Source organism: Acinetobacter sp. YH16040_T, assembly GCF_024605785.1.
In the GTDB taxonomy this organism is placed as follows: domain Bacteria; phylum Pseudomonadota; class Gammaproteobacteria; order Pseudomonadales; family Moraxellaceae; genus Acinetobacter; species Acinetobacter amyesii.
The window spans coordinates 2,306,280-2,363,950 of record NZ_CP094541.1 but is presented as its reverse complement, the minus strand read 5'-3'; the positions used below and the strand labels follow the sequence as shown (position 1 = coordinate 2,363,950).

Here is a 57,671-nt window from a genome sequence, read left to right as displayed (position 1 = left end):
AGGTGCATTTATCCTTGCGGATAAGGGTTATCAGGGAATTTATACAGTGTATCCAAATAGCTTGTTGCCATTAAAAGCAAAGAAGCGCTGTAAACTGGATTCCGAACTAAAAATCTATAATCAGGAAATCAATAAAAGAAGAATTGGAATTGAGCATGTATTTGGCAGTTTGAAAACCTTCAAAATTCTTGCTGAGCGATATCGCAATCGAGGCAAAAGACTAGCATTAAGATTCAATCTAATTGCTGGAATTTATAACTTGGAGCTGAGTGAAAAATGACTTATGAAAGAAATCTAATAACGAGATGCATCATTTGTCATCCCTTTGATCTCTTTAAAGTCTTGAATGTTTTTCACTGATGGTGCATTGGTAGCGTGATTTTGTGGCACTGGAGCATTTGCAAAGCAATGCATACTCATTAGCAGGCAGCTGGTAATAACGATGTTTTTCATGGTTTACGTGCTTTTAATAAATTGTAAACATCAGGATGTTTGGTGGAAAAGTCATTCTGTTCTATTTGTTTATATACGCTACTATTGGGCTCGATTCCTGCATTCAGTAGTTTTTGAACCAAACTCACAGAAGGGTTACGGCCTTTGATATTGTCTAAAATTAAATTACCATCCACGCCCGTGTAATCGACACCAATACTCAGCAAATAATCAGAAACGACTTCAAGTCCCCATCCAATTGCTTGGACTTGCAAAGAGCTTTTTTCTTCATATGGGCCTAATTTATAAGTGATGTGTGTTTGTAAAACATTTTCAGACTTGTAGAGTTTTAATTTTTCAATGATTTCGTTTTGATCTATTTTGCCTTCTGCATTGGTTAATGCGCAATTAATAATCATAGAGGATGAACGGCCATTGAGTGGTTTGCAATTTGCTTTAAATAAGCGTTTGGTTTGATCGGCAGTACTTAGACTCAGTGCAATTTCGCAAAGTTTTTCTTTTTCCCCTTTAGGCATTTTACTTTTTAGAATGGTTCCATTTTCAAAATCACGAACGATTGACTCCCAACCGTATTTGGTTGCTGTTCGATAATACTGTATTGCTTCTTCGCTCAATTTTTTTGGTTTTTTCGCTTGTATTTGAGTGTCACGATCGTTGGTTTTGGGAATAAAAGATTCTTGGTCATCATTCAATGCTGTTTGATTTGTCTGATTGGCATCGTGCTCAACAGTATTTGAAGGATTTGTCGGTAGGCTGGCTTCGGGTCTAAAAATGTAGATGAAGATACCGAGACATAGTATGCACAGGCCAAAGAGTAAGATTATTTTTTTCATGTTTTAGTCTATTTTAAAATGAATCAAGAGCGTTTTTAAGGCGCTCTTGATAGGGAAGATTAAAATTTAAATGTGACATCAGCAATGAACTGTCGCCCAATTTCAGATCTAAGTCTGTTGGTCGACTCACTAATACCTGGGGTGGTATAGATATTATGTCGATTGGTAATATTGTTAATGGTTAAACCGAATATTGCTTTGTAGTCTTTAGAGAAATTCAAATCATAAGTGGTACGCATATCCCAACTAAATCGAGGTCTAATTGTATCTGTGGCATAGGCTTCCAACAGGACACCATCATGCTCAACTTTGTTTTTTAGTTTATACGTATCTTTATATTCAGATTTGTAGCTTAAGAAGTTATTAATCTTTAATGGTAAATTTGAAAACTCAATGTCCCAACCAAAACGAGCCGTCCAAGGCTGATTGAAATTTTCAACAGGACGTTCATTAAATTGGATGAGGCTGCCGTTAAAAATAATATCGCGATCTTCAGCAGCGGTATTACTGTTAACGTTATATGGCTCAGAATAGTCTAAATAATTTTTTTCCGATTCAGTGTAATCAAAGCCAAAGTTAAACCCGTGCAGAGAGTTTTTATATACGACTGGCAGCGTATTTCTGAGTGTGAGTGTGTAAATGTCAGCTTTTGCTTTACCACTATTACTATATTCAAAATGATCGATGGTATTGCTGGTTGTTGGATCAATAAAACGATTTTTTGTGATTTCATCTTTGCTATCGCGATTCACCCATTTCAGACCAAGGTTCCAGTTTTTAACTTGGCTATTAATGGCAAACACAATTTCGTCAGCATAAGGGGTCTTTAAATTGGCACGTTGAATATTGGAATTAGCTAATATTAAATCTGATAACCCAGTTTGAGTCCAATAGTCTTCAGTTTGATTTTTTGTGCGTTTTAAATTGTATTCCAAAAATGCAAGTTGATCTTGCAGTTCAGTGGCTAAGGTATAGTTTGCATAATATCGATTCCATCCCGTAGTGAAGGACAGAAGATCATTTTTTAGCGGTTTATAGTTAAAGGCAGTACGAGGTGCAATATTTAAATTTTTCGATAAGCTATCATAATCTGCACGTAAACCTAAACGCGCTGAAAAATTATCCCAAGTCGATGTGTTTTCAATGAAGGTATGCACACGTTGTTGGTCAATATTAACTTTACCTTTTTGATAATACTTGCCATTTGTTTGATATTGGCCTTGATAGTTATTTTCATCCGTTGCTTCATCACAAAGAATATCACCTGCCGTACAGCTAATGCCTGAACTAGATGTAAAAGTCTTAGGCTGATTATACATATAGGCATCGTTAGGCCGTTCCCATGCAACTTTAGAATAGTCATAGCCCATACCAAAGCTTAATTGTTGCATGCTGTTGCCAATCTGAATGGTATCAAACGCATTTTTTAGACTATACGAAAATGTATCTTGGTGTAATTCAATATCACTACTTGTGGCACCTTCACCAGGATTGGAACTCCAGTTTTTAGTTGGTGTTTGCTTCCAAAGAATGCCGGTAGTTGAATCATTTTCACGTGCTTGGCTTAGCGTTTGATAGCTAATATTTTGTTTTAATGTTGAATTATTGAGTTTACTTTCTAATTCACCAAAAAATGTCAACGTTTCTGTATTGCTAATACTTTTTGAATTTATTCGCTTATCAACGAAATTTAGACTGTCCAAATCCCCTAAATCAAAGCCAAACTTCGCTTTGGTTGTGTCCGAAGGTGTGTAAAAAAGGGTAGTCCCTAAGTTGATATTATTACGCTCGCTTTTGACTTTACTGCGATCTTCTAAACCACTCATTACTGGAACGATGGATTCACGTTTAGAGGCATAACTATTGATGCCCCATTGTTCAGAGAGTTTGCTGTATAGATTCAGGCTTAAGCCGTGTTTTTTATATTCTTTATTATTTGATGATGTTGGATCTTCAAACTCTGCAGCTTCTTCTTCATCGGTAAAATGATAACGTGACCAATCACTTTCCGTGTAGTCGTAAGTAACGGAGCCGTGGATTTTGCCAATTTCAGTATTTGGGGTACAAGTTTCAGCATTAACTATACCACCTGTAAATTCGCCGTATGCTGCAGAAACATTACTATCGATCAATTCTAATTTACAAATTAAATCGGTATTTAGGGCCATCCCTTGTGAGCCACCATCAAGCTTGCCTGAATAGGAGTTGCCGCTTGCCAGAGGGTCAAGGTTATTGGTGGTATTGACGCCGTTAATTACAAATTTATTTCGGTAAGTTTGCGCGCCATTAATAGATATCTCGGATGGTCGTAGCTCAGCCTGTGAATCTGCAGAACGTTGTTCACGGCTAAACTGCACATTTGGATTAACTTTTAAAAAGTCTGTGATATTTTTCGAACTATTCGGCGTTTTTTCTAAATCTTCTTTGGAGTAGACGGTTGTACCTACTTCTGGCTTGGCTTTGACTTCAACTTCAATCGGCGACATTTTGAGATTATTGCTTTGAATAAATTGAGTTGTATCAATTTCATTAGCATAAGCTTGAGATGCTAAAGCAGTCAAAATTGCGAGATTGAGGGGAGAATAGGCAAAGCGCATGGCTGTCAACAATTATGCAGATAAAAACGATAGCGATTATCATTAACTTTACAAAAATAATCAATAGAAATGAGAATTATTTGCAATAAGTGATTTTTTAATACACAGCGAATTCAATGAAAATTTTGAATAATCAGAAGAGATGGTGATGTGTATTCAATAGACTTGAATAATCAGCTTGGAGAAAGTCTGAATAAGAATTGGCGTCCCTACGGGGATTCGAACCCCGGTTACCGCCGTGAAAGGGCGATGTCCTAGGCCTCTAGACGATAGGGACGTTTAGAAGATGGCGGTATCTTATTGATCCGCCATCATAGTGTCAAGTAGGTGAGGGCCGAGTTTGTTCAAAATATAACAGAACAGTTCAGCGGTCTTCTGAGTATCGTAAAGTGCAGAGTGTGCTTCTTTGCCATCAAACTCAATACCTGCCTGAATACATGATTTTGCCAGCACAGTTTGTCCAAACATTACAGCGCTCAAAGTCACTGTATCGAATACGGAAAAACTATGGAAAGGATTTTGATTTTTTGTCCCTGTACGTGCAATCGCTGCCTGTACAAAACCTAAGTCAAAATGGGCATTATGACCAACTAAAACCGCGTGTGTGCAGTTCTGTTGGCGACGTACTTCATTCACTGACTTAAAAATACGTTTTAATGCTGATTTCTCATCTTCAGCCATGGCCATACGCATCGGATTAAATGGATCTACACCAATAAAATCCAGTGAGCGACGGTCAAGGTTGGCACCTTCAAACGGATTGATATGTGCATGGTGGGCTTCACCCGGTACAAAATTACCTTCTGCATCATACACAATAGGAATAGCTGCAATTTCCAGTAAGGCATCGGTCTGTGAATTAAAACCTGCTGTTTCGACATCGACAACAACAGGTAGGAATCCACGGAAACGTTGACCAATGACTGGTCGAGTTTCATCTGTCACACTTTTCTCCATTGGATGGTCTTACCCGCATACAACGGAATAATTTTTTCGCCATCCAAGTAGTCTAAACTTTCAGGGATCACTTGATCTTCTTTTACCAAAGTAATGGTATTGGTATTTCGAGGGAGTCCGTAGAAGTCTGCACCAAAGTGGCTTGCAAAACCTTCTAAACGGTCGATTTTACCGACTTGATCAAATGCTTGAGCGTATAGCTCAATTGCTGTTGGTGCACTATAACACCCTGCACAGCCACATGCATTTTCTTTAGCATTTTTTGAGTGAGGCGCACTGTCTGTACCTAAGAAAAATTTAGGGTTTGCACTGGTCGCAACTTCGAGCAATGTTTGCTGATGGGTTTGGCGTTTTAAAATCGGTAAGCAATAGAAATGGGGTTTAATGCCACCCACCAACATGTCATTACGGTTAAATAATAAATGTTGCGGTGTGATTGTCGCAGCGACATTACGGTCTTGTTCTAATACAAAATGCGCAGCTTCACTGGTGGTGATGTGTTCTAGTACCAATTTTAATTTAGGAAACTGTTTTAAAAGTGGAGATAGCACTTCATCTAGGAAACGTTTTTCACGGTCAAAAATATCGACATGGTTGTGGGTCACTTCACCATGTAACAGTAATGGCACTTGGTGCTCTTCGAGTTGCTCAATCACACCATAGACTTTACTAATGTCGCTGACACCACTGTCTGAGTTCGTGGTTGCACCTGCTGGATAGAGCTTAATGGCATTAACATGCTCAGATTCTTTAATTTTTTTAACTTCACTCGCTGGGGTGTTGTCTGTGAAATAGAGCACCATACGCGGGTCAAAGTGAACGCCTTCAGGAACATGTGCTATGATACGTTCACGGTATGCATTTGCTTCTTCAACGGTTTTTACCGGTGGTACGGTGTTTGGCATACAAATCGCGCGAGAGAATTGTTGTGCTAAATCAGGAACTGTACGCTTTAGGGCTAGACCGTCACGTAAATGTGCATGCCAATCATCTGGCTGAAGAAGAGTAATCGTGTTCACAGCGATTCCAAGCTTGGAAATAAAACAAATGATAATGCAAATAATGTGAAAATGGTAACGAGATTTCTGTACAAATGACTGAACAGATATAAATAAAGAATAAAACTGTGGTATTTTTAAATGACTAAAAGAATTAGATAAATGCTTGGAAATGGAATACAAGTATAACCTTGCAAAGTTGCAATACGATAAAGAAAAAATAGAGGAACTGATTACACGGCAAACTCGTCGTGTAGGGGAAATGTTTCCTAAAAAACTGGAAACCCAATTTTGGACTTTAAACCTCGATCGTGCGCAAACCAACATACGTCATTTTTTCTGGATGGGGGTGTTGATCTACTTTGTGCTCACCATGCTGATCATTCCCGGAGATTACTGGATTATTGATCAGCAGCATTTTGTGCATGATTTTATTCATTGTTTGCTTGGACAGCTCAATGGTGCGCTGTGTCTTCTGACTTTATATGCCTTTGCTCGTTACGACCGTCTGAAGCCTTATTTTTCACATGCTAGTATGTTTGTAGTGTTTTGGGCAGTTATTTCAATGTCTTGGCTCACCATGACCGTGTATACCGAAGCACTTAAACATCAGGCCATGATGATCCTTTGTATGATTTACATCTTGAGCTACATTTTGACGGGGGTGAAACCGGTCCAAATGTTGATGTCTGGCTTGTTGGCTGCTGTGGTCACCATGTTGATGCTTTTTTCATTAGAAGTGAAATTTGATATGATGGTGTTGGGGCGTGTACTGATTGGAAGCTGTGTATTGGGTTTTGCAATCAGTAAGATGCTCTGTGCGCGTGAAAGGATGATTTTTTTGAATATGCTGCGCGCGGATATTAGTGAAAAAATCCATCGTATTCATACCACAGAGCTTTTGCATTTAAGTCAGCATGATGAATTAACCAAGATTTCAAATCGACGTACTTTTGATGAAATGCTCGATACCTTTTATGAGCAATCTCGACGTAATAACACCTCGCTCGCTGTGTTGTTTATCGATGTCGATCATTTTAAAAACTATAACGATTTCTACGGTCATCAAAAAGGCGATGATGTAATTTCAACCATTGCCAAAACCATTAAAAATGCCATTCGACATATGGATTTTGTAGCGCGATATGGTGGTGAAGAGTTTGTGGTTTTATTGCCAGAAACCGATGCACATGGTGCTTATGCAGTTGCCTCGAATATTTATAAAGCAATCGATCGTTTAGAAATTCCACATGCCAAATCACAGGTTTCAAATCACGTCACTATTAGTTTGGGTATTACGGTATATCGTGCTGAAAATATGACGAAGGATGAACTGTTAAATATTGCTGATCAGGCGTTGTATCGTGCGAAACAATTAGGCCGGAATCAAATTTACTATCAGTCGATTCGTTCAGCACATGTGGCTTAATGTTTAATAAAATTGAGAACTTCTCTGAAATCGGCAATAAAAAACCGCGCAAAATGCGCGGTTTTTTATGACTCAACAAATCTTATTTGTTTTTGTCTTTTAATTGAGGCACTGCAGAACCTGTACCTACTGCAAGTAAGCCAGAGTTTGTGTAGATACCTAATTTAGCGCGAGTATCTGTGATATCCAAGTTACGCATAGTCAATTGACCGATACGGTCAGCAGGGCTAAACATAGAGTCACCTTTCTCCATAGTTAAACGCTCAGCTTCATAAGTGAGGTTAGGAGATTCAGTGTTTAGAATAGTGTAGTCATTACCACGACGAAGTTCTAAAGTCACAGTACCAGTGATTGCTTTAGCAACCCAACGCTGCGCAGTTTCACGAAGCATTAATGATTGAGAATCGAACCAACGACCTTGGTAAAGAAGACGACCTAAACGCAGACCGTTAATACGGTATTGTTCGATGGTGTCTTCGTTATGAATACCAGTCACAAGACGCTCATAAGCGATGTGAAGAAGCGCCATACCCGGAGCTTCGTAAATACCACGAGATTTTGCTTCAATGATACGGTTTTCGATTTGGTCTGACATACCTAGACCGTGACGACCACCGATACGGTTGGCTTCAAGAATGAATTCAACAGGGTTTTCGATGCGTTTGCCGTTTAATGCAACAGGGAAGCCTTCTTCGAAAGTTACAGAAACTTCTTCAGCTTTAACTTCTACGTCATCTTTCCAGAAAGCAACGCCCATGATTGGGTCTACGATTTTGATACCCGCATTAAGGTATTCAAGATCTTTTGCTTCGTGAGTCGCACCTAACATGTTTGAGTCAGTTGAGTACGCTTTCTCTTTTGACATTTTATAGTCAAAACCGTTGTCGATTAGGAACTGTGACATTTCTGCACGGCCACCTAATTCGTCAATAAAGGTTTGGTCTAACCAAGGTTTGTAAATTTTAAGCGATGGGTTAGTCAATAGACCATAACGGTAGAAACGTTCAATGTCGTTACCTTTATAAGTCGAACCGTCACCCCAGATGTTTACGTCATCTTCTTTCATTGCGGTTACAAGCATCGTACCTGTAACTGCACGACCAAGAGGAGTCGTGTTGAAGTAAGGCATACCACCAGTTGAAATGTGGAAAGCGCCACATTGAATAGCCGCAATACCTTCTAATGCAAGTTGTAAACGACAATCAACTAAGCGAGCTTTAACTGCGCCATACGCTTCCGCTTTTTTTGGAATCGCATCGTAGTCGTCTTCATCAGGTTGACCTAAGTTTGCTGTGTAAGCATAAGGTTCTGCACCTTTTTGTTTCATCCACAAAAGCGCAGCTGAAGTATCTAGACCACCAGAGAAGGCAATACCAACTTTTTTGCCAACTGGGACATTCTGCAAGATAGTTGCATTATCAGTCATTGTTAATCCTAACGATATAAATATAGGCACCGAGAATGGGTGGCCTGAAAGAATACATATATGTGCATGATTGTAGCACTTTTCTGCGGGGTTTTTCTAAAAAATCATGAGATACAAGCGATGAGGTGGAAAAAAATGATCGTTGAAATCTATTGTTGAATACTTCATCAAGTTTTTGCGTGCGGAAAATGCATTTTCTGAAAGAAATAGGATGCAAATATAAAGAAATTTATTTGATTTAAATAAATGGTCATACCAATAATGAGTTGATTTGGTTTTATCCTTTTTACTGAAATGAGAATGAGGTCATACAAAGCTGGGTTATTCGACTAAAGTATATTTTATAAAGTTTATTCATAAATAATAACTACAAAACAGATATTTAAAAGTTGATGTGGAAGTTTTTAAACGGAAAAATAATGTTTTTGTATTTTATATTGGTCATACCAAAAACAAGAAAAGCTTGAATGATGGAGTTGAAATAATTAAAAATTGCGGAGTATTTCAGCAATAGTATGAGTTTTTATGTGTTTAATATTTATATTGGTCATACCAATATAAAAAGACCACATGCTGATATTGCTCAATAATTAAATCTTAGTAAGCATTTCAAGGAGATGACAATGCTTCAATGGCAGCAAATATATGACCCAATGGGGAATATATGGATATCAAGTTTAATTGCGCTCATTCCGATTATCTTTTTTTTCTTGGCGCTTGCTGTATTTCGTTTAAAAGGCAGTGTGGCAGGTACGATCACCGTTGTACTGGCACTGTTGGTGTCTTTATTTGCCTATGACATGCCTGCGCTTATGGCATTGGCTTCGATGGTCTACGGTTTTTTCTATGGTTTATGGCCGATCGCATGGATCATTATTGGTGCGGTGTTCCTGTATAAAATCTCAGTCAAAACAGGGCAGTTTGACATCATCCGTTCTTCGATACTTTCCATTACTGAAGATCAACGATTACAGATGCTGTTAGTTGGCTTTGCTTTCGGTACTTTCCTCGAAGGTGCGGCGGGCTTTGGTGCTCCTGTGGCGATTACTGCAGCACTATTGGTAGGTTTAGGCTTTAAACCCTTATATGCGGCAGGTCTTTGTCTGATCGTAAATACAGCGCCAGTGGCTTTTGGTGCGATGGGTATTCCAATTATCGTTGCTGGGCAAGTGTCTGGTGTTGATACGATGGAAATCAGTCAGATGGTTGGTCGACAGTTGCCATTTATGGTACCGATTGTACTGTTTTGGATTATGGCGATTATGGATGGTTGGCGCGGTGTGAAGGAAACTTGGCCTGCAGTTGTGGTTGGGGCGAGTAGCTTTGCGATTGCACAGTACCTAACCTCGAACTTTGTCGGTCCTGAATTACCCGATATTACCGCGGCGATTGCCTCTTTAGTGTCATTAACGATTTTATTTAAATATTGGCAGCCTAAACATATTTTCCGCTTTGCAGATCAAGATGCGACGATGAGTGAAGATGTTGCTGCACAAAAACAGCAAAAATATAGCTTGGGGCAAATTGCAAAAGCGTGGTCACCATTTGCGATCTTAACGGTGATGGTCACGATCTGGAGTATTAAACCGTTTAAGGATTTATTTACTAAAGACGGTGCCTTACATGATTTGGTTATTTCCATCAAAGTGCCATTTTTACATCAATTGGTTCAAAAGATGCCGCCAGTCGTACCTGAAATGAAGGACTACGATGCCATCTATAAATTTGACTGGTTTTCGGCAACAGGTACGGCAATTGTCATCGCTGCGATCATTACCATTATTTTCTTAAAAATGAAGCCGAAAGACGCAATTGTGACCTTTGGTGAAACCATTAATGAATTAAAAATTCCAATTTATTCGATTGGAATGGTCTTGGCTTTTGCATTTATCGCCAACTATTCAGGGATGTCGGCAACATTGGCATTGGCACTTGCGCATACAGGCCAAGCCTTTACCTTCTTCTCGCCATTTTTAGGATGGCTTGGTGTCTTCCTTACGGGTTCAGATACGTCAGCCAATGCACTATTTGCTGCATTACAGGCAACTACTGCACAACAAATCGGTGTGCCAGAAGTATTACTCGTTGCTGCCAATACCAGTGGTGGTGTGACTGGAAAAATGATTTCTCCGCAGTCCATTGCAATTGCATGTGCGGCAGTTGGATTGGTAGGTAAAGAGTCGGATTTATTCCGTTTTACCGTAAAACACAGTATAACGTTCACAATCATGATGGGGATTTTAATCACCCTACAAGCTTATGTGTTCCCTTGGATGATTCCATAACACGCATTGTGTAACAACGTTAAGGAAAGCAGATGAAAGTCTCTGATAAAACTGTTCAAAGTCTTCGTGTATTGATTGAAGAAAGCAATATGCAAGTTGGAGATCGTCTGCCTGCTGAACGGAAACTGTGTGAACAACTAGGCGTCTCACGCACCTCTTTACGCGAAGCGATTTCTCAATTGACCAGCATGGGCGTGTTGGTCAGTAAAGTCGGTGCGGGGACTTTTTTAAAGCAATTACCAGCGACTTGGTCGAGTTATCAAATTGTGCAGCCCATTAGCAGTTTGATTAGTGAAGACCCTGCCTACCGTTTTGATGTGCAAGAGGCGCGCATTATTTTAGAAGGTGGTACTGCATGGTATGCGGCACAACGTGCTACAGCAGAGGACTTGGCACATATCCGACATTATTATGATCAGATCAATCATTTTCAGGCTTTAGGCAATGACGATGAAGCAGCGCGTGCAGATGCCAAATTTCATTTAGCAATTGCTGAAGCTTCACACAATTTAGTGTTGATTCAGATGATGCGTGGTCTATTTGATCTGTTGCAATTTAATGTCGTTTTAGGTCGTCGAAAAGTTTATAGCGAAGCACACCGATTTGATCAATTGCACGATCAGCACTTTCAAGTCATGAATGCAATTGAACGTCGTGATCCTGAAGCTGCACGTAAAGCAGTCTGTGGACACATTGAGTTTGTAGTACAACAGGTGCGTATGATTGATGAAGAAGAAGCTCGACGTCAGCGTGCCAGTCGATTAAACAGGATATAAGCATGATTATTTCTTCTGCCAATGACTACCGTGAAGCGGCACGTCGTCGTTTACCGCCATTTTTATTTCATTACATCGATGGCGGGGCGTATGCCGAATATACCTTAAAGCGTAATGTAGAAGATTTATCAAAAATAGCGTTGCGTCAACGTGTGCTGAATGACATGTCACAGCTGAGTTTAGAAACCCAACTGTTTAATGAAACCTTATCAATGCCTGTGGCTTTATCACCTGTGGGTTTAACGGGAATGTATGCACGCCGCGGCGAAGTTCAAGCAGCAGTAGCCGCAGATAAAAAGGGCATTCCATTTACGCTGTCTACCGTTTCAGTATGTCCTATTGAAGAGGTGTCGCCAGCGATTCAGCGTCCCATGTGGTTTCAGTTATATGTGCTACGTGACCGTGGCTTTATGAAAAATGCCTTAGAACGTGCCAAAGCTGCAGGCTGTTCAACTTTAGTGTTTACCGTGGATATGCCTGTTCCGGGCGCGCGTTACCGTGATGCGCACTCAGGGATGAGCGGGCCAAATGCAGCCATGCGCCGTTATATGCAGTCGTGTTTCCATCCACACTGGGCATGGAATGTGGGTTTATTAGGTCGTCCGCATGACTTAGGGAATATTTCTAAATACTTGGGCAAACCAACAGGTTTAGAAGATTATATCGGCTGGTTGGGTAATAACTTTGACCCATCAATTTCATGGAAAGATCTTGAGTGGATTCGTGAATTTTGGGATGGACCGATGGTTATTAAAGGCATACTTGACCCTGAAGATGCCAAAGATGCTGTGCGTTTTGGTGCAGATGGCATCGTGGTGTCAAACCATGGTGGCCGTCAGCTCGATGGGGTTTTATCATCAGCGCGTGCATTACCGCCAATTGCAGATGCAGTAAAAGGCGATATTAAAATTCTTGCGGACTCCGGTATTCGAAATGGTTTAGATGTGGTGCGTATGCTGGCTTTGGGTGCAGATACCTGTATGCTCGGTCGCGCATTTGTTTATGCACTCGGTGCAGCAGGTGGTGAGGGTGTTTCCAATCTTCTAGAACTGATTGATAAAGAAATGCGTGTTGCGATGACCTTAACAGGTGCAAAAACCATTGCGGATATTACATCTGATTGTTTGGTGAAGTTAGAGAAAGAGTTGGCTGGGTGATTTTTTGAATAGATCTCTTGGGAAAGTTATTCGTCATCAAAAAAAAATTAAAAAATGAAAGTTCCCTCTCCTTGTAGGAGAGGGTTAGGGAGAGGTGTTTATTGAATAATTCTCCTAACCCTCTTGCGTAGCGTTGCTACTCATCCCAAAGGGAGAAGGGATATTCATTATAGATTTTAATAACAATGACTAAAAACTTTTGATATGTGCAAATAAACCTACGTTGTTTAAAATTATTTAAATCAATATTTTTTCATTGCATAACAATGCTATTCCTCTTTATCAAGGAGAGAAAATATTGAAAATGGAAAATTCTACGAGCATGCAAACTCAATCATTACAAACCATTCAAAACCTCATCAACATCGTCGGTAAGCAACACGTTTTAACTGAAGATAAAGACACACGTTTATACCGCCAAGGTCGCCGTTACGGTGCAGGAAAAGTATTGGCTGTGGTTACACCGGGCTCTTTGCTTGAGCAATGGCAAGTGCTGCAAGCGGCTGTGGATGCAAATTGTATTGTGATTATGCAAGCCGCCAATACAGGTCTGACAGGTGGTTCAACGCCGTTTGGTGATGACTATGACCGTCCTGTGGTGCTGATAAGTACACGTCGTTTGGTTGGCATCCAAGTGATTAATGAAGGCAAGCAAGTGATTTGTCTACCGGGTGCGACATTAGACAAACTTGAAAAAGATTTGCTGCCATTTAATCGTGAACCTCATTCGGTGATTGGTTCTTCTTGTATTGGGGCATCGGTTTTGGGTGGCGTCTGTAATAACTCAGGTGGTGCTTTGGTGCGCCGCGGTCCTGCCTATACAGAGCTTGCACTGTATGCACGAGTGAATGAGTCAGGTGACTTAGAGTTGGTCAATCATTTAGGTATCAATCTTGGCAATACGCCTGAAGAAATCCTCACAGCGTTGGAAAATAAAAATTATCAAATCAATGACATTGTGAATAATTCAAGTTGCTGTGCCTCTGATCAGCGCTATTCACATGACGTTAAACAAGTTGATGAAAATACGCCTGCACGTTTCAATGCTGATCCAAGCCGCTTATTTGAAGCATCGGGTTCAGCGGGTAAAGTGTGTGTCTTTGCCGTACGTTTAGATACCTTTGAAAAGATTCCAAGTCAGGTGTTTTATGTAGGAACCAATTCACATGATGATTTGACGGAAATTCGCCGTTTTTTACTAAAAGATTTGCCGCGCTTGCCGATTGCAGGTGAGTACATTCATCGCGTGGCATATGACATTGGGGCTGAGTACGGCAAAGATTCTTTTGTATTTATTGAAAAATTTGGCACGGCAAAAGTTCCAGCTGCTTTTGCCATGAAAGATAAAGTCGATGGCTATTTAGAAAAACTGGGCTTGCGAGGTTTGTCAGATAAAGTCTTGCAGCTAGTGACAAAATTTTTGCCGAATCATTTGCCGAAACGGATGAATGCCTTCCGTGATTTATATGAACATCATTTGATGATTCGTATTGAAAATCAGGATGTTGATCAAGTTGATGCGTATTTGAAAACGTATTTTTTAGATAAAACGGCAGGCAATTATTTTAAATGCACAGACGAAGAAGGGCGTAAAGCATTTTTACACCGTTTTGCGGTGGCAGGTGCTGCAATTCGTTATCGTGATACGCATCGTTCGGAAGTGGAAGATATTGTTGCGCTGGATATTGCGCTACGTCGCAATGATCGAGAGTGGGTAGAAACTTTGCCGAAAGCCATGGATGAGCAAATTATCCATAAACTCTATTATGGACATTTTCTCTGTCATGTTTTTCATCAAGATTATATTGTGAAAAAAGGTGTAGATCCTTTGGTAATGGAACATGCAATGTGGCATTTACTCGATGATCGTGGTGCTGAATATCCTGCGGAACACAATGTTGGACATTTATATGTTGCCAAGCCTGCATTAAAAAATCATTATCAAAAGTTGGATCCAACCAATAGCTTTAATGTCGGGATTGGGCAAACCAGTAAGCTGAAGCATTGGAAATAATGCTTTTAAAAATAACACGCCGTGATGTGAAATATCACGGCTTTTTTTATGGTTAGAGGATTTATATATCAGGCGGTATTGACCATAAAAGCGAAGAATATTTTCTAAACTGTCATCCCAAAATATAAAAAAACCGCTAAAGTATTATGCAACAAGTTGCAAAGCCAAAATAAGGATTCAGCATGACAACGACTAGCTATGCAAATATTTTAAAACCTTTACATTTGGGTTTTACCACGATTAAAAATCGTGTCGTGATGGGGTCCATGCATAGTGGGCTAGAAGATCGTTTTTATAATTATCCTAAGCTTGCAGCTTATTTTGGTGAGCGTGCGAAAGGTGGTGTCGGCCTGATTATTACAGGCGGTATTTCGCCAAACCGTCAAGGTTGGTTGTTACCTGCTGGCGGTACCATGAATACTTTAGGTGATATCGCTCCACATCGATTGGTGACTCATGCAGTGCATAAGCATGGTGCCAAAATTTTAATGCAAATCTTGCATGCAGGGCGTTATGGCTATCAGCCTTTTGCAGTGTCAGCGAGTCCGATAAAATCTCCGATTTCACCTTTTAAACCGCGTCAATTGAGTGATAAACAGATTTTAGACACGATAGACGACTATGTACGCTGCGCAAGCTTAGCTCAAAAAGCGGGCTATGACGGTGTTGAAATCATGGGTTCAGAAGGCTATTTGCTGAATCAATTTTTAAGTCGTCATGTCAACCAACGGACTGACCGTTGGGGCGGTGAAATTGAAAATCGTATGCGCCTTGCGGTTGATATTGTGAAATCAATACGTGCTGAAGTGGGTGAGAAATTTATTATCTGCTTCCGTTTGTCATTGCTTGATTTGGTTCATGATGGGAACACTATGGCAGAAGTCATTACTGTTGCTAAAGCATTGGAAGCAGCGGGTGTGACGTTATTGAACACGGGGATTGGTTGGCATGAAGCACGTATTCCGACAATTGTGACCTCAGTGCCTCGCGCAGCGTTTGTGGACTATACCGCTGAAGTCAAAAAACATGTTGCGATTCCTGTCATTGCGTCCAACCGTATCAATATGCCAGATACAGCTGAAGAAATTTTGGCTTCAGGCAAGGCAGATATGGTGCAAATGGCGCGTCCATTCTTGGCAGACCCATTTTGGGTAAATAAAACGGCGACCAACCGTGTCGATGAAATTAATACCTGTATTGCCTGTAACCAAGCCTGCTTAGATCATACTTTTAAAAATCAGCGTGCGACGTGTTTGGTTAACCCACGAGCGGCATATGAAACTGAATTGGTTTATTTAAAGACCAAAAAACCGAAGCGTATTGCAGTCGTCGGTGGTGGCGTGGCAGGGATGTCTGCTGCAACGGTTGCAGCAAGCCGAGGCCATGCGGTGACTTTATTTGAAGCTGGTGCAGAGGTAGGTGGTCAATTTAATTTGGCGAAAGTCGTTCCCGGCAAAGAAGAATTTCACGAAACGATTCGCTACTTTAAAGTTCAAATCGAAAAAACAGGGGTGGATTTGCGTTTAAATACACGCGTTAACCGTGAACAGCTTGAACGTGAAGGGTTTGAGGAAGTGGTTATTGCAACAGGTGTAGTTCCTCGCAGCTTGAAAATCGAAGGTAGTGATGCACCGAATGTCTTGTCTTATGCAGAAGTGCTGAAAGGCGCAGCTGTGGGGGGTAAAGTTGCTGTGATTGGTGCAGGCGGCATTGGCTTTGATGTATCTGAATTTTTACTCAAACCACCACATCAGCCACAACCAATGCCTTTAGCGGATTGGCAGCGGGAGTGGGGTGTTGATCCAAATCCAAACTACGTAACAGAAGGTGGTATGCAGGCTGCTGAGCTCGAACCTCCTGTTCGTGAAATCTACTTATTACAACGTAAAACAACTGCAATTGGTGCTGGGTTAGGTAAAACATCAGGCTGGGTACATCGTGCACAATTAAAGAAAAATGCGGTTCGTATGCTGCGTGGTGTTCAATACAAAGCCATTACTGATGAAGGTCTTTGGGTTGAATATGAAGGGCATGATCAATTATTACGTGTAGATACGATTGTTGTTTGTGCAGGTCAGGAATCGGTGAAGCATTTGATGCCTGAACAGGGTGAGAAAACCCTTGCCAATTACCATATTATTGGTGGTGCAAAACTAGCAGCAGAGTTAGATGCGAAACGCGCAATACGTGAAGGTGCGGAGCTTGCGGCTAAACTTTAAGGATTTGGCGAAACAATATTCATTTGAAAGGTTTAGTTGTAATTTTTACTTGTCAGATGAATAAAACCTCCGTATTATGGCGCACATGGAAGCGTGGCAGAGCGGTTTAATGCACCGGTCTTGAAAACCGACGAGGGCGCGAGTCCTCCGTGAGTTCGAATCTCACCGCTTCCGCCAAATTCAAAAAAGCCCCTGTAGTGATACAGGGGCTTTTTTTATCTTAGATTTAAATTGGGGATGGTAGTCATTACATACCAGTGTTTTTAATAATGTCAGAAATGAATTTCAGGCATAGCATTAAGTCAAGTATTGATGTCAGCGTATTTACAGGCTGAATTGAAAGTAAGAAAAAAGAATAATGGTTTATTGATATTATTGAATTTTATTTAATGGCTGAGTTATTCACAACACTCCCAATCAGTGGGCAGAGCTATGATCGCTTATTTTGAAAAAATATCAATTGTATTTTATTTGATCAAATGTTTAGAAGTGTCACGACCCCTTGGCAAGGGATAAAAAAGTGCTATATTTAAATCACAGTAGGTCATAAGCAAGACGCTACTAATAGGTTGGACGGATCAATGACAGCTCGTTGAGTTTAGTAATATTTAAGATGTTTTTGAATATTACAGACAAGAAATCAGCACTAGCCTTCCAACATAGAGCCCGCAGCAATGCGGGCTTTTTAATGTCTTTCAAAATGTGAAAATATAGTGTTTTTGTCAAACAATAATTAAATAGTCAATCTATGTTATTGATATATATTTACTAAAGTAAAATAAGTTTACATTGCCATGAAATCTAACATTTACAAAGCAGGTTGTTGCGTAAAGGTGTGATATAAAAAATTCAATTATTAAAACAAGTAGAGACGTCACTATGACACAGATGATCGATATTAAAGTGAAGGACCAATTTAGTCAGGTTTATGAAGCACAAGCTTTGGTGCGTAATCCTTCAGAAGAAGATTCAAGAGCGCTGTTTCATCGCATTGAACATATCATTATTGCAGGTGAAATCATCCTACCCAGTATCGAGTTGCTTTTTGAAAGTCAAAAATCGGACAGTATTTACAAGCTTTTAGAAGCATAAATTGAATGAATAAAAAAACTCACCGTATGGTGAGTTTTTTTATTTTAGAGATAGAGCTTTAAGCTGTTTGATCTGCTTTAAATTGATTCAAAATATAAGACAGTAACTGATAGCGTGTCATCGGGTTGCTAGAAGACAGTTCAACGTCTTGTTTACGCACTTGAATTTCTTGAGTTAAAACACCAGCTTGAAAGCGTTGCACGATCATATGATCTTTTGATACATCATGGTCGGTCAGCACTAGTTTGGGTCCAAGGTGCAGATGTCCAATCGCATCTAGACATTGTTCAAGGCTGCTATATAGGTTGAAAAGGATGAGTGCCTGATCATTAGAATAATTGGCTAAATTCATTTTTATTATCCATGGTCAAAAATTATTGAGCAGGAATAGTGTATATGAATTGAGCAACAATAATCTGTATGGATTATTTTTCATTTAATGTCTATCTAGGTGACTTTGTTTAAATCATTGAGATAGCTTAAATCTTTATGAAAAATAAGTTGGAATTCGCTTTAAATTAAAGCGGCTTGAATACCAATGGGACATCATAACGGGCAAATTCTTCAATGATACTGTTTAAAACCAATTGAGCTTGAGGTTCCGCTGCTGTAAAGGTGAGTTCTTGGTTCGTTTGGCTGTTAAAGCATTCGACTTGTTCTATACGCCAAATTGTTTCAATGGCTGTATTTTGAATGACCACACGTCTAGGCTGTAATTCATCACTAATTTTTCGTGGCATGACATAGGTAATGGCCAATTGAACATTAGGCAATTCGTCTTGTGAGGTTAAGAAGGTAAATACCCAATTGCCAATTTTGCTGAGTTGCATTGGATTATCGAAAGAATCAAATTCTAAACAAAATTGTTGTGACATTGACATGCTCAAACGCTGGGAGGTCGGTTTAATTCTTGCGATTTTTTACTGTTGATTGACATTAGGGGAAGGTCGTATAAAACAGCAGTTAAAACCATAAAAGAAATAAGTGAATCGATAAAGTTAATAAAATTCAATTTCTTATATTGATATGTGTGAAGAATTACTCACCTCATTAAGTTGTTTTTTGAATGAGAAGTGAGGAAAAGTCTCTAAGTTAAACCAGTTGTTGCAGATTTTTTAGACTGTAATTAATTTGCTGTAATGCATGTTGTAAGAGTTTAGGTTGAATATTGGATTCATTTAGACAGGTGATCCATTGCATCTGACAGGCTTTTAAGTCTGCAATATCCGTGGCCTGTTGAATATTAAGCATTAATTTTTTTGCCATCAGCCCACAATAACGCTGTAAGTAACTGCACATAAAACTCTGCAACTCATCAAAATCATGCTCGATGAAATCAACGGTTTTTTCTGGCAATACAGGATTGTTTGTTGTCGTAGTTTCAGGTGTGGATTGTGGGAATTGATGGGGTGTAGAGCCCATCGCATCCATTGGTAGGGAGGTCGTCAGTGCGTACTGTGAATGAATCTGAGGAACTTCCATCGTAGGAATTGAAACTTCATTAAAAGTCACATGTTCTTGCGCTGTGAGCTCGGATGCAGGGCTAAAGATATTGAGATCGGGCGTTTTGCTAGGCGCTATTTTAGGAGTATTAAAAGCAGAAAAATCGGAGTTTTGAAGGCGTTGATGATCATGTGCTGTAATTGGCTGAATCAGCCCGAGTTCCATCAGTTGCTCGAGCAATGTCGCTTCAGCAATCCGCTGCTGATAATGCACTGGCATTTGGTTAAAGTCATCACTACCAATTAAGAGTAGCAGACGACGTTGTCTAGCATTTAATGCGGGCTGTCGGTCTTTTAAAGTTTGAAAACCCAGCTCAGTTTTTTGATAGTTGAACATGCCTTAATTCCATAGCTCAAAAGAATTAAGGCAATCCTATGCAGTGATAATGACAGTAATATTAAGAAAATATTAAACAATCAATAATTTATAGAGTAATGACGGCAGAATTTTCTAAAGCTTTGCGTAAATATTGGTCTAAGTCATCTTGACGTAATAGCCATTGCACATAGTCCGCAGGTAATTCTGCAATTGCGGTACCACGGTGTTTACCAAAATTAATACTGCGTGGAATGCGAGCATCTTCCGAAGCTTCGTATAATTCTTCGATGCTGTTGATTTTTAAGTGATGCACAATATGCATCAAAATATTGGCAGTTAAAATAATATCCATATCTGCGCGGTGAGCTTTACGGATCATTTCACGGGCTTTTTCACTGCCTTTGGTGATCATATATATCAAGGCAGAAATATTATGCGCTTCTGCATCAGGCCATACTCGACGAGCTAGCGCAAGGGTACAAATGGCTTTGATTTTTGAACTATCTACACCGCATTTTTCGAGCGCTCGAATATCGTAGTCGATATTATGCCCAATGATATATGTCGTCTCTGATGGGAGTTCAAAACTGCTGTAGTGGGGCTGACCTTCAAGATCTGATTCTAAAATATGATGAACAGCCATCGCTGCAAAAGAAATAGCTTCATCACAACGATATAGTTGATCAAAAATTTTAGATTTATCTAAGGTGATTTTGGCATCTGCCACCTGAATTGGAGCATAGGCAATCTCGATGGGTTGTCCATTTAGTGTATGGGTTTCTGTGTCGAGAATGATGGCTTGCATGTCCAGTTCCAGCATGTTGAATAATGTTTATGAATGTACATGATCACATCCATACTGACAAACCCATGCTGTGATTATTTGTAGGAATATTATGAAGATGGCTGCGCAGTGTTTAAATAATCTGCTTTTATCGCATCTGCCGAAATAAAACCTTTACAGCGGGACAAAGCTAAACCATCTTCTAAATCGACTTATTTTAAAGGCTTTTGTCCATCGTGATATCCAAAAATGTCGCTAAGTGGATTAAGCACTAGAGTATGTTCACGATCAATGGCATGGTGGTTTTTCGGCTTTACTTTTGTGCATATGTTTGTGTAGTTGGCAGGGGGGGACAGCATTTTTGTTGATTTTACATTTTGCTTTAACCTCCGAAAAAAATAGCCCAATCTGTATCCAATGATCAGAAATATAAGTTCAGCCATTTTTCTGAGATCGGGGTGGCTGATTTATTTGAATGCTGTTAATCCATATCGAGCTAAAACAAAGTTTTAGTTCTATATTAATTTGATAAATTAATATAAGAGCAATTGCTTGAAAATTAGGCTTGAACAAAAGTTTGTTCCATGTATTTAATGATTCATATTCAATGAAAAATTGACTTTAAAACAACAAACAAAAGGATCATGGAATGAAAATGCTGCGTTTAACGGTTTTTGTCAGCAGTGCGCTATTTTTAGCAGCCTGCGGTAATGATAGTAATGACCAACAATTTAGTAATCCTGAAACAAACGCTGATCTCAATCAGATCAAAAATCCAGTGGTAACTACAACTGTATAGTCAAGACAATATGCCTGCTGTGAGTGCAGACAGCCGATTGATGACCTATAAAATGCTAGGAGTAGATGGCAAAGTTGTTCAAGCCACAGCCTTAGTCTTTACCCCAAAAACAGTTGCTCCGGCAGGTGGTTGGAAAATTGTGGCTTGGGCACATGGAACGACAGGTGTGGCTGATAAATGCGCTCCGAGCCGACAAGGTTTGCAAGGTACTGAATACTTATTGCAAATGTTATTGGCAAAGGGTTATGTCGTTGTGGCACCCGATTATGAGGGATTAGGTGAACCTAGTGGACGTGAAAACCATCCTTATCTGAATCTAAAAAGTGAAGCCTTTTCGATTACCGATGCCGTTGTCGCTGCTCGAAGTTACTTAACCAGTCAAGGTAAAACGGTGTCGAAGGATTGGCTTTCGATCGGACATTCTCAAGGTGGTCAAGCCGTATTAGGTGCAGCTGAATTCGCATCGCGTGCTGACTTAAATTATAAGGGAACGATTGCCATAGCACCTGCAAATAATCTTGCGCTCATTCTTGACGCAGGCGAGAAGTTAGCTGTAGGTAAACCTGCAACCGTGCAAAGTATGATTTATGCACCTTTAAACAGTTTTACTGCGCAGATCATTGCGGGTATGCAAGGGCATAAAAACAGTGTGGATTATTCAAAAGTATTTAGTGGACATCTGGCTGCGATTGCACCTCAGGCTGAAACAGTGTGTTCAGGCGAGTTAACCAAGTTAATTCAAGATGACATGCTCAGTTATGCGAGTCAGAACACGACTTTGGATAACTATGGCCGCACGCAGTCTGATTTCTTAACTTTAAAGCCAATCCAAAACTTTATGAGTGAAGGTTCACAGCCTTTAACGACAGCGGTGAAAACGCCGATCATCATTTATCAAGGTAAAGCCGATCAGACCATTCCAGCAGATGCGACTAAATTTATGATTAGCCTTGCTAAGCCGGGAACATCGATTGACTATCGTGAGCAAGCGACAGCAGATCATATTAGTATTTATACCGATAATCTGGCAAATTTTGTGCAAGATGTAGAGACTCTCATGTCAAATCAATAAGTTGATTTGACTTAAATAGTGCTCGTGCAGATTCAACACGGGCATTATTTATTTAAAAACAGCACAAACTTCCCTCTCTCATTTCTAAAACTTCATGCTACAATACGCGCCAATCTTAGCACGGCTTAAAAGCCCTAATTTAATAGGACCTCGCTAATGTTTGCCAACACCTCTATTGCTCAATTTGACCCTGAATTAGCTCAAGCGATCTCGAATGAAGATGCTCGCCAAGAAGCGCACATTGAGTTAATCGCTTCAGAAAACTACTGTTCACCTGCAGTAATGGAAGCTCAAGGTTCAAAACTTACTAACAAATATGCAGAAGGCTACCCTGGTAAACGCTACTATGGCGGTTGCGAGTATGTAGACGTGATCGAACAATTGGCCATTGACCGTGCTAAAGAATTGTTTGGTGCAGATTATGCAAACGTTCAACCACACGCTGGTTCACAAGCAAACTCTGCAGTTTACCTTGCGCTACTTAACCCAGGCGATACAGTTTTAGGTATGAGCTTGGCTCACGGTGGTCACTTGACTCACGGTGCTAAAGTTAGCTTCTCTGGTAAAACTTACAACGCAATTCAATACGGTTTGAACCCAGAAACTGGCGAAATCGACTATGAAGAAGTTGAACGTTTAGCTGAAGAACACAAGCCAAAAATGATCGTGGCTGGTTTCTCTGCGTATAGCCAAGTTGTTGATTGGCAACGTTTCCGAGATATCGCGGACAAAGTTGGTGCTTACTTATTCGTAGATATGGCTCACGTAGCTGGTCTTGTTGCTGCTGGTGTTTACCCAAGCCCAGTACAAATTGCTGACGTAACAACAACGACTACTCATAAAACACTTCGTGGTCCACGTTCTGGTTTAATCCTTGCGAAAGCAAACGAAGAAATCGAGAAAAAATTACAATCAGCTGTATTCCCAGGTAACCAAGGTGGTCCTTTAGTTCACGCTGTAGCGGCTAAAGCGATCTGCTTCAAAGAAGCAATGGCGCCTGAATATAAAGCTTACCAACAACAAGTTGTTAAGAATGCGCAAGCAATGGCTGAAGTTCTAATCGAACGTGGTTATGATGTTGTTTCTGGCGGTACTAAGAACCATTTGTTCTTATTATCTTTAATTAAACAAGACATTACTGGTAAAGATGCCGATGCTTGGTTAGGTGCTGCTCACATTACTGTGAACAAAAACTCAGTACCAAACGATCCACGTTCTCCATTCGTGACTTCTGGTATCCGGATCGGTACTCCTGCTGTAACAACACGTGGTTTTGGCGAAGCTGAAGTACGTGACCTTGCAGGCTGGATCGCTGACGTTCTAGACAGCAAAGGTGACGAAGCTGTGATTGCTGCAGTGAAAGAAAAAGTTGCTGCTGTTTGCGCTAAATTCCCAGTTTACGCAAAATAAAACAGACTTGAGAAAAGCCCCCTCAAGGGGGCTTTTTTTATGTCATCAGAAAAATTCAAAAGTTATCTAAACATTTATATTTCTGATATAACGGAATAAGAGATAACAAAAAATTTGCCCATCGCTATAGATCTGCTGGCAAGGTCGCAAAGGAACTTTATATGAATAAACCCAATATTATTCTTTCAGAACAAGATTTACATCGCTTAGAAACCATGTTGGAGCATCAGTCAAAGCTGACACCGACGATGGAGCATTTGGAAGATGAGATGGCGCGCGCTGAAGTGGTTGCTCCACAAGATGTGCCTGCCAATGTGGTGAGTATGAACGCCAAGGTTCTCATTAATATTGCACCTGCGACAGAAGCTACAGAAATTACATTGGTTTATCCGCATGATTTTCGTGGCGATAAAGGCCAAGTCAATGTTTTGGCTCCAGTGGGCGCTGCCATTTTAGGTTTGGCTGAAGGGCAGGAAATAGAATGGCCGCAGCCTGATGGTCACACCATGAAAGTCAAAATCATTAAAGTGCTCTATCAACCAGAGCGTGAAGGGGATTATTTATAATTCCGCTGCGATATACAGATAAAATCCGCACACAAAGCCATCGATACTGATGGCTTTTTTATTTTTCGATATCGCATTTTTAGATATGAAATCGGCAAAAGTTGTTAAGCAGATTTCATTACAACCATAGCAGTTTAACTTGGGAAAACTGTCAAATAATTGACAGAGTCATGGGCACGAAGTCGGCACACTTTATTTCAACAACACCATCGTTGCTTAATAATTTGAAGAATAAGGTAGAGCCCTATGACACAATTAGAATCGAATCATTACAATCCAGACTATCAATATCAGCATATTGAAGTAAAACCTGTAACCGGTCGTATTGGTGCCGAAATTTCTGGCATTCAGTTGTCTGGAAGTTTAGACAAAAGCGTGGTCGATGAATTTAATCATGCACTATTAAAATATAAAGTTGTATTTGTGCGTGGGCAGCAAGATCTCACCGATTTAGAACAAGAAGCCTTTGCACGACTTTTAGGAAATCCGTTGAATCACCCAAGTGTGCCACTCAAAGATGGTACAGCACATACGTTGTCAATTGACTCACGTGGTGGGCGCGCAGATTCATGGCATACCGATATTACATTTTTACCCAATTATCCCAAAGCCACAATTTTAAGAAATGTAGTTGCACCTGAACATGGTGGCGATACAGTTTGGGCCAATACCGTGACGGCTTATGAAGATTTAAGTCCGGAGCTGCAAAAACTGGCGGAACAATTACGCGCGGTGCATAGTAATAGTTATGACTATGCGACTCCCAAAGGTCAGTACAATGAAGAAGGTCGCCATTTATTCCGTACCGCGGTAGAAGTGGAAACCGAGCATCCATTGGTGCGTGTACATCCTGAAACAGGTGAAAAAAGTTTGGTTTTAGGTCACTTCTTTAAACGCTTCAGTGGATATAGTCCGGCACAGTCACGTCGTTTATTTAAACTGTTTCAAGAGCAAATCGTGCAATGGGAAAATATTGTGCGTTGGCGCTGGGCGGTTGGTGATGTTGCGATTTGGGATAATCGTGCGACGCAGCACCGTGCCATCAATGACTATGGTGATGAGCTACGTATCGCCTCACGTGTCACTATCGAGGGCGATGTGCCTGTCGATGTAAATGGTCAGCCGAGTACTGTACTGAAAAACATTCAGAACACCGACATTTCAAACTTGCGTTCTGAAGCAGGCCGTATTTATGAGAAAGCATCTTAAGTATTAGAGCGTCATTTAAAACAGCATAAAAACAGATAAATAATGCGAAAAACAATGGTTTTACATTTTTCAGCACTTGCCTAAGATCGATGAGATCTTAGGCATTTTTTTATAGACGTGAGCGATCAAAAGAACACAGCCCAACAGCATTTGTTGGAAATTTTGCGAAATGAAGACATCTTTCAAGGCTTTTGCGATCAGACGTTAGAACAGCTTGTGCAACAGGTGAAATATTCACGTTTTCATGCGCAGCAGCATATCTTAAAACAACAACAAATCGTGCAGGATATTTATATTTTGCTTTCAGGTACGCTACAAATTGGTTGGTTGCAAAATAATGGTGAATTGATTGTCAATGACTATATCCGTCGCCAGTCAGTATTTAATTTTGTTGCAGTCTTACAACAAAAGCCGTTGAATTATGATTATTTTGCTGCGACACACGTTGAGGTGGCGATCATTTCTGGAACAACGTTTTTAGCGGTTTTACAGCGTGATTCGCAGGCACTTTGGAATGTCGTGCAATCTCTCAGTCAACGCATGTATTTGATGTTTTAGCATAATCGTTATTTGCGAACGGCAACGCTAGAGCAGCGTATTGCTAGACATTTGATTCGACTCTATGAGCAATATGGATGTCGGCAGGAAATTCCTTTGAGACTCAGTCAGCAGGAATTTGCAGAGTCTTTTAATATTTCACGGCAAACGTTGAATAAACATCTGCAGCAATTTGTTCAAACACATGTGATCGCGTGGAATTATGGACAAATCGTGATCTTGGATCTTGAACGTTTAAGGCGAATGAGTGAACTTGATGAATAACTAGATTTAAAATTTGACGAGAAGCCATAATCGCAAATGGCTTCATTGGACTTGTTTTTAGATTAGTGCTTACTGATTTTATCCAAATAACCCATCATAAAAGCAGAAAAAACAAAGGTTAAATGCATGATGATGTACCACATGATTTTGTCATTTGGGATGTTTTTCGCATCCATAAAAATACGCAATAAATGAATCGAAGAAATTGCCACGATTGATGCTGCAACTTTGAGTTTTAATGAATTGGCATCCATGGTGCCGAGCCAGTTCAAGCGATTGGTCGATTCATTAATTTTTAATTGCGAAACAAAGTTTTCATAGCCTGAAAACATCACCATCACAATCAGTCCGCCCACCATAGTCATATCGACCAAAGAGAGGATGACTAAAATCAGGTCAGCTTCTGAATATTCTAAAATATGCGGAAGGACATGAATGACTTCTTGGAAAAATTTAATCGCGAGCAGTAGCAGTGCAAAGGATAATCCAAAGTACACGGGAGCCAGAATCCAACGTGCAGCATACATTGTATTATGGAAAAAACGTTCCATTTAAGCCTCTAAAATTATTGATCTATTATTTGGTTCTAAAGTATATGAATTAAATTTTACGATAATTTTGATAATAATTCATGTAGAGTCAGTTGTTTAATTTAAATCTAGATTGAATCTTTGGGTGTCTTAAGCTTGAATTCATCTGTGTAGGTCATCATATCAGTGGAAATGATGCTGTATGGCTGCTTAGGCGGATCTATAGGCAACGGTTGAGTTTGATGGCGAAATTTGACTGATGAAATAGATGTATTTTTTGCAAAATACTACAAGACTTTTATGGCAAAACTTGTAGTATAAAAATGATTTTATTGAGTTTAATTGGCTATGTCACAAATTGATGTATTGGTGCCGTTAAAGGATATTACGGTAGATCGGGCGGAAGTGCTTTCGATTAAGCGGAATGACCTTGTGCCATTACTGACCGATCAATATCGTCTAAATCATTATGCAGATCAATTAATTCAAGCACAGTCGGTACTGCTAGATGGTGTTGACCCTCAGTTGACGAAGCAACTTAGTCAAACCATTGAGCAGTTGATTCAAGCCTTAGCCAATTCAAAAAAATATTTAAAAACACGCAAATTTAATGCCTTGCAAAAATGGTTAGGCATTGATTTGGAGTACGGTTCAGGACAAGTTGAATATTATAAAAATTTGGATCAATTGCTTGATCGGGCAAATCATCTGAGCCAAAAATTACAGTTAGAAATTCAAAAGTCCCAAGCACGTTTTAATCAATTACAGGGTTTACGTGAGCAAATGGCGCGCTATATCGTCGCGGCTGAAGAATTTTTGCTGGAATACCCACAGTTTGTTAAAAATCAGCATCCGCTTGATAACTTTGCAGAACGCTTATCGAAAAAGGTGAATACGTTGCAAACCTTACAAGCCAGTAATGATATTGCAATTACACAAATGCAGCTTTCTCAGCAGCTTTCTTTTGGTTTATTAGATCGATATAAGGAAGCTCAGCAAGTGTTGATTCCGGCATGGCAATATCATGTGAAACAAAGTCGTCAAAGTAACTCGACAAGTTCATTGGAAAAGCTTGATAATAGCCGTGAAAATTTGATTAAAACTTTAAAAAAATCATTAGAGAATTCCTCTAAGTCTTAGAAATATAAGGTGAGTTATGACCGATTTAGATGCCAAAAATTTACCCGTTGAAGTAAGTAAAGAATTGACTGAAGAAAAGTTTCAGCAACTCAATTTACAGGAAATTGGCTTACAAACTTCCGATTTTCACGAAGTCGAAGCTGCACGTAAGGAATTGGCAGATTTAAGTCATAATAGTGTTGCCGAATATGGTAAAAACATTGCCACCAAGACGTCGACCTATACCGATGAATTATTAAATTTGGTGCAAAATAAAGATCTGGATGCGACAGGTCAAAAGCTCAATCAGGTGGTACAAGTCGCACAGCAATTGAATACCACGAGCATTTTAAATAAATCGAAAAGCTCAGGATTTTTTGGTGGTTTACTGAGTAAATTTAAAGGTGCCAAGCAAAGTTTTGATCAGCACTTTAATACCACTAAAGAGCAAATTGATGCTTTAGTTAAAGAAATTGAAACTTCGCAAAATGGCTTAAAAGCGCGTGTAAATACCTTAGATAAAATGTTTGAAGGCGTACAAGACGAATATAAACAATTAGGTGTGTATATCGCCGCAGGTAAGTTGAAAGAGCAAGAAATTCAACAGGAAATTACAAGATTAACCACTCAAGTTCAAGATCAAACCACTACGCAAAAAATCTATGACCTCAATCATTTGGCAAATAATCTTGAAAAACGTGTGAGTGATCTACAGATCTTGCAACAATCTGCTATGCAGACCTTGCCGATGATTCGCATAATTCAATCCAACAATTTGATGTTGGTCGATAAGTTTTATGCTATTAAAAATATCACCTTACCGGCATGGAAAAACCAAATTAGCTTGTCGATTTCATTGCAAGAACAAAAGAACAGCGTGCAATTGGCAAATAGCATTGATGATGCGACCAATGACCTGTTAAAACGCAATGCAGATTTGTTGCATCAAAACTCTGTCGATACAGCAAAAGCCAATCAGCGTTCAGTGATCGATATCGAAACACTTGAACATGTGCAAAATACCCTCATTAAAACCGTTAATGATGTGATTCAAATTCAGAAAGAAGGTGTGCAAAAGCGTGAAGAAGCAACGACACGTATTCGTGCCTTACAAAACAATTTGAATCATTTAGTGATTGAATCGAGTGGTTCAAACCCTTCTTCATAAGCTGTGAGGGGGGTGAAAATATAATCTGAAGGAGTATGTCTTTGCCTCCCATTGATGAATATGCGCTAAATCCGCAGCAACTGGAAACAGGGCTTCAAACCATTAAGAAGCGTCAACGCAATTTGACGTTATTGACTTTAACCAGTGTTTCTGTGCTGATCGTTTCAGCTGTGATGTTGTTTATTCAGCATGATATGGTTTATAGCTTTTTTGGCCTAAGTTCTAGCGTACAGCAACTGCATATTCCCGTTAGTGCAGGTGATTTGACATATCAACTCGGTGAGTCTTCCGACTATTTTTTAAACTTTTTATCCTTTATTGGTTGGTTATTTCTCAAACTCATCGTTTCATTTATTGGCGCATTTTTCTTGGTTGGATTTCTAAAGAAATTTCAATTTTTTAGAATTCGATTCCAATCTTTTGTATTGAAATTTGTCGGCTGGATTTTATCGTTTATCGTGCTTTGGTCAGGCTTAACTTATGTGCAATATGACCTTAATCATGATGACCGTGCAGCAGATCAAAAATTGGTACATTATGAAAAAAATATTCAAGAAAGCCAGCTGGCTTTCGAGATGGAAGATGCACAATTGGCAAAACCCGTGCAAGCCTATTTACTTGCACAAGCTGCTTTGATGCATAAGCCTGTAGATCGTGCGACAGCAATTCCTTTGGTGCAATCCTTAATCAATGCCGAGCAACAAAATCCAGCAAAATTCCGTGAATACGGTTTTCAGCCTGAACAGCTCTGGGCAATGCAAAATCAGCTATTTGATAAAACCATGACACCGATGGCGCAAAGCGTGGAAAAACAAGTTCAGCAAGCCAATGTAGTAGAAGTTGTTGTACGTTGGGTGTTGATCGCCGTGATGGTACTCACGCTGGTTTTGAGCTTAATTTTGTATCTACTATCTCAGCATTTCAAATCACGGATTAATCGAATTGAGCAGGGACTTCATTAACAGGCCTATTTTCTTTTTAGATCATTGCATTGCTCAGAATAAAAATCCCCATCACATTGTATGGGGATTTTTGATCTTGGGTAGATTAACTTGCGCGATGAAACAGTTGTCGAAGTTCCTGTGTAGAAAAAGTCTGATCATTCACTTCGCCATCCACAAGGTAAAAAGGAATGGGGTGCTGTCCCTTTGATTTTACATATTGTGTAATTTCATGCTGACGGTCTGCAATATCTTTATGTTGAATTGAGCGCAGTACTTTTGAGCCATCTAAACCAATGCCTTCAATGATGCTTTTTAAAACCTGAATATCAGCAATATTTTGACCGTGTGCAAATAATGCATGGAATAATAAGGCTTGAGTCAGGGCATATTGATCCAGAATATTGTCCAAGGCCAAAATACCTTGATGAGCCAGTTGACTGTTTGGCATACGTTTCATGTGCTCAATATTGACAATCACATCTTCGCTATAAGCGGCAAACTTTGTCATTTCGAGTTTTCGATTTGCTGCACTTGCGCCATACTTATTGGTTAAATACTACAGCACATCTAAGCCTTGTTCAGGAATTTCAGGAACGCGTTGAATCGGCAATAGCTCTACACGGGTTGCGGTATGTTCATTCCAGTTTTGTTTTAACTTTTGAAATGCGACATAACTCATGGGATAAACAATATCAAAGACAAATTCAATTTTCATTATTCTGCTCACTGTTGATTTTATACTTGTAGATCGATGGCTGATTGATGCAAGGGATTGATTGTGGCTTTATTGATGGAACTCAAAAGCAGTCAAATCACCTGATATTTCATTTGATTTAATGCCGTCTTGCTGAAATGAAACTTAAAGCTTTATAAAGATTTTGTAATTAATCAGGACGTAAGTGGGTCTTGCGCAGGCTTGGTGTGATTTCAATAAAAAAGAAAAAAATGAGGGATTTATCACGATATATATGTACGAAATAAATCATTTTAATGTTAATATAGGCCCATATATTTATGATTTAGAAAGAAATTTAATCATTTAATTTGAAAAACCGATTAATTTTATAAAAACAAACCGTTTCACCTATTTAATGGTTTGTTCTATCATTCTCTCATCAAATAAATTTACTCCTCTGGAGACGTTAGCAATGTTAGATCAAAATACTTCTGCTCAATTAAAAACCTTACTTGAACGCCTTGAAGGCCCGATTGAAATCGTCGCGACTTTAAACGGCACTGACAAATCAGACAAAATTAAAGAATTGGTGACCGAAGTTGCTGCCTTATCTGATTTAGTGACTGCACGTTTTGACGGTAACAACAGCCGTGCGCCAAGCTTTGGTATTGCAAAAGCAGGTGAAACACCACGTGTATTCTTCGCAGGTCTACCGATGGGCCACGAATTCACTTCTTTGATTTTGGCATTGTTACAAACCTCTGGTTATGCACCGAAAGTTTCTGACGAAGTACTGAATACCATTAAAGGTTTAGGTCTTAAAACTGACTTTGATGTGTTCGTATCACTCAGCTGCCATAACTGTCCTGACGTGGTTCAAGCCTTGAACCTAATTGCGATCTATAACCCAGGTACAACTGCAACCATGATTGATGGTGCATTCTTCCAAGACGAAGTCGAAGAACGCAAAATCATGGCTGTACCAATGGTATTCCAAGACGGTGAGCACATTGGTCAAGGTCGTATGACCTTGGAAGAAATCATTGCTAAATTAGACACCAACTCTGCCGCAAAAGATGCTGAAAAGTTAAATGCCAAAGAAGCCTTTGATGTTCTTGTGATTGGTGGCGGCCCTGCGGGGAATACTTCTGCAATCTATGCAGCACGTAAAGGCATTAAAACAGGTATCGTGGCTGAACGCATGGGCGGTCAGGTCATGGATACGATGGACATTGAAAACTTCACGTCGATTCAAAAGACTCAAGGTCCTAAGTTTGCTGCTGAAATGGAAGCACATGTACGTGAGTACGGTGTGGACATTATGAACTTGCAACGTGTATCTGACATCAAAGGTGCTGACCAAACAGCTAATGGCTTAGTTGAAGTGACTTTAGAGAATGGTGCAAAACTTGAATCTAAAACAGTGATTCTTTCAACAGGTGCACGTTGGAGAGAAATGAACGTTCCGGGTGAACAAGAATACCGTACACGTGGTGTTGCATACTGCCCACACTGTGACGGTCCATTGTTTAAAGGTAAACGTGTTGCGGTGATTGGTGGTGGTAACTCAGGTGTCGAAGCGGCGATTGACCTTGCAGGTATTGTGGAACATGTAACACTTGTTGAATTTGATACCAAACTTCGTGCTGACCAAGTCCTTCAAGACAAGTTAAACAGCTTACCGAATACCACTGTGATCATGAATGCATTATCTACAGAAGTGGTTGGTGATGGTTCACAAGTGACTGCACTGAACTACAAAGACCGTGCAACTGATGAAATCAAAACGATTGAATTGGCAGGTATCTTTGTACAAATCGGTTTGTTACCAAACACTGATTTCTTAAAAGAAACAGCAGTTGAACTTTCAAACCGTGGTGAGATCGTAATTAACGAACGTAACGAAACCAATGTAAAAGGTGTATTTGCTGCCGGTGACTGTACAACAGTACCTTACAAACAAATCATCATTGCAACAGGTGAAGGCGCGAAAGCTTCATTGTCTGCTTTTGATTACATCATCCGTTCGGGTCAATAAAAGAAAGGCCAGTGTGTTTCGAGAAACACGCTGGCCGCGCTGAATGTTGTCATTTGAATATTATTTTTCTTAATATTCTCGTTTTACAGGAACTTTGGATGCTAACACCGGAGTTCCTTTTTTTGTCTGCAAAATTAGGATTCAAAAATGTCCCCACACATTTTGAATCCTATTCGTTGCCCAGCTATTTTTGTTTTACAACCTTATTTTTATACTTTCCCCAAGGTTGTTTCTCTATAAAATATAAAGCGGAGTATGCAATTAATATACCAATCACATCACGAATTTAAGATTTAAATAAATTCAAACCTTTAAACTTCTCCATTAACTGCTCATCTGTCTCCATGTATTCAGGATGAGGCACAATGCACTCAATCGGACAAACTGAAACACAAGTTTGGTGCGCATAGAAACCGACGCATTCAGTACAACGTGCGACATCGATTTCATAAATCTTTGAGCCTTCATAAATGGCATCATTGGGACATTCAGGTAGACACATGTCACAATTGATGCATTTGTCTGTAATCAACAAAGCCATAAAGTAAACTCAAGCCTGATAAGCTAAAGTTGAAGCCGAAATATCCACTGTCGAATTGGGTAAGTTACGAATCAGTAAGGCGTATCGCATATCCACATCGGCAGGTACAGGAATATCCACGATATGACCTGAACCTTTGGCATCGTCAATTAGATTACCTTTTTTATCTTTCATTTCAGTTAAAACGAAGGTGATGTTGCCTGAAGTGGTCATCAGTTCTAAAGAATCACCTACAACAAAACGGTTTTTCACTTCGATTTTAAGAGAGTCACCATTGCGTTCTAAGACTTCACCTACAAACTGTTGATGATCAAAACGTGAAGAGCCGGTTTCATAGTTTTGATATTCACTATGTACATGGCGGCGTAGAAAACCTTCGGTATAACCACGGTTCGCAAGACCTTCAAGCTGAGACATGAGAGCAGGGTCAAATGGTTTACCAGAAAGGGCATCATCGATGGCTTTACGATAAATTTGAGCGGTACGCGCACAGTAGAAATAAGACTTGGTACGGCCTTCAATTTTTAAAGAATGAATGCCCATTTTGGTTAAACGGTCAACATGCTGTACAGCACGCAAGTCTTTCGAGTTCATGAAATAAGTGCCATGTTCATCTTCTTCGGCAGCAAACATGTCTTCTTCATTGCGTTGTAATAAAACCGGCTCGCCGAATTGGTGTTGTTCTAGGGCGTGTTGCTCATCGGCATTTTTATTATTGCAGCATGATGATTCTTTAATTTGTGTGACTGGAATAACATCACCAGTTTCATCTTCAACTGCATCGTGAATTTTATAATCCCAACGGCATGCATTGGTACATGCACCTTGGTTTGCATCACGTTTATTCATATAGCCAGAAAGTAAGCAACGACCGGAGTAAGCCATACATAATGCACCATGTACGAAAACTTCAATTTCCATATCAGGTACATTGTGTTTAATTTCTTCAATTTCTTCGATTGATAATTCACGTGACAGAATGACACGTGTCAGTCCCATATTTTTCCAAAATTTAACCGTTGCCCAGTTCACCGCATTGGCTTGGACAGACAAATGAATGGACACTTCTGGAAAATGTTCACGCACCATCATGATTAGACCAGGGTCAGACATGATCAGTGCATCAGGATTCATGGCAACCACAGGTTCAAGGTCACGGATGAAATTTTTCAGTTTTGAGTTATGCGGTTGGATGTTTACCACCACATAAAACTTTTTCCCTAAGGCATGAGCTTCTTCAATGCCAATTTTTAAATTGTCATGGTCGAAAGCATTATTGCGCACACGTAAGCTATATCGCGGCTGACCTGCATACACGGCATCTGCGCCATAAGCAAAAGCGTAGCGCATATTTTTTAAAGAGCCAGCAGGTGAGAGGAGTTCGGTTACGTGTTGAATCGTCATGTCAATAAAGGCATAAAAAATTTATGGCTTTATTGTAGTGATCTAAAAAAAGGTTTCAACCAAGTATTTTAGTTGGGTTTTCAAGATATTCCGTTTTCCAAATGTTTTAAAATTTGGCAATCATTGATTTGGCTGGTTTCATTACAACTGGCACGGAGCTCACTTAACTGTATTTTAAAATTTTCTAATTCTTTAATTTTTTCAGAAACTTGAAGAATGTGATTGTCAATTAATTCATTAACAGCATGACAGCTTTGCGTAGGGGATTGCTCAAGTTCAAGCAGGGTTTGAATCTCAGTGAGAGAAATATCGAGGTTTCGACAGCGTTTAATAAAAACCAAACGTTTGTACATTTCTTCATCATAATAGCGGTAATTATTGTCTGCGCGGAAGCTGGGTTGCAGCAGTTTTTTCTTTTCATAAAAGCGAATACTGTCAACGCTTACCCCAGATTTGGTGGACAATTCTTTAATCAAATAATGTTTTTGTACGTTCATGCTTGACCTTGGAGTGAGTCCATAGTTTTAAATAAGAATAATACAAATCCATTGATTTTAAAATTGGAGCACATTTATGGCATGTACATGTAGTCATGAGCCAGCACCAAACAAACCCAACAGTAAATTTCGTATCGCACTTTGGATTGCCTTAATCATTAACGCCATGATGTTTTTGGTGGAGCTGATTGGTGGGGCTTATGCACATTCTTCTGCGCTTTGGGCGGACTCGTTAGATTTCTTTGGTGATGCCGTAAATTATGGGGTTTCATTAGCCGTGCTTGGCGCCAGTTTATATTGGCGTGCAACAGTCGCCTTGGTGAAAGGTTTTGTCATGGCAGCGTTTGGGATCGTTGTGATTGCCAAAGTGCTCTATGCCTATGCCAATGGGATCGCTCCTGAACCAATCACCATGGGTGTGATTGGTATTCTGGCCTTAGTCGCTAATGTCATCTGTGCATACGTCTTATATGCCTTCCGTGAAGGTGACTCCAATATGCAATCCGTTTGGCTATGTAGCCGTAATGATGCGATTGGTAATGTCGCAGTGATCTTGGCTGCAGTCGGGGTGTTTGGTACAGGCAGTCTATGGCCAGATTTGATCGTGGCCGCAATCATGGCGATCTTAGGTTTAACGGGTGGTTATCAGGTGATTCGAAAAGCACTGCAAGAGCGTAAGCAAAAAGATATTCTGAGTACCCCTTGCTCTTAAAATACTTACTCTTAAATCCACCGTTAATGGCATTCATTTTATCCATGTTTTTAACGCAGATGAATAGTCGTTAAATCGCTAGTTGAAATTAAAATAGCAGTCAGTTTTATACGAAATTTTCCTGACTGCTAATTCGATAAATCATCTGAAATCAGACTGTATTTAATAGGGTGCTGAGGTTTTATCTACAGACTCCAATTAAGTTATGCTTTACAATAGCGCGCGAAAATCATGTTTAAAAATTAGGTTTTCTACCTTGAAAGCTTTATGTTTAGGCCCCATTGGTGCATCAGGTAAATTAAATGTCGAAAAAGCAAGACATCATTAACGTTGCGCTCCAACTCTTCAATTCTTATAGCTATAACTCGATTGGTATAGATCGAATTATTGGGGAATCGGGCGTTGCTAAAATGACGTTTTATAAATATTTCCCCTCTAAAGCCAAATTAATTGAAGAATGTCTCGTGATTCGAAATCTTAATTTACAGGAATCACTTGAAGCTGCTATTGCAGAATGTGATCCAGAAGACCATCTTTCGCATATTAAAACCATTTTTGCTTGGTACGATGCTTGGTTTCATACTGCAGATTTCAATGGTTGTATGTTTCAAAAAGCAGTAGAAGAAATATCTAAAGTTTATCCTTCGTCATTACAACCTGCGATCGATTATAAAGATTGGCTCAAATCAAAACTAAGTACTGCCTTGCAAAATCTGGGCATTCAGCAAACTGAACAACTAGCTGCATTTCTGAGTAGTATTTTGGATGGCATGACCATCCAAGCCCAAATTGACCCCAACCAAGTGCATTTAGCAGATTATTGGAAGCGAGTTGAAACCTTAATTCGTTTGGAATTGGCTGCTTAAAAATTTGTTTGTAGGCATTTAGGTTTTAAATCTAGCGACGACTTATTTGTATTGATTAACAATCAATTTTTTCACATGACTTAAGATTCTAAGAAAATAAAAAGCGCGATTATTTGGGGTAATCGCGCTTTGCTGACAATTGTGCGTTCAAATCATTCACTTTGTTAGCTTAAGTCAATGATTTGATTTTCGAACGTTTTATACGTTTTCTCTCATTTATATTTTTACCCTCTGAATGCTAAATTCATTCGGTTTTTGCAGCAAAATAGACAGACTTGTCTGTTTTTTTGAATTATAGGGGATCTTAGGTGAATTACAAGACAGGAAAGAAAGGTTTGTGTGTTTTTTAATCTAGCTTAAGTTTAAATTAATCCACTATTTTTAAAGATAATATTAAAAAATTGATCATTAAGCTCGATGTTAATTAGACGATAAAACTATTTTTACAGTTGCGTGCATGACGCTGTTCGTTGGGTGCAAGTACATGGTCTAAGACCATTTGGTGAATATTTTATATGCAAGAAGTAATTAGTGAGTGGGTTCTCCGCTTTTTATTTTTAAGTGAATTTTTGAATCGTGGATTTTACATAACGAAACATCTTCTATGGTTTTAAGCATTAAGTTTATTGATGAATTTGACTAAACTAGCAGCAAAATTATTTCCATGATTACAATTTAGAATTTTTATTATGTTAGGCAAAATATTTGCTGTATTAGAACAATTGGGTCTATCCGCCCAAAAACGTGCCATTCATGTGCAATTTTCCAACCCTGCGTTGAATGAAGAGCTTTTTATTCAACGTATTGATGGGGAGCATGTCTTAAACCAAGGCGTGCAAGCGACTTTGATTTGCCTATCTACGAATGCACTTATTCCGTTAAAACAATTTATTGGCGCACAGGTCGCCGTTGATCAAGTGACCGATCAGGGCGAACTCTTCCGTACCACGGGTATTATTACCGAAGCCACCCAAGGGCAGAGTGACGGTTCACTCACGCTGTATAAACTCACTTTAGAAGATGCAACGTCGCTTTGGCATAAGCGCCGCAACAGCCGTGTGTTTATGAACAAATCGGTGCGTGATGTCAGTGAAACTCTTTTTAAAGAATGGCAAAGCAAAAGTCCGCTCTTTGCTGCCAGTCTAACGCTAGATCTAAGCGGTTTAAGTCAGAACTATGATGTACGACCTTTCATCATGCAGTCGAATGAAAGCGATTATGACTTTTTAACGCGTCTTTGGCGCAGTGAAGGCATCAATTGGCTCATCGATGAAGCGCAGCTGAAAGCACCACATTCCTCAGCGCCAATTGAAAAACAAAAACTTCGCCTGATTGATGACAATAGCCAATATCAAGCACTCAGCCGTCGTAGCATCCGCTTTCATCGCTCTAGCGCCACTGAAAAACAAGACAGTATCACCAGCTTGATCGGTGAACGTAGCATTCAGCCGACTGCGGTCCATGTGCAGCGCTGGCAAGCCGATGGTCTCAGCCAAGAAGAAGGCGCAGGTTCAGTTCAAAGTAAACATCAGGATAGCCAAAACCAAGACAATGCCAGTTTAAGTTTGGAACAAGCATGGCATATCAGCCCTGCATGGATGCAAGATTTAAAAGGTGAAGACCAAGCTACCGCTTCATCCAACAGTCAAATTGAAAAATTGAATCAAAACCTAACGCGCTATCATGAGCTACAATCGAAAAAATTCAATGCACAATCGACTGTGCGTGATACACAAGTCGGTTATTGGTTTGAACTGAATGAACACCCTGAAATTGATCAACACAGTGGTGCAGACAAACAATTTTTAATCACAGAAAAGAAATTCTATAACCAAAATAACTTACCCAAAGATCTCACTGAACAGGTCAATCAACTGATTGAACAAAGCCAGTGGAATATTAAACCCATCCATGAACAGGCCGAGCGTCAGGCCAATCAGCTTACATTGCAACGCCGCAATATTGCGACCGTTCCTGAATATAACCCACTCGAACACCGTCCAAGCACCCATCCGCAACGCGCCAAAGTCGTTGGGCCAAGCGGTGAAGAAATACATGTCGATGAATGGGGGCGTATCAAAGTCCGCTTCTTATTTACCCGTGGTGATGACCACAGCCATGATGGCGGTGCAGGCAGCAATGATAATGATACGGACTCTGCATGGGTCGATGTACTGACTCCATGGGCAGGTGAAGGCTATGGCGCACGATTCTTACCGCGGATTAATGAAATTGTAGTCATTGATTTTTTTGACGGTAATATCGACCGACCATTTGTGGTGGGGCGTATACATGAGGCACAGCGCAGTCCGACCCAATTTGATGGTAAAGGCAAACTGCCCGACACCAAAAAACTGGCTGGAATAAAAAGTAAGGAAGTCCAAGGTGAAGGCTTTGGACAACTGCGCTTTGATGACACCACAGGACAAATCTCAACACAATTACAAAGTACCCATGGTGCCACCCAGCTCAACCTCGGTAACCTCAGTCATCCCAAAGAAACCGCAGAAAGTGAGGGAAGAGGCGAAGGCTTTGAGCTGAGAACCGATCAATGGGGTGCAGTACGAGCAGGACAAGGGCTACTTGTCAGCACACACTCACAACAACAAGCAGCGGCAATGCACCTCGACGCACAAGCTGCAAAAGATCAAATCGAAGCCAATTTAAACAGCAGTAAAGCTTTAAGTGAAGTGGCGAAAAATCAACAAACTGACCCACTTGAAGTCTTGGATAATCTGAAAAACTTTCTTGGACAAATTGAAAAAGGCAGTAAAGAAAAAGCTGATGCCTTTAAACAAGCCTTAATGATTTTATCTGCACCAAACTCCATTGCTGTGAGTAGTCAGGAAGATATTCATCTTTCAGCAGATGGACAAATCAGCCAAAGTGCAGGCGATAGCATCAACCTCAGTAGCCAAAAATCTTTAATTGCCCATGCACAAAGCAAAATCAGTCTGTTTGCAGCTCAGGAAGGTGCAAGGCTGTTTGCTGGTAAAGGCAAGATAGAAATACAGGCTCAAGGTGATGGTGCTGATTTAATTGCTCGCAAAGGGATTCAGATCATTTCGACGGAAGATGTAGTTTATATCACCAGTCCTAAAGAAATAATCCTGACTGGAGGCGGATCACAGCTCAAGATTAATGGTTCTGGCATATTCCCTACCACGGGTGGAAAGTTTGAGGTTAAGGCCGGGCAGCATTTATTTACAGGTGGAAGTACGGCTCAACCAAAAAATATTACTTTATCATTATTAGGTGAAATGCAAAATTGGATGGAATTGAACTACCATTATGATGATTTATCACCAGTTAAAGGGGCTCCTTTTAAAGTCTTTTTTGAAGATGGAAGTTACAGAGAAGGTACTTTAGATGATAAAGGGTACGCTAAATTAGAAAATGTACCTAAAGGAAAATCTGAAATTTATTATGGGGAAGATCCGTCAGAGTTTAAAAAAGACATTCCCGATGACCTAGATGCAGAAATTGAAGATACAGACACTATTGACGATGATATTTGGTCACTATTAGATGAAGAAGCATATCAAAAACTTACAAATAACTTACAGAATGGAGCGAAATAATGGGCTCTGTCGCTAAATATAAACGTTCTGTAGATTCTGTTCCCGGTGGATGGCTACAAAGTTTAAAAAAAGACACTATGACTTTCTTTAAAGGTGAAAGTACTGGTGGTTGGGCAATTTTAGCGGAGACGGTAATTGGGTGTGTACCTGTTTTAGGTCAATTGGTAGACGCGAGAGATATTATTAAAGCGATTATCATTTTATCTGCAAATCCAGCTAGCCCTGCTGGATGGTTTGATCTTATTACAGCATTAATTGGCTTAGTTCCAGGTGGTGGGGATGCTGTCAAAATGTCATTAAAAAGTGTCAAAAAAGGCGCTTTACCAATGGATAGTATTTTAGATGGTATCCGAAAACTAGGGAAAGGTGATCCTGAGCAATTGATACGTAAGTGTCTAGATCTAAATGCATTACAAAAAAATTTGGATAAGATACTGACAAACCCTAAAGTATTAAATCAGCTAAGCCCTGAAGCTCGTAAAAATGTTGATCAGATTCGAAAAAATTTAGGTAAACAATTACAAGAATTTAAAAAGGAAGTTGATGGCTGGCTAATAAAAAGTAGAAAAACTTCAGCAGATGCAAATAAAAATTCTAAGAACCAAACAAATAAGCCAAATTCTCCAGCAAATGGTGGACAAAAAGCAAACAATACAAATCAGGGCAAATCTAACAGTACCAATAATTCGTCAATAGGCCAAACAGCTATAACTAATTTATCTAATAAATTTAAAGGTATTCTAGGTGAGCATATGGCAGATTACTATTGCCAAGAAATTAAAGGCTGGGGAACTTCAACACATGATAAGATAGGAACGAAAAACTCTCATAAATTGAATGATAATGGGGAAATGGTAAATCTATTTTCTATTAAAAGTAGAGGGCGTGGTATAGATGGAGTTTGGAAGAAAAATAATAATGACGCAAAACCATATGCAATTATTGAGGCTAAATGTAGCCAAAATCCTGCTGCTTCACTTAGAGATTTATTAGGTGATGCTAATGATAAAAATGGTATTGATAAATCAATACCTCAACAACAACAAAGATCTGGCAGAACTTCTAGAAACCGTACTAACACTAGTTCAACTAATCGTAATCTAACTTTAGGTGGCGAAAAATATAGAGATTCTAGTGGAAAAGTAGTTCAAATGAGCCATCATTGGATAACAAATCGTCTTGTTAAATCAGTAGGAATTAAGCTAGCTCCAATAATATTGAAAAAAAGAAGATATGAAAGATATGTTATTTTTTTTAGTGGATTGCAGGTAGTAGAACATGCTGTTGCATTAATTAAATTCTTATCTAAACAAACAGTAACTGATAAAGAACATTCTATTCATACAGCTACAAAGGTTTGGACTGATAAAGACATTAGTATCGTTGTTAATAATAAATAATTGGAAATTTATTTATGATGGAATTTAAGTTTAATCGTAGACAACAATTTTTAGATGAAAGTTACTATCAATCTACAAGGAGTGAGCTTGTCAGCGCCATAGAAAGTTTTTTAAGTGAATCAAATGATGATGATGATATCGAAGCAGGATGGATAGACTCTTATTCGATAGCGTCTAGATATCAGTTTGATTTGCTTATTTTGGACTATACTGCTGGTAAACCGATTGAGTATTTACGCTTAGAATTTGATAAAGTAATTGAATTATTCAAGGAACTCTCTATAAAACAAAGAGCCTATTATAAAAATAATAATTTTAGTGTTTTTGACATCGAAATTTTAGATGACTATTGTGTATATATATGGATTATCAGCCTTTGTTATTTATTAAAAAGAACTGATTTACTACCGTTGGTAGCTAACCTTGTTGATGGAGAGGATCAAGAAAATGGAGGGAAAGATTGGATTGTAGAGGAATTTTTGGCTTTTAATGACGATAACCGTTTTGATTGTTCAGATGTCCTTTTTTCAAATCCTTATTTTGAGTTATCCAATGCATTTGTGACCCAAGATAATAAAGTTTCATTCAAGCATTTAAACAAATTTTTAAAAAAATGGTATAAAGATTTATCTGGAGCTCCATGGCATGATACCCATAAATCAGAGGGTGGATATTATGGATATTGGGCTTTTGAAGCAGCTTGTGCTGTTATTCTATTAGAAATAGAAAATGATAAAGAATTTCATGAATACCTCTATTATCCTAAAGACTTAATAGAGTTCTATCGTACATTTAAACCTAGTAGTGCTGAAATTGACCTCCTAACTAAATATCAAAAAGTATCAATTCAAGCAGGTAAAAAATGTCCTCAATCAGGTTATTGGTTCAGTGTAGCCAAGGAAAACACTCGTAAATACTTTAAACAAGGGGAAATATTCCCTGATTTTGAAAGTGATTGGGGGGATGTATATTGGCAGTTTGACGGTGAAGAATAAGTGAAAATATGCCCTTCGGGGCAGTTTTTGGGCATAAAATGGATTTAGTTAATATAAAAAGACAACAATTTCTTACACCTCAAATGTATGAAACATTAAAGGCGGAAACTCTGAACACTATTGAAACTTTTAAAGTAAATCCTACAGGTGTTGGTGATTCAATAGAAGAAAGATGGGTATACTCTTATGCTATCGTAGCAGAGGACTATTTAAATCTGCTTATATTGGAATATACAGCTGGCAATAGTTTACCTTTTATTAGAAGCCAAATTGAAATAGTTATTGACTATTATGAGCAATATGGAAGTAAATTAAGAAGTTATCATAAAAATATAAACTTACCAGTTTTTGAATTATTTACTATTGATGGCTATTGTCCATGTATTTGGTTAATCAGTTTGTGTTATTTACTCCACCGAAAGGATTTGCTACCTAGAGTTGCGAAATTAATTGACGGAGAAATGAGAGAAAATGTTGCTCAAGATTGGCTAATTGAAGAGTATTTATCTTTTTCAGATGAAAATAGATATGATTGTTCAACAGTATTAGTACCAAAACCTTACTTATTATTATGTGAAGCCTTTTCAAATCAAGATAATGAAATTTCTTTAGCTTTTGTCCGTAAGTTTTTAAAGAATTGGTACAAAGATTTATCAGGTGCGCCTTGGCATGATACTCATAAATCAGAAGGTGGCTATTATGGATACTGGGCTTTTGAAGCAGCGTGCGCTGTTATTCTGTTAGAGATAGAGAATGATACTGTCTTACATGAATACTTATATTACCCTAAAGATTTGGTTGAATTTTATCACAAATTCAAGCTCAAAACTTCAGTAATAAATTTTCTTGAAAATCATAATAAATTTTCAATTAAAGCTGGGGAAAAATGTCCTCAACAGGGTTATTGGTTTACAGTTGCTAAAGTGAACTCACGTCAATACTTTAACTTGGGAGATGTTTTTCCTGATTTTGAAAGTGATTGGGGCGATGTGTATTGGCAGTTTGATGGTGAAGAGTAATTTATGCCTTCGGGGCTTGATAATATTGGATCTCTAAAAAAAGAAGTATTAATTAAAAGAATATTTTATGAGCACAGCACAAGTTTATTTAAATGATGAGGAAATAGAAGAACTCATTCGTGATATTCCATTTGATACTTCCATTTTGTATGGAGAGGAAAATAAAGAGTTCGGAGTTTGCCCTTATATTACATTTTATATTGATCAAAAAAAAACAAATGCGCAAGAATTTTTGATAAAAGTAATTGATATTTATGAGAAATTTGAATTCGAAATAATTGATAAGCCATTTCATTTAAGATTTCGATGTGATATAGAAGTTTGGAAAAAGGCAATTTCATGGATTAGAAGTCGTGAAGAAATATCAGCTGAAATGGCAAAAATTTATAAAAAATATTTCATTTACTATTTAGGTGCAACATCTGCACAATCTCAAGATCAAAGTCCACGTTGGGCTTTAAGTGCAAAGATTAGAGACTCTAGTGAGCGCTATTCTAGTCTAAAATTAACTTTTGGTGATCAATGGTATAGATCCAATAAAGATATTTGGTACTCATTTGTTCAAAAATGTCTAGAAATGCTTAACCCAATTCAAGCATATAGTGGATATGAAATTGGAAACACAAGTCAATTTGCATTTGTTTCTCCTGAATTTGAAACAGTTGAACGGACTTTCACGGATTATTTTTACGGGCTCGATATTGATCATCCTGGTATGGAGTTTTCTCATGAAAATATGTTTATTGCAGAAGATCGGGATGGTTTAGGTGGCGGTATTCGTACCCCAACATGGTGCTTTTTACTTTCTCCCTACTGGCTAGAGAAACTAGGCTTGAGTGAAGAACAAATTCGTGAAAAACTGGATGATCCACGAATTGAAATTACTAAAATTATAGACCCAGAAGATTCAACAAAATACAGCTTATGGATACGTTTGGGAGAGCTTTCACTTTATCCAGTTGAAGAAGGTGTTCCTGATTTATTGGTGATGGCAAATGAACTAATTAAACCGATACGTTGTGATAACTTAAAACTGACCACTTTAGATGCATGGTCAGATGATCCAAATCCACGTTTTGATGCGGTCAGTTCAAAGCAATGGATTGCACGATTTGATGAAGACAGCACTTGGCCTGAATTAAAACGAGTGAAAGTTGAAGTTCAAGAACCAGAAAGAATAGATATTGTTATTGCCGGTAGCCCATGTCCTCACGCAGGATATTGGTATACTTTTGCTAAAGAAAACTCACGTCAATATTTTAAACAAGGTGATATATTCCCTGATTTTGAAAGTGATTGGGGTGATGTGTACTGGCAGTTTGATGGTGAAGAATAAATGGATGTCCTTAGACGCTTGTTCATTTAAGCATGCCACAGAAATTCCAATCCAAAGGTCTAAAAAACAGAAGAAAAGCTATAGTGGCAAGAAAAAGAAATACACCTTTAAAGTACAAGCCATCATTCATTATAAAACTCAGAGAATTCTGAGTTTATGCGCTGATCGAGGTTCAGTACATGATTTTGAGCTCTTTAAACGCAACTTTAATCAGATTCCTATAGGGGGCTTTTATCCTCGCAGATAAGGGTTATCAGAGAATTTATGTTGTATATGTGAATAGTCTGTTGCTATCAAAAGCTAAACGTCACTGTAAGTTAGATCCTGAACTTAAAATTTATAACCAAGAGATCAATAAAAGAAGAATTGGGATTGAGCACATATTTGGTTGCCTTAAAACCTTTAAAATTTTGGCTGAGCGTTATCGAAATAGAGATAAAAGACTGGGATTACGATTCAATTTAATTGCTGGGGTTTACAATATGGAGTTGGATAAAAAATGATTTATGCAAGAGGTCTAATATATTTTTAAATTCACATAATATTTATTTCTTTACAAATAAAAACATTTTGATAGAATTTAAATTAAGTATAAGTAATGTAAGTAATTTCTAAAAATAAACTGGATATTTTAGAGATTTTTAGCAGAGGGTGTAGTGAAAATAATTAAATTTTTAGTCGTAGGTGCTGTGTTGTTAATTACTGGGTGTAGCTCGAAAGTTGTGACCTATGATGCAACTGGTCAGGTGATTGGATCATGTAAAGCAACACGTGGTTTACTTTCGACTGCCAGTGCCCATTGTGGTGGCTCAGGCAATGCGATTGGTGTGAATTACAATACAGTGGATGCCAAGACTGGACTATTACCAGTACCACCAAGTCAAAATCAGATTAATTTAGCACCGTAAATAATAGAGGGGAAATATTGTGAAATTATCAGCACTTATTGCATTAGTAGCAACGGTTGTACTGACGGGTTGTGCATCGACGGTTACTACATTTGACTCACATGGTCGTATGATCGGTTCATGTAAGGCGGAAAGAGGTTTTATTATTGGGGGGGGCGCAGGTTGTTCAGGTTCTGCAAACCAAGAAGGCCGTGGACGTTAATTTTTTCGTGATGATAGCAATAAAAAACCGAGCTAAATAGCTCGGTTTTTTGATCCAATATTATTGGAAATAATAAGAAATCTTATTTTTCAACGAATGCACGTTCGATCACGTAGTCGCCTAGAACGCCCATCTTAGGAGATTCTTTCAAACCGTGCTGGTCAAGTAGTGCAGCAACGTCGTCTAGGAATGCAGGTGAACCACAAAGCATTGCGCGGTCAGTTTCAGGGTTGAAACGTGGAAGCCCAATTTTTTCGAAAAGTTGTCCAGATTCAATGGCAGTTGTTACACGGCCTTGAGTATGGAATTCTTCACGAGTTACCGTAGGGTAGTAAACCAATTTTTCTTTCGCGCCTAATTCACCAAAGAATTCGTGGTTAGGAATTTCATCTAAGATTAAATCTTGATAAGCCAATTCCGAAATGAAACGTGTACCATGTACAACGATGATTTTTTCAAAACGTTCGTAAGTTTCAGGGTCACGAATTACAGAAAGGAACGGTGCAAGACCTGTACCTGAAGAAAGTAGGTATAAGTTTTTACCAGGGTTTAAGTCATCTAGAACCAACGTACCTGTAGGTTTTTTAGATACTAAAATTTCATCGCCAACTTTTACTTTTTGTAAAATAGACGTTAAAGGACCATCTGGAACTTTAATAGAGAAAAACTCTAATTCTTCTTCATAGTTTGCGCTTGCAATAGAATAAGCGCGCATTAAAGGCTTACCATTTACTTCAAGGCCGATCATCACAAATTGACCGTTTTTAAAACGTAACGCAGTATCGCGAGTGGTTTTAAAAGAGAATAAAGTGTCATTCCAATGGTGGACGTGAGTAATCTTTTCGACGTTAAAAGCAGCCATTAAAGGTCTCAATAAAATTATCAAATTAGAACAGCTTACTATTCTAATCTAAAATCATTCTCGATAAACTGAATATATTTAATTGAACTTATCAGAAAAAGTGATTATGTCTGAGCTTAAAATGCCAATTATCGGGTATATGAAATCTCCCTACCGAGAAAAATTTGGTATTCCACGTCAGCCGAATTTGGTGCAAGTCGAATCTTATATTGAAATGGTGGAACCTTATAACGATTTATTGGCTTTCGAAGGGATTGATGATTTTAGTCATCTTTGGCTGATTTGGCAGTTTCATGAAAATAAAAATGCAGATTCGACAAAATTTCGTCCGCAAGTTCGTCCTCCGCGTTTAGGTGGTAATCAAAAAATCGGGGTATTTGCGACACGAAGTATGTACCGACCGTCACCTATGGGCTTGTCGGTTGTGCAGCTCAAAGGGGTGAAAAAAGTCGGAAAATCGGTACGTGTCTATGTTGTCGGTAGTGATTTGTTGGATGGAACACCAATTTTAGATATCAAACCCTATATTCAATATTCAGATGCAGTTATGGATGCGCAAAGCGGTTATGCGCAGGATGAGCCAGAAAGAAAATCTGTGATTTGGTCAGAGCACGCTGAGCAACAAAAACAGGTATTTTTGAATAATGGCAATTTAACCGAACAATTAACAGCAGAACTGGAACAAGTATTGAGTTTAGATCCACGTCCTGCTTATCAGCATGATGTTGAACGTATATATGGCATGTTGTTTGGCGGTTGTAATGTGCGTTTTTGCGTAGACACTAATAAAATAGTCGTACACGAAATTCTAAGTGGTTAAAAAGATCAGGTTTTAAACCTGATCTTTTTTGAAATCGAATTACTTTAATTTAGAGTATTTATCAATTTCAGTACTAGCGATATTGTTAAATAGCGAGCATTCATTTTTGATTGCTTCTACATAGTTAGTTTCAACTTTTGCTTCCAGGCTATCCTTTCCATAATTTTGAATCGCCTCATCTAAGTCAGCTTGATAGTCTTTAATATCATTAGCCAATGTGTAAGTGGTCCCTGATTTATAGTATGAGCCATAACGATAATTTTGATTAAACTGCACATAAGCATCAAAATCATAATTTACAGGTTGATTTTTCGAAATATAAACTGGATAAGAAGCTATGTTTTGGATGGTATAACCGTCATCTAAATATTCAGTAGGATCAAAACCATTAATGTTGTCACCAAGGAGTTCAACATAATTTTTTGAACTTGATGATGTTTTCAGTCTTAAGCAAGTTGAACCTTGAGGAAAAGTTTTTCCTTTTAATTTTGAATAATAGAAACTAGGGAATGTGCCCAACTTCGTTGCTAACGTAGTATCTGCACCTGAAAGATAATTAAATGTGTCTACGTAATAGCCAATTTCTTTACCTGTTAAATTTACCACTTCGAAATTTTGAGTCAGTTTCAGACCATTGAAGTTTTGACTAGATGCTGGTGTGAAAATCCATTGGCTATCATTTTTAGAAATTAAATTGGCAAATTTATAACCATATTCGGTTTTGTTCAGCACTGGTGTATAAAGGCCTTCGTCTGTTAAATAATCAGAAATTATCCATTTCAAGTCATAATTTTCATTGTTATTGCTTAAATAATCAACATTGAAATAAATAGTATTATTTTGAATATTGAAATGTGTTTTTTCGAATAAATTGTCGCTTCCATCCCAATATGATGATGAGTAGATTGACCATTTATTATTTTCGGAACTAGTTTCAGCTCCATTTCCTGATCCAGTTTCAGATGAAGTAGAACTATTGTCTGAAGAGCCGCCGCCGCAAGCGCTTAGAATTAAGGAACTAAAAATGGCTAGGCTTAAAATTTTAAATTTCATGTTACCCTCTTTAATAAATTATGAATTACGTCACTATTATTTGTGACTGTTGCATATAGTATAGAAAAACATAAAAAAGGGAATGTTAAAAATTAACTAATTAAAATTAATGATTTAAGTTAAATTTTTCTTAATAATTTAAGTAAAAAATATTGCGTTTTAATCAGCTGGTTTTGTTATAGTGAACCTATGTTTGGGGAACATAGAACAATGACTTTTAATTTTGAAATTGACACTTCTTGGTGTTTAGACCAATTACAAAAAGATGGACGTATTACTGAACGGGACAAAATACTGATTCAAACCACGCACCGTCAGCGTGAGCAGTTGAAATGGCATCCTCTACAATGGATTGCCAATTTTAATTTAGTCGATCAGAGTCATCCGCAGTCTACCTTAACATTGAATAGACTTTGCCAATGGTTGGCAGAAAAGTCTGGAGTACCGTTTTATATTATCGATCCTCTAAAAGCTGATGTGCCTGCTTTGACAGCCATTATGTCTCAGGAATTTGCAGTACGAAATCGCATTTTAGCGGTTGAATTACAAAATGAGCATGTGCTGATTGCAACGGATCAACCTTATAAAAATGAATGGATTGCCAATTTAGAGAGAACGGTATTACCACGCAAGATTCAGCGTGTATTACTCAGTCCAGACCAACTACAGCGTTACTTGGTTGAATATTACCAAGTGAGTCGTGCGGTCAGTAATTCGCAAAAATCATCGAGTTATGACCGTGAAAATAAAGGCGTTGAAGCACTATTACAATTAGGTGATACACAAAATCCAGATGCCAATGATCAGCATATTGTGAAGCTTGTGGATTGGGTCTTACAGTTTGCCTTCGAACAAGGTGCAAGTGATATTCACCTCGAGCCGCGTAAAGATACAGGAAAGGTGCGTTTTCGTATCGATGGCGTATTGCATACCATCTACAACATGCCCGCAAATACCCTGACAGCCGTGGTCTCGCGAATTAAGATCTTAGGTCGGATGAATGTGGCTGAAAAACGTAAACCGCAAGATGGACGTTTAAAAACCCGTACACCCAAAGGCCAAGAAACAGAGCTACGTTTATCGACGCTGCCAACAGCCTTTGGTGAAAAGTTAGTCATGCGTATTTTTGACCCTGAAGTCTTGGTACGTAGTTTCCAACAGCTCGGTTTTGAAGGGCGTCTGTTGGATGATTGGAAAGCATTAACCAGTCATAGTCACGGTATTATTTTAGTGACTGGTCCGACAGGTTCAGGTAAGACCACCACGCTTTATTCATCACTCAAACAATTAGCAACTGAAGAAGTGAATGTCTGCACCATTGAAGACCCGATTGAGATGTTAGAGCCAAGCTTTAACCAAATGCAGGTGAATACAGGGATTGATCTGGGCTTTGCTGATGGTGTACGGGCTTTAATGCGTCAAGACCCTGACATTATCATGGTCGGGGAGATACGAGATCATGATACGGCAAATATGGCGATCCAAGCTGCATTAACAGGTCATTTGGTGCTTTCAACTTTACATACCAATGATGCACCATCGAGTTTGACGCGATTACATGACCTAGGTATTCAGCCTTTTTTAACGGCAGCGACCATTTTAGGGGTTCTGGCACAACGTCTAGTTCGTCAACTCTGTCCACATTGTAAGCGTGAGACTTTTATCAATGAACAAGAGTGGAAACATCTGACCTTTGATTATGCGATTCAAATGCCTGATTTTGTCTACGAGGCGGTGGGCTGTGATGAATGTCGTCAAACGGGTTATAAAGGCCGTGTGGGGATTTATGAATTTATGCCGCTCAGTATTGAAACCAAACAATTGATTGGTGCCAATGCAGATTTAACCCAATTACGTACACAGGCACGTAAAGAGCATGTTGAGCCATTACGAATTGCAGGTGCACGTAAAGTACTTGCAGGGGTGACGACTTTAGAAGAAGTCCTGCGTGTCGTACCGCTCAACTAATGGTTCGATCAAATAAATAAAAACGTCTTTGCAGCTTAAGATTCGACTCATCTTGCTTTGTTTAAATAGCGTTATCGAAATAGACACAGTAAGAGAGACCGAAGATGAAAACATTCACTCAATTGGTATGTGGTTTAGCATTTGCAGGTGTGGCATCGGTTGCAGTCGCGAATACAGCAGTCAATCAGACGGCAGTTGCACCGATGAAAACCACATCGGTGAAACATGCCTTAGGCTTAAAAGATGACAGTAAGGTTCAATTGAAAGGTTATGTTGTGAAATCGATGGGCGATGAAAAATATCAGTTCCGCGATAGCACAGGCAGCATTACAGTGGATATTGATGATGAACTTTGGCAAGGCAAAGCGATTTCAGCTAAAACACCGGTAACGCTCATTGGAGAAATCGACATTGATTACAAACCGACGAAACGCGTTGAAGTTGATGTCGATCAAGTAAAATTTTAATTTAGCCTGTTATTCATTTCAGTGCTGCTCCATAAAAAACCACGGCTTGCTGTGGTTTTTTTATGATATGAGTAGATATGAGCAAAAGTTCGATACACTGAAGTCGGAACCATAGAAATAGGGTAGGTAAGATGCGAATTTTATTGGCAGAAGATGATGCATCCCAAGCAGACAGTATAAAAACATGGCTTGAAATGGATGGCTACAGTGTCGATTGGGTTGAGCGAGGCGATCACGCTATTTTGGCTTTAGAACAACATCAATATGACTGCATACTTTTAGATCGTGGCTTACCAAAAGTAACTGGTGATGAAATTTTAAAACGTATCGTACAGTTGCATCCGCTTACACCAGTTTTATTCATTACTGCTCGTGACAGTATTGCAGATCGTGTTGAAGGTTTAGATCTGGGAGCCCATGATTATTTGGTGAAACCCTTTAGCTTGGAAGAGTTGTCAGCAAGGGTACGTGCCCAATTACGTTTGCATCATCAGCAGCGTGATAATTCTCTGACTTTCGGGGAATTAAGTTTAAATGTACAAGCCAAAACGCTGCATAAAAATGCGGAATTGATTACGTTGACTTCGCGTGAATATCAAATCTTGCATAAGATGTTGTTAAATCCAGAGCATATTATGACACGTAGCCAACTCGAAGAATCACTCTATGCTTGGGGCGATGAAGTGGAAAGTAATGCGATCGAAGTTTTTATTTACCAATTGCGTAAGAAGATTGGCAGTGATTACATCAAAACCTTAAGGGGCTTGGGTTATCGCATGAATCTTCCGCAACAAAGTTAAGTCTATGAGTGATAAAAAAAGCATTTCCTTACAGTCGCAACTGATTAAAACTTCACTGCTCAGTGCAATTTGGGCGGGAGCAATCTCCCTGTGTCTGATGTTGGGATTTGGTCTGTATCACATCATGAATGTGCATGATGCCCTAATGGACGAAGTGGCTGACATGCTCACTGCGACGGATCTCACGCTGAAGCAAGACGAACAAATAGATGAACTCAGTGAAGAGTTTGATATGCAATATCAACTCATACAAGGGTCGCAAGTCTTAACCACATCGGAACAACACACAGCATTTGAACATCAGCCCAATTTAAAACAGGGGCTAAATTATCAATGGAGAGACGGAGCGCTTTGGCGTAGCTATGCACTTCAGGACGATGGATTAACCGTACAAATCGTTCAACCGATGAAAACACGGCTGAGGGAAACGCTGCAAAGCGTACTAGGCTATGCAGGGATTCTATTGATTGTCTGGTTGATCCAATGGCTATTACTACATATTTTGATTAAACGTCAATTGAAAGTTTTACAGCTATTTTCCAAACAAATCGCTGAAAAAAATGTAGATGACTTACAAGCCATCGTCTTAGCTGAACCTGTATTGCAAGAACTAGAGCCGATCCAAACACAGCTGAATTTTTTATTAAGCCGATTAGATCAAGCCTTAGAGGCGGAACAGCGTTTTACCTCCGATGCCTCACATGAATTACGCTCACCATTGTCTGCGATTCAAATGCGACTTCAGGTATTAAAACGAAAATATCCCAACATTCAGCAGGATTTATTGAGCATACAGCACGATGTTAATCGAGGAACGCGCGTGTTGGAAAATCTACTGATTTTGGCGCGGCTCGACCCGACGCAATCGGAGCAATTAGATAAAAAACAGAACGACTTAGAACAGCTGAGTTTACAAGTCCTTGATGCTTTACAGCCTTTTATTGAAGAAAAGCACATCGAATTGAAGCTACAGACCCAGTCTGTACAGTTTGCGATGAACGCAGAATTGATGTTTAGCTGTCTGCGGAACTTAGTCGATAACGCCATCCGTTATAGTCCTGAGCAAGGACAGGTCAAGATTGATTTAACGGTAACAGCACAGCAGGCGATTTGGACGATCGAGAATCAAGGTGCAGGACTGACAGCCGCAGAATTGCAACGCATTGGCGAGCGGTTTTACCGCGTATTGGGAACAAAGACACAAGGTTCAGGTTTAGGTATTTCAATTGCCCAAAAAATTGTACAGTTACATCAAGGTCAATTCAGTGTGGATGCATCTGAACTGGGTGGCTTAAAGGTACAACTCATTTTTCCAATCCGCTAAAAACATAATTTACCCTATGGAATTTGAGCGAAAGAGTATTGTGAGAGGAAGATGAGTGTTGCGATTTAAACTAAGTTTGAGTAGCTATAAAGCTTAATTTAACTAAGTACAAAACTTAAAAAGCAGTAAGCGGATGGCTTACTGCTTGTGTCCACGATTATTTTTATTGCGCTGATAATTATTATTTTTATCAGAAATTATTTGGTCAAAATAAGGCGATTATTTCGTGTTAAACGTAGTCGATATTCTTCACCTGCATGCATAATGCGAATTTCACGTCCTAAAGCAAAAAGGTTGTTTGAATGTAGCATTGGCAGTGAGTGGTGTGCTTCATTGCTACGAGTAAAAAGGCTAAATGGTGCGTTCATTCCGTCGACTCCGTGGTGTATTTCTGAATGGTTTAAATGATAATCATTATCGAATAGGCCTGTCAACGGTAATTTTAGGATTTTATAAAAAAGATAAATTTGCTTACACTTAGATATCAATTGGAACAGAGTAGAGAGCAGGGAACTATGTCTAAACCGCAAATCGATGTCGCCATTGCGATTTTATTGCATCAAGACAAAGTACTGGTGGGTTGGCGTGAAGCAAAACAACATCAGGGCAATAAACATGAGTTTCCGGGCGGTAAAGTCGAGCAGGGTGAAAGTCCTGAACAGGCTTGTCGTCGTGAAATTTTTGAAGAGGTTGGCATCGGTTTACATGACTGGCATGCTTTTGATTTTATTCAACATGAATATGATGATGTCATTGTGAAATTACATTTATTTCATGCCACCGTCCCGCATGCGTTGCTGAATGAAATCCAAAAGCCATGGGCCTGGTATTCGCGTCAACAACTCATGAGTTTGAATTTTCCAAAGGCCAATCAAGCTATTTTGCAGCGTTTATATTGGCAGCAACAGATCAAAATCACCGCCGATTTACCAACACTTGAAACGCTTAAAGAGACGCTGTTGTATTATTGGCGAGTCGATGCCAGCGCAGAAAATGCAGAGGCATTAAATCAATTACCTACCGTGATTTTAAAACAACTGATAATTAATGAAGATCTATGGTCATTACTCTCTACAGAGGTGCAAGCACATATTTCGGCTTTACATCTTAAGCAGCACCAATTGCTGAAAAAAAATAAAGGTGATTTACAGCTTGGGAAGCGCTATATCGCAGCTTGTCATGATCAAGTTTCTGCGCTGCATGCGCAAAAAATTGGCTGTGAGGCTATTTTTATGAGCCCAGTTCTGGCGACACAAAGTCATCCAGAGGCGCAAGGTATGGGATGGGCGCATTTTTCTGAGATTGCACGAGGCATAGAAATCCCTGTTTTTGCTTTAGGTGGCATGCGTCCTGAATTATTATCTATTTCACAGCAACATCATGCTTATGGGGTGGCAGGTATTCGCAGTTTTTAAATTAAAGTGTGTATTGAATTAAATTTGTATTTAAAGTCGATATTTTAGACTTAAAGTAACTATTGGAAATAAGCTTACTTTTAGTATGTTTTAAATAAAAAAGCCTGATCTCAATTAAGATCAAGCTTTTTTACGGGGTGCTTAAAGAGCTTTAATGGCTTGTTGGGCTTTTTGAATGGTGCTGCTTTTCTTTTGCATTTGACCGGCTTTTAAAACAACATTCCAAAGCTGTTGTTTCATCGGCTTGGTTTGAGCATAGCTTAATCCGCGCAGTGCCAACGATTCTGCATTCGCAGGCTGATTTTTTCGATTGGCGATCATTGCCAAATATAAAAAAGTTTCCGCAGATTGCGGTGCCAAACGCTGTGCTTGAGTTGCCGCACTTTCAGCTTCATTCCATTTTCCATTGGCATAAGCGGTTCGCGTACTTTGCATCAATTTTTTGAATGCATGCAAGTCACGACCATCATCAAATTTTTGAATTTGGGTTTTCTGCTCAGGAATAACGATGCGTTGACGTTTAATTTCTGGATGGTCATATGGCGTAATAATGACCCCAGAAGAGTCATGGATATCTGCCTTTTTTTCAGGTGGAGCAGGCGGCTTTTGCTCAGGTTCGACTATGGTTTGGCAACCAGCCAAAATGATCGTCAAAACGCTCAGAATACTGAACGTTTTTAAAACTTTAATGTTTTGCAATTTAATTTGTATACTCTCCACTTGAGATGATGCGAGGTTGATCAGATGAACCCTGATCATTATCGACATCACTTTCACGAATGTAGTCACCTAAACTATCATTTTGTTCCTGAGTTGGCTGCGTCTCTTCAGTATCAACTGTGTAAGGTTCTACTTCATATTGTGTCGAACCACATGCCGTCGCTTGATTTGGAATAGAGTTGCGCGACAGAGGAATATACATCGCACCTGTACAATGCTGTGCAGATAAATTACCTGAATAACGGTCTAACCAATGCCACTGTACGCTGTCTGGTTGACGTAAATTAACTGGTTTTTGACGTAACTGCTTCATGACATTGGTCCAAACAGGAAGTGCTCCTGACGAACCAGTTAAGCCTGTAACTTTGTTGTTGTCTAAACCTAACCAAACCACACTTAAGTAATTACCTGAATAACCTGCAAACCATGAGTCACGGGTATCATTGGTTGTCCCTGATTTACCTGCAAGTTTAAGTGAAGCCGGTAATGATGCATAAGCAGAACGGCCTGTCCCTGAACTCATCACTTGTTGTAAACCGTAGTTCAAGATAAAGGCTGCATCAGGTGCAATAGTCGGTTGTACCGTTAAGCTATAACGATCTAATAAACGACCATTGGCATCGACCACTGAACGAATAGCTTTCACTGGATATTTGAAGCCACCGGTTGCAAAGTTTCCATAGACACTCATGACTTCCATCGGTGACATATCGATAGCACCGAGGTAAATCGAAGGGTAGCTTGGAATATTAGAAGTCACACCAAACTTTTTCAGATGGTTAATAAAAGTCGACATACCGAACTCTTGACCTAAGCGTACCGCAGAGAGGTTATACGAGTTTGATAGGGCATCGACCATTGGTACGACACCATGTGCGCCACCACTATAGTTTTTCGGTGTCCAAGCTTTGCCATCACTTTGAATGCTGATAGGACTGTCTTCGATTTGACTCGCCCAGTTATAACGGTTTGATTCTATCGCACTGAGGTAAATCACAGGTTTTAGCAATGAACCGACTTGACGTTTAGCATCCATTGTACGGTTAAAGCCAGTAAAGTCCTGCGTTGAACCGACTGCTGAAACCAATTCACCATTTTCAGGATGAGACACCAGTACCGCGCCTTGTAATTCTTTCAAGCGTGCTGGATTGGCATTACTTAAACGTGCCACAGATTCTTTAAATGCAGTTTGTACACGAGTTTGAGCAATCGGGTCCATCGCGGTGAAAATACGCAGACCTTGATTGGTCAAATCGCTTTCTTGGTATTCGGTACGCAGTTGACGACGCACGATATCCATATAGTCTGGGAAGCGAGAAGGGCCCAATGTTGGTTTTGTAATGACATTTAATGGACGCGCTGACTCAGTTTCATATTGTTCTTGAGTTAAATAGCCCATCACCACCATATTGTTTAACACAATATTACGGCGTTTAATCGCACTTTCAGGGTTTTTCCACGGATTATATAGGGTCGGACCTTGAACCAAACCGACTAAATACGCCTGCTGAGCAATATTTAGTTCACGCAGCGGTAAACCAAAATAGAATTGTGAAGCTAAACCATAACCATTGATGGAATAGTTAC

At 39.2% G+C, this 57,671-nt stretch carries 55 protein-coding genes, 2 tRNA genes and 1 pseudogene (2 of these 58 cut by a window edge); 36 read left to right on the top strand and 22 right to left on the bottom strand.

The window, feature by feature from the left end; genetic code table 11:
- Positions 1 to 280, top strand: partial view of an IS5/IS1182 family transposase gene (locus MST16_RS11645; protein ID WP_039254797.1) — the 3' portion only. Its footprint begins 191 nt before the window's first position; 280 of the gene's 471 nt are visible here — the last part of the coding sequence; its start codon lies off the left edge, out of view; its stop codon occupies positions 278 to 280.
- Positions 281 to 294: 14 nt separating this feature from the next.
- Here MST16_RS11645 and MST16_RS11640 read toward each other — a convergent pair whose 3' ends face one another.
- From MST16_RS11640 to pyrC, 6 genes are all read right to left on the bottom strand, one after another.
- Entirely contained in the window at positions 295 to 453 is a 159-nt protein-coding gene (locus MST16_RS11640; protein ID WP_180010909.1) for a hypothetical protein, read from the bottom strand.
- Complete coding sequence (locus MST16_RS11635; protein WP_180010907.1) at positions 450 to 1,286, bottom strand: hypothetical protein; 837 nt, start codon at positions 1,284 to 1,286, stop codon at positions 450 to 452. Before MST16_RS11635 ends, MST16_RS11640 begins: the two co-directional genes overlap by 4 nt.
- A gap of 59 nt (positions 1,287 to 1,345) precedes the next feature.
- Entirely contained in the window at positions 1,346 to 3,883 is a 2,538-nt protein-coding gene (locus MST16_RS11630) for a TonB-dependent receptor plug domain-containing protein (protein ID WP_180010905.1), read from the bottom strand.
- A gap of 201 nt (positions 3,884 to 4,084) precedes the next feature.
- Positions 4,085 to 4,160: transfer RNA gene (locus MST16_RS11625), tRNA-Glu, on the bottom strand.
- 20 nt (positions 4,161 to 4,180) lie between these two features.
- On the bottom strand, positions 4,181 to 4,840 hold the full coding sequence (rnt, locus tag MST16_RS11620) for a ribonuclease T (RefSeq protein WP_078192915.1): 660 nt from the start codon (positions 4,838 to 4,840) through the stop codon (positions 4,181 to 4,183).
- Positions 4,825 to 5,859: a dihydroorotase gene (gene pyrC, locus MST16_RS11615; RefSeq protein WP_168379382.1), complete on the bottom strand. Its 1,035-nt coding sequence runs from the start codon at positions 5,857 to 5,859 to the stop codon at positions 4,825 to 4,827. Before pyrC ends, rnt begins: the two co-directional genes overlap by 16 nt.
- Positions 5,860 to 6,010: 151 nt before the next feature.
- On the opposite strand from pyrC, the gene MST16_RS11610 reads away from it, so the two are divergent.
- Positions 6,011 to 7,267, top strand: coding sequence for a diguanylate cyclase (locus MST16_RS11610; RefSeq protein WP_180010903.1), 1,257 nt, complete (start codon positions 6,011 to 6,013; stop codon positions 7,265 to 7,267).
- An 82-nt stretch (positions 7,268 to 7,349) separates the two neighbouring features.
- On the opposite strand, the gene argG is transcribed toward MST16_RS11610, so the two are convergent.
- A complete protein-coding gene (gene argG / locus MST16_RS11605) occupies positions 7,350 to 8,693 on the bottom strand; it encodes an argininosuccinate synthase (protein WP_078189146.1) in 1,344 nt (447 codons plus the stop codon).
- Positions 8,694 to 9,310: 617 nt separating this feature from the next.
- Here argG and lldP point away from each other — a divergent pair.
- The 7 genes from lldP (at position 9,311) to MST16_RS11570 (ending at position 18,236) form a co-directional block, all read left to right on the top strand.
- Positions 9,311 to 10,978 (top strand): L-lactate permease, encoded by a 1,668-nt coding sequence (lldP, locus tag MST16_RS11600; protein ID WP_171256696.1) that lies wholly within the window; start codon positions 9,311 to 9,313, stop codon positions 10,976 to 10,978.
- A 32-nt stretch (positions 10,979 to 11,010) separates the two neighbouring features.
- Positions 11,011 to 11,754, top strand: coding sequence for a transcriptional regulator LldR (gene lldR, locus MST16_RS11595; RefSeq protein ID WP_078189144.1), 744 nt, complete (start codon positions 11,011 to 11,013; stop codon positions 11,752 to 11,754).
- A gap of 2 nt (positions 11,755 to 11,756) precedes the next feature.
- Entirely contained in the window at positions 11,757 to 12,911 is a 1,155-nt protein-coding gene (gene lldD, locus MST16_RS11590) for an FMN-dependent L-lactate dehydrogenase LldD (protein WP_180004197.1), read from the top strand.
- A gap of 322 nt (positions 12,912 to 13,233) precedes the next feature.
- The gene (gene dld / locus MST16_RS11585) at positions 13,234 to 14,925 is read left to right on the top strand and encodes a D-lactate dehydrogenase (RefSeq protein ID WP_180010901.1); all 1,692 of its coding nucleotides are present in this window, start codon (positions 13,234 to 13,236) and stop codon (positions 14,923 to 14,925) included.
- 182 nt (positions 14,926 to 15,107) lie between these two features.
- Positions 15,108 to 17,144, top strand: a complete 2,037-nt coding sequence (locus MST16_RS11580) for an NADPH-dependent 2,4-dienoyl-CoA reductase (protein ID WP_180010899.1) — start codon at positions 15,108 to 15,110, stop codon at positions 17,142 to 17,144.
- An 87-nt stretch (positions 17,145 to 17,231) separates the two neighbouring features.
- A tRNA-Ser gene (locus tag MST16_RS11575) sits at positions 17,232 to 17,321 on the top strand.
- Between the two features lie 702 nt (positions 17,322 to 18,023).
- Entirely contained in the window at positions 18,024 to 18,236 is a 213-nt protein-coding gene (locus tag MST16_RS11570; RefSeq protein ID WP_078189132.1) for a hypothetical protein, read from the top strand.
- Between the two features lie 58 nt (positions 18,237 to 18,294).
- On the opposite strand, the gene MST16_RS11565 is transcribed toward MST16_RS11570, so the two are convergent.
- The 4 genes from MST16_RS11565 to MST16_RS11550 all read right to left on the bottom strand — a co-directional run bounded on the left by MST16_RS11565 (position 18,295) and on the right by MST16_RS11550 (position 20,862).
- Positions 18,295 to 18,588, bottom strand: coding sequence for a hypothetical protein (locus MST16_RS11565; protein ID WP_111885765.1), 294 nt, complete (start codon positions 18,586 to 18,588; stop codon positions 18,295 to 18,297).
- 166 nt (positions 18,589 to 18,754) lie between these two features.
- The gene (locus MST16_RS11560) at positions 18,755 to 19,111 is read right to left on the bottom strand and encodes a hypothetical protein (protein ID WP_180008268.1); all 357 of its coding nucleotides are present in this window, start codon (positions 19,109 to 19,111) and stop codon (positions 18,755 to 18,757) included.
- Positions 19,112 to 19,328: 217 nt separating this feature from the next.
- Positions 19,329 to 20,075 (bottom strand): hypothetical protein, encoded by a 747-nt coding sequence (locus MST16_RS11555; protein WP_180010897.1) that lies wholly within the window; start codon positions 20,073 to 20,075, stop codon positions 19,329 to 19,331.
- An 88-nt stretch (positions 20,076 to 20,163) separates the two neighbouring features.
- Positions 20,164 to 20,862, bottom strand: coding sequence for a 3'-5' exonuclease (locus tag MST16_RS11550; RefSeq protein WP_180010895.1), 699 nt, complete (start codon positions 20,860 to 20,862; stop codon positions 20,164 to 20,166).
- A 628-nt stretch (positions 20,863 to 21,490) separates the two neighbouring features.
- Between MST16_RS11550 and MST16_RS11540 the strand changes: the two are divergent.
- The 6 genes and pseudogenes from MST16_RS11540 (at position 21,491) to MST16_RS11515 (ending at position 26,719) form a co-directional block, all read left to right on the top strand.
- A pseudogene (locus tag MST16_RS11540) lies at positions 21,491 to 22,712 on the top strand (alpha/beta fold hydrolase).
- A 156-nt stretch (positions 22,713 to 22,868) separates the two neighbouring features.
- On the top strand, positions 22,869 to 24,122 hold the full coding sequence (gene glyA, locus MST16_RS11535; RefSeq protein ID WP_111885761.1) for a serine hydroxymethyltransferase: 1,254 nt from the start codon (positions 22,869 to 22,871) through the stop codon (positions 24,120 to 24,122).
- Between the two features lie 161 nt (positions 24,123 to 24,283).
- Positions 24,284 to 24,688, top strand: a complete 405-nt coding sequence (rnk, locus tag MST16_RS11530) for a nucleoside diphosphate kinase regulator (RefSeq protein ID WP_078189125.1) — start codon at positions 24,284 to 24,286, stop codon at positions 24,686 to 24,688.
- A gap of 246 nt (positions 24,689 to 24,934) precedes the next feature.
- Positions 24,935 to 25,897, top strand: coding sequence for a TauD/TfdA family dioxygenase (locus MST16_RS11525; protein ID WP_180009479.1), 963 nt, complete (start codon positions 24,935 to 24,937; stop codon positions 25,895 to 25,897).
- 117 nt (positions 25,898 to 26,014) lie between these two features.
- A complete protein-coding gene (locus MST16_RS11520; RefSeq protein WP_180092129.1) occupies positions 26,015 to 26,455 on the top strand; it encodes a Crp/Fnr family transcriptional regulator in 441 nt (146 codons plus the stop codon).
- 12 nt (positions 26,456 to 26,467) lie between these two features.
- The gene (locus tag MST16_RS11515; protein ID WP_180092127.1) at positions 26,468 to 26,719 is read left to right on the top strand and encodes a Crp/Fnr family transcriptional regulator; all 252 of its coding nucleotides are present in this window, start codon (positions 26,468 to 26,470) and stop codon (positions 26,717 to 26,719) included.
- A 62-nt stretch (positions 26,720 to 26,781) separates the two neighbouring features.
- Here MST16_RS11515 and MST16_RS11510 read toward each other — a convergent pair whose 3' ends face one another.
- Complete coding sequence (locus MST16_RS11510; protein WP_078189122.1) at positions 26,782 to 27,270, bottom strand: TIGR00645 family protein; 489 nt, start codon at positions 27,268 to 27,270, stop codon at positions 26,782 to 26,784.
- A 327-nt stretch (positions 27,271 to 27,597) separates the two neighbouring features.
- Between MST16_RS11510 and MST16_RS11505 the strand changes: the two genes are divergently transcribed.
- Genes MST16_RS11505 through MST16_RS11495 form a run of 3 tightly spaced genes read left to right on the top strand, consistent with a single transcriptional unit; the run spans position 27,598 to position 30,498 of the window.
- Positions 27,598 to 28,389, top strand: coding sequence for a tellurium resistance protein (locus MST16_RS11505; RefSeq protein WP_078189121.1), 792 nt, complete (start codon positions 27,598 to 27,600; stop codon positions 28,387 to 28,389).
- Between the two features lie 16 nt (positions 28,390 to 28,405).
- A complete protein-coding gene (locus MST16_RS11500; protein ID WP_180010891.1) occupies positions 28,406 to 29,536 on the top strand; it encodes a toxic anion resistance protein in 1,131 nt (376 codons plus the stop codon).
- A gap of 41 nt (positions 29,537 to 29,577) precedes the next feature.
- Positions 29,578 to 30,498 carry a hypothetical protein gene (locus MST16_RS11495; RefSeq protein ID WP_180010916.1) on the top strand — a complete coding sequence of 307 codons (921 nt, stop codon included), beginning with the start codon at positions 29,578 to 29,580 and terminating at the stop codon, positions 30,496 to 30,498.
- A gap of 85 nt (positions 30,499 to 30,583) precedes the next feature.
- Here MST16_RS11495 and MST16_RS11490 read toward each other — a convergent pair whose 3' ends face one another.
- The gene (locus MST16_RS11490) at positions 30,584 to 30,988 is read right to left on the bottom strand and encodes a DsbA family protein (RefSeq protein WP_257222706.1); all 405 of its coding nucleotides are present in this window, start codon (positions 30,986 to 30,988) and stop codon (positions 30,584 to 30,586) included.
- A 48-nt stretch (positions 30,989 to 31,036) separates the two neighbouring features.
- A complete protein-coding gene (locus MST16_RS11485; RefSeq protein WP_257222656.1) occupies positions 31,037 to 31,195 on the bottom strand; it encodes a hypothetical protein in 159 nt (52 codons plus the stop codon).
- Positions 31,196 to 31,628: 433 nt separating this feature from the next.
- Between MST16_RS11485 and ahpF the strand changes: the two genes are divergently transcribed.
- Positions 31,629 to 33,194 carry an alkyl hydroperoxide reductase subunit F gene (gene ahpF, locus MST16_RS11480; protein WP_180009476.1) on the top strand — a complete coding sequence of 522 codons (1,566 nt, stop codon included), beginning with the start codon at positions 31,629 to 31,631 and terminating at the stop codon, positions 33,192 to 33,194.
- Between the two features lie 286 nt (positions 33,195 to 33,480).
- Here ahpF and MST16_RS11475 read toward each other — a convergent pair whose 3' ends face one another.
- The 3 genes from MST16_RS11475 to MST16_RS11465 form a co-directional block, all read right to left on the bottom strand.
- Complete coding sequence (locus MST16_RS11475; protein WP_168379317.1) at positions 33,481 to 33,735, bottom strand: YfhL family 4Fe-4S dicluster ferredoxin; 255 nt, start codon at positions 33,733 to 33,735, stop codon at positions 33,481 to 33,483.
- A gap of 9 nt (positions 33,736 to 33,744) precedes the next feature.
- Positions 33,745 to 35,139 (bottom strand): tRNA 5-hydroxyuridine modification protein YegQ, encoded by a 1,395-nt coding sequence (gene yegQ / locus MST16_RS11470; RefSeq protein WP_180010889.1) that lies wholly within the window; start codon positions 35,137 to 35,139, stop codon positions 33,745 to 33,747.
- Positions 35,140 to 35,219: 80 nt separating this feature from the next.
- Entirely contained in the window at positions 35,220 to 35,636 is a 417-nt protein-coding gene (locus MST16_RS11465; RefSeq protein WP_180010886.1) for a Cd(II)/Pb(II)-responsive transcriptional regulator, read from the bottom strand.
- Positions 35,637 to 35,712: 76 nt separating this feature from the next.
- On the opposite strand from MST16_RS11465, the gene MST16_RS11460 reads away from it, so the two are divergent.
- The 11 genes from MST16_RS11460 to MST16_RS11415 all read left to right on the top strand — a co-directional run bounded on the left by MST16_RS11460 (position 35,713) and on the right by MST16_RS11415 (position 46,655).
- The gene (locus MST16_RS11460; protein WP_180009473.1) at positions 35,713 to 36,348 is read left to right on the top strand and encodes a cation transporter; all 636 of its coding nucleotides are present in this window, start codon (positions 35,713 to 35,715) and stop codon (positions 36,346 to 36,348) included.
- A gap of 302 nt (positions 36,349 to 36,650) precedes the next feature.
- On the top strand, positions 36,651 to 37,214 hold the full coding sequence (locus MST16_RS11455; protein WP_168379321.1) for a TetR/AcrR family transcriptional regulator: 564 nt from the start codon (positions 36,651 to 36,653) through the stop codon (positions 37,212 to 37,214).
- A gap of 689 nt (positions 37,215 to 37,903) precedes the next feature.
- Positions 37,904 to 40,795 carry a type VI secretion system Vgr family protein gene (locus MST16_RS11450; protein ID WP_180092125.1) on the top strand — a complete coding sequence of 964 codons (2,892 nt, stop codon included), beginning with the start codon at positions 37,904 to 37,906 and terminating at the stop codon, positions 40,793 to 40,795.
- Complete coding sequence (locus MST16_RS11445) at positions 40,795 to 42,195, top strand: hypothetical protein (RefSeq protein ID WP_180009471.1); 1,401 nt, start codon at positions 40,795 to 40,797, stop codon at positions 42,193 to 42,195. The genes MST16_RS11450 and MST16_RS11445 overlap by 1 nt, the downstream gene beginning before the upstream one ends.
- 14 nt (positions 42,196 to 42,209) lie before the next feature.
- On the top strand, positions 42,210 to 43,190 hold the full coding sequence (locus tag MST16_RS11440; protein ID WP_180010882.1) for a PoNe immunity protein domain-containing protein: 981 nt from the start codon (positions 42,210 to 42,212) through the stop codon (positions 43,188 to 43,190).
- A gap of 38 nt (positions 43,191 to 43,228) precedes the next feature.
- Positions 43,229 to 44,209: a PoNe immunity protein domain-containing protein gene (locus MST16_RS11435; protein ID WP_180010880.1), complete on the top strand. Its 981-nt coding sequence runs from the start codon at positions 43,229 to 43,231 to the stop codon at positions 44,207 to 44,209.
- A 67-nt stretch (positions 44,210 to 44,276) separates the two neighbouring features.
- On the top strand, positions 44,277 to 45,545 hold the full coding sequence (locus tag MST16_RS11430) for a type VI immunity family protein (RefSeq protein ID WP_180005254.1): 1,269 nt from the start codon (positions 44,277 to 44,279) through the stop codon (positions 45,543 to 45,545).
- The gene (locus tag MST16_RS17530) at positions 45,514 to 45,792 is read left to right on the top strand and encodes a transposase family protein (protein ID WP_368856485.1); all 279 of its coding nucleotides are present in this window, start codon (positions 45,514 to 45,516) and stop codon (positions 45,790 to 45,792) included. The genes MST16_RS11430 and MST16_RS17530 overlap by 32 nt, the downstream gene beginning before the upstream one ends.
- A gap of 28 nt (positions 45,793 to 45,820) precedes the next feature.
- A complete protein-coding gene (locus tag MST16_RS11425; RefSeq protein WP_257245643.1) occupies positions 45,821 to 46,048 on the top strand; it encodes a transposase in 228 nt (75 codons plus the stop codon).
- A 153-nt stretch (positions 46,049 to 46,201) separates the two neighbouring features.
- On the top strand, positions 46,202 to 46,453 hold the full coding sequence (locus MST16_RS11420) for a hypothetical protein (protein ID WP_180010878.1): 252 nt from the start codon (positions 46,202 to 46,204) through the stop codon (positions 46,451 to 46,453).
- 19 nt (positions 46,454 to 46,472) lie between these two features.
- Positions 46,473 to 46,655 carry a hypothetical protein gene (locus MST16_RS11415; protein WP_180005252.1) on the top strand — a complete coding sequence of 61 codons (183 nt, stop codon included), beginning with the start codon at positions 46,473 to 46,475 and terminating at the stop codon, positions 46,653 to 46,655.
- An 82-nt stretch (positions 46,656 to 46,737) separates the two neighbouring features.
- On the opposite strand, the gene MST16_RS11410 is transcribed toward MST16_RS11415, so the two are convergent.
- Positions 46,738 to 47,517 (bottom strand): ferredoxin--NADP reductase, encoded by a 780-nt coding sequence (locus MST16_RS11410; protein ID WP_078189109.1) that lies wholly within the window; start codon positions 47,515 to 47,517, stop codon positions 46,738 to 46,740.
- Between the two features lie 106 nt (positions 47,518 to 47,623).
- On the opposite strand from MST16_RS11410, the gene tsaA reads away from it, so the two are divergent.
- On the top strand, positions 47,624 to 48,337 hold the full coding sequence (gene tsaA, locus MST16_RS11405; RefSeq protein ID WP_180010876.1) for a tRNA (N6-threonylcarbamoyladenosine(37)-N6)-methyltransferase TrmO: 714 nt from the start codon (positions 47,624 to 47,626) through the stop codon (positions 48,335 to 48,337).
- A gap of 39 nt (positions 48,338 to 48,376) precedes the next feature.
- Here the strand turns inward: tsaA and MST16_RS11400 are convergent, their stop codons facing one another.
- Positions 48,377 to 49,390 (bottom strand): hypothetical protein, encoded by a 1,014-nt coding sequence (locus tag MST16_RS11400; protein WP_168379329.1) that lies wholly within the window; start codon positions 49,388 to 49,390, stop codon positions 48,377 to 48,379.
- Positions 49,391 to 49,600: 210 nt separating this feature from the next.
- Between MST16_RS11400 and MST16_RS11395 the strand changes: the two genes are divergently transcribed.
- From MST16_RS11395 to MST16_RS11380, 4 genes are all read left to right on the top strand, one after another.
- Positions 49,601 to 51,358 (top strand): GspE/PulE family protein, encoded by a 1,758-nt coding sequence (locus tag MST16_RS11395; protein ID WP_180010874.1) that lies wholly within the window; start codon positions 49,601 to 49,603, stop codon positions 51,356 to 51,358.
- Between the two features lie 104 nt (positions 51,359 to 51,462).
- Positions 51,463 to 51,825 (top strand): NirD/YgiW/YdeI family stress tolerance protein, encoded by a 363-nt coding sequence (locus MST16_RS11390; RefSeq protein WP_168379331.1) that lies wholly within the window; start codon positions 51,463 to 51,465, stop codon positions 51,823 to 51,825.
- A 131-nt stretch (positions 51,826 to 51,956) separates the two neighbouring features.
- Positions 51,957 to 52,625, top strand: a complete 669-nt coding sequence (locus MST16_RS11385) for a response regulator transcription factor (protein WP_180010871.1) — start codon at positions 51,957 to 51,959, stop codon at positions 52,623 to 52,625.
- Positions 52,626 to 52,629: 4 nt separating this feature from the next.
- Positions 52,630 to 53,949, top strand: a complete 1,320-nt coding sequence (locus MST16_RS11380) for a HAMP domain-containing sensor histidine kinase (RefSeq protein WP_180010869.1) — start codon at positions 52,630 to 52,632, stop codon at positions 53,947 to 53,949.
- A gap of 197 nt (positions 53,950 to 54,146) precedes the next feature.
- On the opposite strand, the gene hemP is transcribed toward MST16_RS11380, so the two are convergent.
- Positions 54,147 to 54,317 carry a hemin uptake protein HemP gene (gene hemP / locus MST16_RS11375; protein WP_078189103.1) on the bottom strand — a complete coding sequence of 57 codons (171 nt, stop codon included), beginning with the start codon at positions 54,315 to 54,317 and terminating at the stop codon, positions 54,147 to 54,149.
- 147 nt (positions 54,318 to 54,464) lie between these two features.
- Here hemP and MST16_RS11370 point away from each other — a divergent pair, with 147 nt between their 5' ends.
- Positions 54,465 to 55,364, top strand: coding sequence for an NUDIX domain-containing protein (locus MST16_RS11370; protein WP_180009489.1), 900 nt, complete (start codon positions 54,465 to 54,467; stop codon positions 55,362 to 55,364).
- Positions 55,365 to 55,505: 141 nt separating this feature from the next.
- Here the strand turns inward: MST16_RS11370 and MST16_RS11365 are convergent, their stop codons facing one another.
- On the bottom strand, positions 55,506 to 56,063 hold the full coding sequence (locus MST16_RS11365) for a tetratricopeptide repeat protein (protein WP_218951708.1): 558 nt from the start codon (positions 56,061 to 56,063) through the stop codon (positions 55,506 to 55,508).
- A gap of 1 nt (position 56,064) precedes the next feature.
- Positions 56,065 to 57,671, bottom strand: the 3' portion of a protein-coding gene (mrcB, locus tag MST16_RS11360; protein WP_180010867.1) for a penicillin-binding protein 1B. Its footprint extends 787 nt past the window's final position; only the last 1,607 of its 2,394 coding nucleotides appear in the window; its start codon lies off the right edge, out of view; the stop codon is at positions 56,065 to 56,067.

Bases quoted from the DNA above. Each gene is read 5' to 3' on its own strand.
- MST16_RS11445 (WP_180009471.1), top strand. From the start codon at position 40,795: ATGGGCTCTGTCGCTAAATATAAACGTTCTGTAGATTCTGTTCCCGGT.
- MST16_RS11380 (WP_180010869.1), top strand. From the start codon at position 52,630: ATGAGTGATAAAAAAAGCATTTCCTTACAGTCGCAACTGATTAAAACT.
- MST16_RS11440 (WP_180010882.1), top strand. From the start codon at position 42,210: ATGATGGAATTTAAGTTTAATCGTAGACAACAATTTTTAGATGAAAGT.
- MST16_RS11490 (WP_257222706.1), bottom strand. From the start codon at position 30,988: ATGACAAAGTTTGCCGCTTATAGCGAAGATGTGATTGTCAATATTGAG.
- ahpF (WP_180009476.1), top strand. From the start codon at position 31,629: ATGTTAGATCAAAATACTTCTGCTCAATTAAAAACCTTACTTGAACGC.
- rnk (WP_078189125.1), top strand. From the start codon at position 24,284: ATGAATAAACCCAATATTATTCTTTCAGAACAAGATTTACATCGCTTA.
- MST16_RS11370 (WP_180009489.1), top strand. From the start codon at position 54,465: ATGTCTAAACCGCAAATCGATGTCGCCATTGCGATTTTATTGCATCAA.
- MST16_RS17530 (WP_368856485.1), top strand. From the start codon at position 45,514: ATGTGTACTGGCAGTTTGATGGTGAAGAATAAATGGATGTCCTTAGAC.
- MST16_RS11565 (WP_111885765.1), bottom strand. From the start codon at position 18,588: ATGAATTTAGCCAATTATTCTAATGATCAGGCACTCATCCTTTTCAAC.
- hemP (WP_078189103.1), bottom strand. From the start codon at position 54,317: ATGAACGCACCATTTAGCCTTTTTACTCGTAGCAATGAAGCACACCAC.
- MST16_RS11450 (WP_180092125.1), top strand. From the start codon at position 37,904: ATGTTAGGCAAAATATTTGCTGTATTAGAACAATTGGGTCTATCCGCC.
- MST16_RS11500 (WP_180010891.1), top strand. From the start codon at position 28,406: ATGACCGATTTAGATGCCAAAAATTTACCCGTTGAAGTAAGTAAAGAA.
- MST16_RS11630 (WP_180010905.1), bottom strand. From the start codon at position 3,883: ATGCGCTTTGCCTATTCTCCCCTCAATCTCGCAATTTTGACTGCTTTA.
- MST16_RS11465 (WP_180010886.1), bottom strand. From the start codon at position 35,636: ATGAACGTACAAAAACATTATTTGATTAAAGAATTGTCCACCAAATCT.
- glyA (WP_111885761.1), top strand. From the start codon at position 22,869: ATGTTTGCCAACACCTCTATTGCTCAATTTGACCCTGAATTAGCTCAA.
- MST16_RS11510 (WP_078189122.1), bottom strand. From the start codon at position 27,270: ATGGAACGTTTTTTCCATAATACAATGTATGCTGCACGTTGGATTCTG.
- rnt (WP_078192915.1), bottom strand. From the start codon at position 4,840: ATGGAGAAAAGTGTGACAGATGAAACTCGACCAGTCATTGGTCAACGT.
- MST16_RS11390 (WP_168379331.1), top strand. From the start codon at position 51,463: ATGAAAACATTCACTCAATTGGTATGTGGTTTAGCATTTGCAGGTGTG.
- MST16_RS11395 (WP_180010874.1), top strand. From the start codon at position 49,601: ATGACTTTTAATTTTGAAATTGACACTTCTTGGTGTTTAGACCAATTA.
- MST16_RS11505 (WP_078189121.1), top strand. From the start codon at position 27,598: ATGTCACAAATTGATGTATTGGTGCCGTTAAAGGATATTACGGTAGAT.
- MST16_RS11580 (WP_180010899.1), top strand. From the start codon at position 15,108: ATGACAACGACTAGCTATGCAAATATTTTAAAACCTTTACATTTGGGT.
- lldD (WP_180004197.1), top strand. From the start codon at position 11,757: ATGATTATTTCTTCTGCCAATGACTACCGTGAAGCGGCACGTCGTCGT.
- argG (WP_078189146.1), bottom strand. From the start codon at position 8,693: ATGACTGATAATGCAACTATCTTGCAGAATGTCCCAGTTGGCAAAAAA.
- MST16_RS11485 (WP_257222656.1), bottom strand. From the start codon at position 31,195: ATGAAAATTGAATTTGTCTTTGATATTGTTTATCCCATGAGTTATGTC.
- lldR (WP_078189144.1), top strand. From the start codon at position 11,011: ATGAAAGTCTCTGATAAAACTGTTCAAAGTCTTCGTGTATTGATTGAA.
- MST16_RS11435 (WP_180010880.1), top strand. From the start codon at position 43,229: ATGGATTTAGTTAATATAAAAAGACAACAATTTCTTACACCTCAAATG.
- MST16_RS11385 (WP_180010871.1), top strand. From the start codon at position 51,957: ATGCGAATTTTATTGGCAGAAGATGATGCATCCCAAGCAGACAGTATA.
- yegQ (WP_180010889.1), bottom strand. From the start codon at position 35,139: ATGACGATTCAACACGTAACCGAACTCCTCTCACCTGCTGGCTCTTTA.
- dld (WP_180010901.1), top strand. From the start codon at position 13,234: ATGCAAACTCAATCATTACAAACCATTCAAAACCTCATCAACATCGTC.
- MST16_RS11455 (WP_168379321.1), top strand. From the start codon at position 36,651: ATGTCGAAAAAGCAAGACATCATTAACGTTGCGCTCCAACTCTTCAAT.
- MST16_RS11550 (WP_180010895.1), bottom strand. From the start codon at position 20,862: ATGCAAGCCATCATTCTCGACACAGAAACCCATACACTAAATGGACAA.
- MST16_RS11430 (WP_180005254.1), top strand. From the start codon at position 44,277: ATGAGCACAGCACAAGTTTATTTAAATGATGAGGAAATAGAAGAACTC.
- MST16_RS11640 (WP_180010909.1), bottom strand. From the start codon at position 453: ATGAAAAACATCGTTATTACCAGCTGCCTGCTAATGAGTATGCATTGC.
- MST16_RS11525 (WP_180009479.1), top strand. From the start codon at position 24,935: ATGACACAATTAGAATCGAATCATTACAATCCAGACTATCAATATCAG.
- MST16_RS11635 (WP_180010907.1), bottom strand. From the start codon at position 1,286: ATGAAAAAAATAATCTTACTCTTTGGCCTGTGCATACTATGTCTCGGT.
- lldP (WP_171256696.1), top strand. From the start codon at position 9,311: ATGACAATGCTTCAATGGCAGCAAATATATGACCCAATGGGGAATATA.
- MST16_RS11570 (WP_078189132.1), top strand. From the start codon at position 18,024: ATGACACAGATGATCGATATTAAAGTGAAGGACCAATTTAGTCAGGTT.
- MST16_RS11555 (WP_180010897.1), bottom strand. From the start codon at position 20,075: ATGTTCAACTATCAAAAAACTGAGCTGGGTTTTCAAACTTTAAAAGAC.
- MST16_RS11410 (WP_078189109.1), bottom strand. From the start codon at position 47,517: ATGGCTGCTTTTAACGTCGAAAAGATTACTCACGTCCACCATTGGAAT.
- MST16_RS11460 (WP_180009473.1), top strand. From the start codon at position 35,713: ATGGCATGTACATGTAGTCATGAGCCAGCACCAAACAAACCCAACAGT.
- MST16_RS11560 (WP_180008268.1), bottom strand. From the start codon at position 19,111: ATGTCACAACAATTTTGTTTAGAATTTGATTCTTTCGATAATCCAATG.
- MST16_RS11400 (WP_168379329.1), bottom strand. From the start codon at position 49,390: ATGAAATTTAAAATTTTAAGCCTAGCCATTTTTAGTTCCTTAATTCTA.
- MST16_RS11610 (WP_180010903.1), top strand. From the start codon at position 6,011: ATGGAATACAAGTATAACCTTGCAAAGTTGCAATACGATAAAGAAAAA.
- MST16_RS11475 (WP_168379317.1), bottom strand. From the start codon at position 33,735: ATGGCTTTGTTGATTACAGACAAATGCATCAATTGTGACATGTGTCTA.
- tsaA (WP_180010876.1), top strand. From the start codon at position 47,624: ATGTCTGAGCTTAAAATGCCAATTATCGGGTATATGAAATCTCCCTAC.